This window comes from Vibrio crassostreae 9ZC13 (genome assembly GCF_000272045.2).
Taxonomy (GTDB): Bacteria; Pseudomonadota; Gammaproteobacteria; order Enterobacterales; family Vibrionaceae; genus Vibrio; species Vibrio crassostreae_C.
This window is the reverse complement of sequence record NZ_AJYZ02000002.1, coordinates 171,182-228,237: the sequence shown is the minus strand read 5'-3', so window position 1 is coordinate 228,237 and position 57,056 is coordinate 171,182. Positions and strand designations below refer to the sequence as shown.

Here is a 57,056-nt window from a genome sequence, read left to right as displayed (position 1 = left end):
CTATGATTGAGCCCTCTGTGAATACTGTTGCCTTCTATTTTCATGAAAAGGCGTGGGCTCAAGTTCCAGCTCTTAAAGCTCGCCAGTGGATGACCAAATTAAAAACAGCAAGCTTTGCTACCATCCACTTTAGTGTTGCCTTTACCGTTGTCTACTTGTTGACTGGAGATGCTTTCATAGGCGGCGTGATGGCTTTGCTAGAGCCAACTTTAAATACCGTTGCTTACTACTTCCACGAGAAAGTCTGGTTACGAAAAGCTGAAAGCCAAACAGCACAAGCTCCGTTTTGCTTACACCAACACGCTTAATCTAAAGCTCACTGAGCGATTGAAGTAACCTACATCGAATAACAAAATTCAGCTTACTATTGACAAAGTTGCGCACCGCAATTAAATTAATTGCGATACGCAACTTTATTTCTTAATTCAAAGGTAGGTAGTTATGAATTCTCAACAGTTAAGAGACTATTCTCGTCAAACGGTTCGTTTACTTGGCATGCTTGATAAACAGTGTGGTGATGTCGACCTCACTCCAGTCCAGGCTCATACTCTTGGTGAAATCCAGTTGCAGCCAATCACCATCAACCAATTGGCACAGCAACTCAACGTAGATAAATCCAATGCTAGCCGCACTGTCACGGGTCTGATCAAGCTTGGTTTAGTTGAGAGCCTAGAGAACCCAACAGACAAGCGTAGCCAATTAGTCACCCTAACCGCTCAAGGTGTTGATGCGTTATCTCAACTCGACCAACAGCAAAGCATCTTCTTTGAAAAAGTACTCTCGACACTCGATGACAACGAACAACAACTACTTAAGCAAGGGCTTGAGAGCTACTTAAAAGGGCTAACGAAAGTATGCCAAGCGGATGAGTTTGTATTACGTCCACTCACAGAGTCAGACAACCAACAATTAGCACAAATCATTCGCCAAGTTTCGGCTGAGCATGGGCTCACAGAAGATAAAGGCTATGGCGTGGCCGATCCAACACTCGACGATATGTACTCTGTCTATAGCCAAGCGAATACAATGTACTGGGTTATCGAACACAACGGAAAGATCGTCGGAGGCGGTGGCTTTGCCCCTCTAGCAGGTAAACCCAATGTGTGTGAGCTACAAAAGATGTACTTCTTACCGCAAACTCGAGGGCATGGCCTAGCCAAGCGAATTGTCGCTTTGAGCTTAAAGCAAGCCAAGCAACTTGGGTATCAACACATGTATTTAGAAACGACGAAGTGCTTGGGTGCTGCGGTCAAACTCTATGAGAAGCTTGGGTTTGAGCATCTTGAGTCAGCTTGGGGAGAAACAGGCCACGACGCTTGTGAGGTTGTCATGGCCAAGTCGTTATAAGCAGAATGCGCCGCTATAGCGAAAGAAGATAACGCTAAAATATACGGAGTTAACGTAGAAAGTTACTGACGCAAGAAGTTGGGTTCAAGGCAACAAAAGAACTCTCTTCTTGCCCATCAAGTACCACTTCTAATGGGTATAGATACTTGGGGTTAGGATTCTCAATATCAAATATGATAGGAGCTTCGACCTGGAACACGACGCCAGTATGTTCAGCGCGTACATCAATCGGCATCACGAGAGTCATACCATTAAACTTGATGGATGCCGATACTAACCCCGCCTTTAGCGTTTGATAGATAACATCCACTTTAAACTCACAGCCACCACCGTGGTGCCAGATCTGCTCTGTGACAACTTGCTCTAGCTTGACGTTTCGAACGAACTGCAGGTATGGCGCTTGCCAAATCCCGATGCGTGAATCAGATTTAGCGATAGCCTGTGAAGATACAGAGTCATCCATGTCTTCTTCAAGCAATAGGCTCTCCTCTTCTTCAAGGAAAAGGATCTCGAAACGGTTTCGGCCGGACTGCATATAAGGACGGATATCTTTACGGTATTCAGCTTGGCTACCATCACAATCAAAAACAGCCACACCATTAAGTCGAACTTCAGCAAAATAATCGACTCCAGCCATCACTAACTCAACAAATGGACACGCTAACATAGCGTCATCCACTTCGATGTCGTGCATCAGGTGCCACTCTTGCTCTGCAATTTGACTTTCACTCAAGCTATCAGGGAGCTTTGAGCTTAACGGAGCCGGAAAGGTGATGTCATCTTGTGGGATAGAGAGATCCGTCAGTGGCGAAATTTGCCAAAGACCATCGAGAAGCAACCGCATATCATTCCTTGAGCTAGATCAATTTTGACCGCATTATAATGAATGAATGCATATAAAGACATTTATTTTTCTAAGGGTAAAAAAATGCCAGCTCGAGGCTGGCATTTTTTAAAATTGGGAAAGAATTACTCTTCGCCTTCATCATCTTCGTCTGGGTAGATAGCATCTTCACCTTCGTAGTAAGTGCCCCAACCGTCGTAGATAATGTCAAACTTCTCTGCAAGGTTTACAAGCTTCTCAACTTGCTCATCAATCGCTTCTGCATTCAGAGTGCATTGCATCGTTGCATCACAACAAAGTAGCTTATTGCCATCTTCGTCTTCTGTCTCTTCAGCTTCAAGCACTTCAAAGCCCATTTTGAATGCTTCAACAACCGCTTTCTCAAGCACATCGAAATCTTCAGCAAATAGGTGATGCTCGATATCGTATAGAGCTTCAGGATCGCTACCATCTTCAATTAATGCTGTAATGATGTCGCGAGTCTCTTCCTTTTGAAATTCAATTAATTCCGCTACTGATAGATATTCATCTTCGTGAGACATGTGTCTGCTCCAGAGTGTTGACTATGAAAAGATCAAATTTGATTGCCACGAAATATGGCACGGATCGTCCAGAAAAGCCACCCAGATCAGGCCTAGAAAGGTAAGTTTATCGCGAGATCGCAGCGCCAATATCAATTCAAAAGTGAAATCAAAATCACAGAAACAAATTTTCAACATTTTATTAACTACGCCGTATTTTAGCATTTCGTTTTTGTGGCCACTTTAGGGCTTATTGAATAAAACTTGCGTGATTAGTCACGTTAGGTGCATACGCTAAACCGCTTTTGGGGTGCATAAATCCTCAGCTTGTTATCAAAAAGTGCATAATAGTGAATAAAAAATCACGATTAATAAGCAAAATTCAATTTTAACAAGCCACGAATTGAGCATAGATCCTCAAAAACGTTGTTCCGTTCGATAGCCAGTTCGTTGGAATTTAATCTGTATAAACTTAAAAATCACAGGTTTTATGACCAATTATTACCCAAATACCTTGTATTAACTCAATCTACAAAACTTGCATATTACGGACAAGCTTGTCATAAATAGACGCTGGATTAATAGTAAGGATGCAAAATGAGTAAGCTGTACGTTGGCTCCGAAGTCGGTCAATTGAGACGAGTTCTCCTAAATAGACCTGAAAGAGCACTCACCCACCTCACCCCTTCAAACTGTCATGAGCTTCTATTTGATGATGTACTTGCCGTTGAAGCCGCTGGTGAAGAACATGATGCCTTTGCAGAAACGCTGCGCAGCCAAGACGTAGAAGTACTACTGCTGCATGACCTGCTAGTAGAAACGCTTGCCGTATCTCAGGCTCGTGAGTGGTTGCTGAATACTCAAATCTCAGATTTCCGTTATGGGCCGACTTTCGCCCGTGACTTAAGAAACTACCTTGCTCAAATGGATAATGAGCATCTAGCAACGATCTTACTCGGTGGCTTGGCCTACTCTGAGCTTCCTATCAAATCATCATCGATGCTGCCTAAAATGCATCGACCACTCGATTTCGTTATCGAGCCACTGCCTAACCACCTATTTACGCGAGATACTTCTTGCTGGGTTTACGGTGGTGTATCGCTTAACCCAATGATGAAGCCTGCACGTCAACGTGAAACGAACCACCTGCGTGCTATCTACCGCTGGCACCCAGTGTTCGCAGGCCAAGATTTCATTAAGTACTTTGGTGACGAAGACCTTCACTACGACAACGCTAACATTGAAGGCGGTGACGTACTGGTTATCGGTAAAGGTGCGGTACTGGTTGGTATTTCAGAGCGTACGAAACCACAAGGTGTCGAAAACCTAGCGGCTAGCCTATTTAGATCAGGCCAAGCGAGCGAAGTGATTGCGATCGATCTACCAAAACACCGCTCTTGTATGCACCTTGATACGGTGATGACACACATGGATATCGACACGTTCTCTGTCTATCCAGAGATCGTTCGTAAAGACCTCGACACTTGGCGCTTAACGCCAAAAGAAAACGGCGAAATGCGTGTCGAGAAAGCTGAAAACTACCTGTCAGCGATTGAAGGCGCACTAGGCCTTGATCAACTGAAGATCATCACTACCGGCGGTGATAACTACGAAGCTGAGCGTGAACAGTGGAATGACGCTAACAACGTACTGACAGTGAAACCTGGTACCGTGATTGGTTATGAGCGTAATGTTTACACCAATGAGAAATACGACAAAGCGGGTATCGAAGTTCTAACGATTCCTGGCAACGAGCTAGGCCGTGGTCGTGGCGGCGCGCGCTGTATGAGTTGCCCTATCGAAAGAGACGGTATCTAAGTCAAAGAGCTCAGTCAAACAGACTCAATAGTCTTATCTAGGCCAGTATTCATTTACTGGCCTTTTTTATCAAATTAATAAAATAAATATTCACAAATATAGCATCTTTATGTTTAACTAAGTTCTTCATTGATTCTATATACGCAAGGAGCGAGAGATGGCCTTTAATCTTCGCAATCGTAACTTTCTAAAACTTCTCGACTTTACTCCTAAAGAGATTCAGTTTTTACTCGACCTGTCTGCTGACCTAAAAAAAGCTAAGTATGCAGGCACTGAGCAGAAGAAACTCAACGGCAAAAACATTGCTTTGATCTTCGAGAAAGCATCAACTCGAACACGATGTGCGTTTGAAGTGGCCGCCTTTGATCAAGGTGCTCAAGTCTCTTACCTTGGCCCTTCTGGTTCTCAGATTGGTCAAAAAGAATCAATGAAAGATACGGCGCGTGTATTGGGACGCATGTACGATGGCATTGAATATCGTGGCTTTGGCCAAAGTATCGTTGAAGACTTAGGCGCTTATGCGGGCGTGCCGGTTTGGAATGGCTTAACCGATGAGTTCCACCCTACTCAGATTTTGGCTGATTTCCTCACTATGCTTGAGCATGGCCGCGGGAAGCATCTACACCAAATCAGCTTTGCTTATCTAGGCGATGCACGCAATAACATGGGTAACTCTCTGTTAGTCGGAGCCGCGAAGATGGGCATGGATATTCGCCTTGTCGCGCCTAAAGCATTCTGGCCAGAAGAGCAGCTTGTTGAAGAGTGCCAAACCATTGCGCAAAACACTGGCGCAAAAATCACGTTAACTGAAGACGTTGCTGAAGGCGTGAAAGGTTGTGATTACCTATACACCGATGTTTGGGTTTCGATGGGCGAAGCCCCTGAAGCTTGGGACGAACGTGTGGCGGTAATGAAACCATACCAAGTGAATATGGATGTCATTAAGCTCACTGGCAATCCTCAAGTGAAATTCATGCACTGCCTACCCGCTTTCCACAACAATGAAACTGTGATTGGTCAGCAAGTCTCTGACAAGTATGGAATGAACGGCTTGGAAGTGACTGACGAAGTGTTTGAATCTGACTACTCGATTGTATTTGATGAAGCGGAAAATCGCATGCACACCATCAAGGCGGTGATGGTCGCGACGCTTGGTCAATAGACAATAATGAAAGTAAACAAAAGCTTGATGTAATCGCTTGCGCTCACAAATTGAAAGCGTATAATTCTCGGCAATTTGTCTGAGAGTAGTGAAAATGACGCCAAGCAATGTTGTGATAAAACATAATGATATTGTGAAAACACATAGTAATATTGTGAAAACACCAAATATTGCTCGTAAGCTAAGATGCTTACCAGGCCGTCTATTCTGCTTTTCAGCACTTTTTTAAAGCCTCCCATTATGGGGGGCTTTTTTATGGCCAATACATTATTGTGGGGAAGAAGATCATGGCGAACTCGCTCTATCAAAAGCACATCATCTCAATTCCAGAGCTTTCTCGTGAAGAGCTAGAATTAATTGTTCAAACGGCAGGTCAGCTAAAGGCTGAGCCAAACCCAGAACTCATCAAGAACAAAGTTGTTGCCAGCTGCTTCTTCGAACCTTCTACGCGAACTCGTCTCTCTTTTGAAACTGCGATTCAACGCATCGGTGGTGATGTGATTGGTTTCGACAGTGGTGGTAACACTTCTTTGGCAAAGAAAGGCGAAACGCTAGCGGACTCGGTACAGGTTATCTCTTCATACGTTGACGCTTACGTGATGCGTCACCCTCAAGAAGGCGCAGCGCGTCTGGCTTCTGAGTTCTCAAACGGTGTTCCTGTTATTAACGCAGGTGACGGCGCAAACCAACACCCAACACAAACGTTATTAGACCTATTCTCTATAGCTGAGACACAAGGCCGCCTCGACAACCTAAACGTTGCATTCGTTGGTGACCTTAAGTACGGCCGTACGGTTCACTCGTTGACTCAAGCACTAGCAAAATTCGACAACATCTGTTTCTACTTCGTGGCTCCAGAAGCACTAGCGATGCCAGACTACATTTGCGAAGAGCTTGATGAAGCGGGCATCAAGTACCAACTATTGACGGACATGGAAGATGTGATTCCTGAGCTCGATGTCTTGTACATGACTCGAGTTCAAAAAGAGCGCTTCGATGAGTCAGAATACGCGCACATAAAATCCGCATACATCCTGACCGCTTCGATGCTGGAAAATGCACGCGATAACCTGAAGGTTCTGCACCCTCTTCCTCGCGTTGATGAAATTACTGTCGATGTCGATAAAACACCTTACGCTTACTACTTCCAGCAAGCAGAGAATGGTGTTTACGCCCGTGAAGCATTGCTAGCCCTTGTTCTTAACGAAACGCTGTAGAGGAGAGATATAATGTCTAAAGAGACTCAATTAAAAGTTGAAGCAATCAGAAACGGTACTGTTATCGACCATATCCCAGCCAATATCGGGATCAAGGTTCTAAAACTGTTCGACATGCACAATTCTCATCAGCGCGTGACGATTGGCCTGAATCTACCGTCTTCTGCACTAGGCGGAAAAGACCTGCTCAAGATTGAGAATGTGTTTATCACAGAAGAACAGGCGAGCAAGCTGGCACTTTATGCGCCTCACGCAACAGTGAATCAAATCGAAGATTACGAAGTGGTTAAGAAACTACCACTAGAACTTCCTGAGCAAATCAACGATGTGTTCGAGTGTCCAAACACCAACTGTATTACTCACAATGAACCGGTTGAAAGTAGCTTTAAGATCTTTGAAAAGAAAGAAGATATTCGATTGAAGTGTAAGTATTGCGAAAAAGTCTTCTCTCGCGAGATCGTAACAGAAAGATAACGTCATACGGCAAAGCAGACCGAATGTAAAAACTATCAAATACCTCGCCTGTGCGGGGTATTTTGCGCTTTACCTATCCAAAGTTTGAAGGCACACTGAAAATTGATTTTTATCTAATAACTGATGGAATAAACCAATGACTAAAGTACTTCACACAGAATCTGCTCCAGCTGCAATCGGCCCATACGTACAAGGCGTTGACCTTGGCAACATGGTACTGACTTCTGGTCAAATCCCAGTAAACCCAGCAACTGGTGAAGTATCTGCTGATATCGCAGAGCAAGCTCGCCAATCTCTAGACAACGTTCAAGCGGTTGTTGAAGCTTCAGGCCTGACTGTAAAAGACATCGTAAAACTAACGGTATTCGTTAAAGACCTAAACGACTTCGGCACAGTAAACGAGGTTTACGGCAAATTCTTCGATGAGCACGGCGTTGCAAACTACCCTGCACGTTCATGTGTTGAAGTAGCTCGTCTACCAAAAGATGTAGGTATCGAGATCGAAGCTATTGCGGTTCGCAAATAGCTTTTAATCTCTAGATTAAACACCTTCGGATAAACGACTTAGCGTAATGCTGAGTGTTTATTAGATACAAAAAAGGTTGCCCCGTTGGCAACCTTTTTTATTGTTCATCGTTTCGCTTAGATAATTACTTTTTATTAAGCTCAACCACTTCTTTGTCTAACTCTTCAAGTTTCGCAGCCATCTGCTCACGAGCTAGGTTAGCCAGTTCACGAACATTAGACTTGTCGTAGCCTTCAGTGCTGATTGGTGGCAGCATTTCAACAATCACGTGACCATTGTTCCAACGGTTTAGCTTCACGCCACCGGTTGAGCTACACACGATAGGGATGATAGGCAAGCCAGCACCAATCGCAGCATGGAATGCACCTGTTTTGAATGGCAGCAGACCACGGCCACGAGAACGAGTGCCTTCAGGGAACATCCAAACTGAAACATCGCTCTCTTTTAGACTCGTCACGACCTGATCAATCGTACCTACCGCTTTGCTACGGTTAGCACGGTCAATTAGGATGTTACCCGTCAACCAGTAAAGCTGACCAAATAGAGGCATCCACACTAGGCTTTTCTTACCAACAGTTACCACTTTTGGCGTTACCGCTGATGAAATCGTGAATAGATCCCAGCTGTTTTGGTGGTTCGCCACATAAACATGTTGGCCGCGAGAGTAGGCATCTTCTGGGATGCGAAGCTCTAACTTCATGCCGAAGATCTTCGACATGCGACCGAAATAACGGCCAAAGGTAAATACGTGTTTCGGGTTGCGTGGACTTAATAGGCAGTAACCACAACCAAATACAAACATAAGAATCGCAAATATCGCCACTGCGAAAATACGTAATATTGCTATCATTTTGTTCCTCACCGACCGCCAAGTTGATTCATCTATTCGCGCAAAAATGAGCAATAGATTTACTCGCGGTAAATACAACTATAAAAAAGCCGAAACCAAGGTTCCGACTTTTATGTTTTCATCTTACTGATTCATGAATCCACTAACCTAGGTTAGTTCGACTCACTAAATCGTGTAATGTTTGCGCCTAAGGCTGACAATTTATCTTCAATCTTATCGTAGCCACGATCGATGTGATAAATACGGTCAACGATGGTTTCACCTTGAGCAATACAGCCAGCAATAACAAGGCTCGCAGATGCGCGAAGGTCCGTTGCCATTACTTGAGCGCCGCTCAGTTTTTCCGTTTCACCACAGATAGCCGTGTTACCTTCGATTTCCGCTTTTGCACCCATTCGCTGTAACTCAGGAATGTGCATAAAACGGTTTTCAAAGATAGTCTCAGTGATAACACCACTGCCCTTCGCCATCATGTTAAGCAGAGTAAACTGTGCTTGCATGTCGGTTGGGAAACCAGGGTGAGGTGCCGTTACGATTTTCACCGCTTTCAGTTCACGACCCGTCATATCAAGACTGATCCAGTCTTCGCCCGTTTCAACCTTCGCACCCGCTTCTTCAAGCTTCGCTAAGGCAGCTTCAAGAAGATGAGCGTTGGTGTTGCGACAAACCACTTTACCGCCAGAAACAGCAGCAGCAACCAGGAAAGTACCTGTTTCAATACGGTCAGCAACCACAGAGTGTTGGCCACCACCAAGACGTTCAACGCCTTCGATAGTAATCGTATCTGTACCTGCGCCAGAAATTTTAGCACCCAGTTTGTTTAGGAAGTCAGCCGTATCAACAATCTCAGGCTCACGCGCTGAGTTATCGAGTACTGTTGTTCCTTCCGCTAGCGTTGCTGCACACATGATAGTAATGGTGGCACCCACACTTACTTTATCCATCACGATGTGCGCGCCTTTCAGACGGCCATCAACACTTGCTTTCACATAACCATCTTCCAACTTAATGGTCGCACCTAGTTGCTCTAGGCCGTGGATATGCAGATCAACAGGTCGAGCACCAATTGCACAACCGCCTGGAAGTGACACTTGGCCTTCACCAAAACGAGCGACTAGAGGACCTAAAGCCCAGATAGAAGCACGCATTGTTTTCACTAAATCGTAAGGCGCACAAAATTCATTAATTTCGCTGCCATCAACATGAACACTACCATTACGCGATACTTTTGCGCCTAAACGCTTAAGCAGTTCCATCGTAGTATCGATGTCACGTAGGTGAGGAACGTTACTTACTTCCACTGGCTCTTCAGCAAGAATTGAAGCAAATAAGATAGGTAGCGCTGCATTTTTTGCGCCTGAGATCGTCACTTCACCGCTTAGCGGCTTATCCGATCCAATAACTCGAAACTTTTCCATCATAAACCTTAAAGTGACATCAGTTTCTTATCACGTTCCCACTCTTCTGGCGTAAAAGCCTTAATAGAAAGAGCATGGATGTCATTGCGTTGAATGTATTCCATTAGTGGGCCGTAGATTAGTTGCTGCTTCTTAACTCGATTCATGCCGTCAAAACATGCATCAACCGCAACAACTTCGTAATGACTGCCTTCACCCTTCACGAAAATCTCCTGAAGGTTCAGTGCCGCTGCTAATAATTCTTGTACTTTTGTGCTGTCCACAAATAGCTCCTGCCTAATTTTTTATGTGTTCTGCCATCATTGGCTGGATATTGCTCAATTGGAACAACGTTCGTAATTGTTCTGGCACGAAACTGAGCATTATATGACAGTTTTGATTTTTTGCATGCTCTAATAAGTGAATTAGCATCACCATTCCTGCTGAATCGACTCGATTTATATGGCTAAGGTCAATTTCAACGCTCGATTCCGTCGTTTGCCACTTTTCCAATATACGCCAGATTGCAGGGACACTGTCTCGGTCTAAATCACCGAACAGTTGATACTCTTTAGAGCTTAGCGCTTGCCATTGAGAATGGCTCATTATTTGTTACTCTCAAAACGAATCGGTTGTGCGGCTAATTTCTCTAGTTCGTCTGCAACTTGTAAGATGCCTTCTTGACGAATCTTAGTATTCCACTCCGATTGCTTGCTCGACAACAAGCTAATACCTTCGGCAACCATATCAAATGCTTTCCACTCGCCAGATTTCTTGTCTTTGCGAAGCTTAAATTCAAGCTTAATGTTTGGTCGCGGCGTATCGATGATGTCGACCTTGATACTGGTAATGCGGCTATCCGCTTTGATTTTTGGTTCTGGACCAAATTCAATCGTCTGATCTGTGTATTGAGTCAGCACTTGGGCATAAGAAGAAACAAGGTATTTACGGAATGAATCGATAAACACGCCCACGTCTTTTCTATCCGCGCCTTTCAAGTTTGGTCCAAGTAACTTAAGAGCTGCATATTGTGCATTCACATAAGGCATCAACTCTTCTTCCACGATGACCTTCAATAACTCTGGATCTTGGTGGATGTTGTCTTGTTCACTCTTCAAACGCTCAAATGCCACTTCGGCAACTTGAGTCATCATCTGGTAAGGCTGAGTACGGTCAATCGATTCTGCAGCAAAGGCTTGGGTAGAAATAAGCAACGCCATTGCCGCCATAAACATTGATTTCAAGTAACCAATAGCTTTTAAATAACTAATAGTTTTCAACATTATCTTATTCCTTAGCTTCGCTGTCATTAGAACCACCAACGCTATACAACACTTGGCCAATCAAATCTTCTAGTACCAATGCTGACTTAGTGTCTTCAATTGAATCACCATCGACCAACATCTCTTCATCATCAAAAATGAAGCCTGGAACCAGACTAATGTACTGCTCACCAATTAAGCCAGATGTTAAAATTTGAGCACTAGAGGTATCTGGAAATTGTGAGTACTTCCCGTCAATAGACAGTTCAACGACAGGAAGGTAGCTCTCGGTATCAAGCTCAATGCTTTTAACTCGTCCAACAACGACGCCACCCACTTTCACTGGAGAACGAACTTTTAGGCTGCCAATGTTGTCAAAGGTCGCTTTTAGATTGTAAGTATGGTTCGAACCTATGCCTTTTACGTCAGCGACTTGAAAGATCATGATTAAGATTGCGCAAATTCCGGCAATAACAAAGGTGCCGACCCATAATTCTAATTTTCGAGTTTGTTGCATGATTAATTCCCAAACATCAATGCGGTAAGAACAAAATCTAGCCCTAGTACCGCTAGAGAAGAGTGCACTACAGTGCGTGTGGTTGCCTGACTGATACCTTCTGAAGTCGGTACTGCGTCATAACCATTGAAAAGTGCGATCCAAGTTACGGTGATAGCGAAGACCATACATTTGATCATGCTGTTACCAATATCTCGGCCAAGTTCTACTGAAGACTGCATCGCAGACCAGAAACTGCCGTGATCAATGCCTTTCCAATCAACACCAACCAGTTGACCGCCCCAAATACCTACCGCCATAAAAATCATAGCAAGCAATGGCATTGAGATAAGCCCGGCCCAAAGACGTGGTGCAATAATGCGTTTAAGAGGGTCAACGGCCATCATCTCAAGGCTTGAGATCTGCTCTGTTGCCTTCATTAACCCAATCTCTGCCGTGAGTGCTGAACCGGCTCGACCTGCAAATAATAACGCAGTCACCACAGGCCCCAACTCACGCAACAGTGAAAGCGCGACCATTTGACCAAGGTTTCCCTCAGCGCCGTAGTCAATTAACACGACATAGCCCTGCAGGCTGAGCACCATGCCGATAAACAGACCCGAAACTAAAATAATAGCCAATGACTGAACGCCAACGCTATAAAGTTGTTTTACTAATAAGGGGAAGTTTTTTAGTCGCGGGATGCCAAACAAAGCCCCAAATAACATCAGGCTTGCTCGACCAAATGACTCACAGCTCGCAAGTGTACGCTTACCGACACCCGCAATAGTTTTAACAATCATATTAAAACAAATCCTTTTCTAAGCTCTTCGCAGGGAATCTAAATGGTACTGGACCATCGGCTTCGCCTTGCAAAAATTGCTGCACTCTCGGATCGCTATTGTTGTACAACTCATCAGGTGTTCCAGCGGCAATAATCTTGCTATCTGCCATGAGGTAAACCCAATCAGCAATACTCATCACCTCTGGCACATCGTGAGAAACAACAATCGAGGTTAAGCCCAAGGCTTGATTGAGATTTCGTATCAATTCAACCAATACGCCCATGGTGATGGGATCTTGGCCAACAAACGGCTCATCGTACATGATAAGTTCTGGATCCAGTGCGATTGCGCGCGCCAGTGCGGCACGCCTAGCCATTCCGCCAGACAACTCACTCGGCATCAATTGCGCAGCACCACGTAATCCTACCGCTTCAAGCTTAAGTAATACGATGGTACGAATGAATTTTTCATTAAGTTCAGTGTGCTCTCGCAGCGGAAACGCCACATTATCAAAGACATTGAGATCCGTAAAAAGCGCACCCGATTGGAATAGCATGCTCATTTTCTTACGTGCTTGATATAGCTTTCGACGTGATAATGCAGGGATATTGTCACCATCAAACCAAACTTCGCCTTCATCTGGCGGCAGTTGCCCACCGATCAAACGCAGTAAAGTCGTTTTGCCGATCCCAGACGGCCCCATGATGGCGGTTATCTTGCCTTGAGGCACCTCTAAACTGATGTCATCAAAGATAACGCGGTCACCGCGTGAGAAGCTGAGGTTCTTAACTTTCACAAGCTCAGTGTTCAACATATTTTTGTTGTTTCCTTGCTTTAAAAAACGCCAATTATGGCTGCAATAATAATGAGTCTACTTTAGAATTAAAAGCACTGTTCAATTAATTCATATTAAACAGGAATCTATGCAGGGATTTGAAAGCATTAGGAAATTATCTATTGATCTCTCTTTCTTGCCTGCTAACTGGTAATTAATTTGCCGAGTGACTTCCCTTTTATCTAGCAACAGGTCAAAATTAGCGGTTAATTCTCCGTTTTTATTAATTTTTTAGGAATCATCATGCTTGAAGCGATTGCGTTTCTTATTATCGGTCTAGGTTTTTTGGTGTGGAGTGCAGATAAGCTGGTTTACGGTGCCGCTGCTCTTGCTCGCAACTTCGGTATTTCACCACTAGTTATCGGTATGACGATCTTAGCAATGGGGTCTTCGGCTCCTGAAATGATGGTTTCTGCGACAGCAGCCCTTGATGGCAAAACAGATACAGCTGTAGGCAACGTACTGGGCTCTAACATCGCCAACATCGCGCTGATTTTAGGTATTACAGCCCTTATCAAGCCGTTATCGATTAGCTCAGGCGTGATTCGTCGTGAACTACCATTAATGATCGGTGTCACTCTGCTAGCGGGCGCCCTATTGTGGGATAACCATTTAGGCTTCTATGAAGGCGTGTTGTTGTTTGTTCTTTTTGCCGCGTTTTTGTTTGCTATGTTGCAAATCAGCCGCAGCGAGAAAAAGAACGGCGATGCTTTCCTTGATGAGCAAGAATCAGAGATCCCTGAAGGCGTAAGTAACCCTAAGGCTGCAATGTGGGTCGTGATTGGTCTAATCGTCCTACCTTTAGCTGCTGATATGCTGGTAGATAACGCTGTGATCATCGCGAAGTTCTTCGGCATGAGCGACCTTGTCATTGGTTTAACCATCATTGCTGTTGGTACTAGCCTTCCTGAACTTGCAGCATCACTAGCCGGCGTTATGAAGGGTGAAGATGATATGGCTGTAGGTAATATCATTGGTTCAAACGTATTCAACATCCTTGCTGTTATGGGTATCCCGGGCATCCTAAACCCTTCGATCTTGAGCGAGTTCGCTATGGGTCGTGACTTCTGGGTAATGCTAGGCGTATCGCTACTACTTGTTGTGATGGCACTAGGAAAATCTCGTAGTGTGAATCGTATTGAAGGCGGCGTGTTAATTGTGACGTTCGTGGCCTACCAAAGTTACCTATTAATGAACATGTCGGCTTAATTGTTGATTTAACTTCCCGTACTTGGAGTATTTGATGTCTCAGCCATTTGATTACCGCAGCGTTGCAAAACAAGTTTTGGAAACCGAAGTTGCAGGTCTCACTCAATTAGACCAATATTTTAATGATGATTTTTGTAAAGCTTGCGACCTTATCCTGAACAACAAAGGCAAAGTCGTTGTGATGGGCATGGGTAAATCAGGCCACATTGGCAACAAAATCGCAGCAACATTGGCAAGTACCGGGACATCGGCTTTCTTTGTTCACCCAGGCGAAGCGGCGCATGGCGACTTAGGCATGATCGAACCTGGTGATATTGTGATTGCAATATCCAACTCCGGCGAATCGGGAGAAATCCTCAGCCTATTTCCTGTGTTAAAGCGTCTGAACATCAAGATCATCAGCATGACAGGCAAGCCAGCATCAAACATGGCAACCCTGTCTGATATCCATTTACAAATTTCAGTACCGGAAGAAGCTTGTCCGCTGGGCTTAGCACCAACAACAAGCACCACGGCGACTTTGGTCATGGGTGATGCATTAGCCGTTGCACTTTTGCAGGCTCGAGGCTTCACCGCTCAAGACTTTGCCCTGTCTCATCCTGGTGGCGCTTTAGGTCGTCAGCTGCTGTTGAAGCTCGACGACATCATGCACACAGGCGATTCACTTCCTGTTGTAGCACCCGACGCACTAGTAAGAGACGCTCTACTAGAGATATCTCAGAAAGGCTTAGGCATGACAGCAATCGTTGGTGAAGATGGCCAAATGGCCGGTATTTTTACCGATGGTGATTTACGCCGTATCTTAGACAAACGCGTTGATATCCATAACACGCAGATCGGTGATGTGATGACGCTAAACCCGACGGTAGCCGAGCCAAACATGCTCGCGGTTGAGGGCTTAAACTTGATGCAAGCGAAGAGCATCAATGGCCTGATGTTATGCCAAGAAGGTAAATTAGTCGGAGCGTTAAACATGCATGACTTACTGAAAGCAGGAGTAATGTAATGACACAGACAGTCGAAACTCTATACGGCACTGTTAATTCAGATGTATTTGCAATTGCAAAAGAGATCAAACTGCTGATTTGCGATGTCGATGGTGTCTTCTCTGATGGTCGCATCTACATGGGCAACAACGGTGAAGAGCTGAAAACCTTCCACACTCGTGACGGTTACGGTATCAAATCACTGATGAACGCAGGCATTGAAATCGCGATCATCACGGGTCGCAAATCTCAAATTGTTGAGAATCGTATGACCGCTCTAGGCATTAAGCTGATTTATCAAGGTCAAGACGATAAAGTTAAGGCATACCAAGATATTTGCGATAAGCTTTCTGTAAACCCTGAAAATACAGGTTACATCGGAGACGATCTGATTGACTGGCCTGTAATGGAAAAAGTTGGCTTGAAGGTCTGTGTGGCAGATGGGCACCCGCTACTTGCAAAGCGTGCAAACTACGTGACAACCATTAACGGTGGTCATGGCGCGGTACGTGAAGTCTGTGACCTTATTTTACAAGCAAGAAATGAACTCGACGTGCATAAAGGTTTAAGCATATGAGTTTTACTCGTATTATCTATTTAATACTCATATTTATTGCCTCTTGGTCGACCTATTACTTGTACGACAAAGAGCAAACATCAACGATACAAGTGGCTCCAAATTTGGAGCTGCCCGCGTTTAGTGGCAAAAGCCTGAACAACATTAGCTACGACGAAAGCGGTATTCGCAGCTATCAGGTTGAATCGACGTATTTAGAACACTACTCAGTAGTTGGCGATACGCACTTTCAAAACCCAGTTCTTTCGGTATTCCGTGAAGGGCACACGATTGAATGGCAAGTCACCGCTGATCGCGCGATTATGGATGAGAATCAAGTTGTCACGTTTTATGACAACGTCGTGGCAAAGAACCTGTTGCCAGAAGCCAGCTTCGATACAATGACCACAGATAAAATGGTTGTTGAGCTGCCTAGCCGAGATTTTTATTCAGAGACTCCGGTCCATATGATCGGTACATTTTTTGAAACTGAGGGACAAGCAATGAAAGGTAACTTCGGTACCAACAATGCAACCCTCTTTAATTCTGTTCAAGGTAGATATGAAACTCTTACACCTTAGTTTATTCGCTTTGACCCTTGCGGCACCTAATGTCTATGCTCTGTCTTCGGATAGTGAGCAACCTGTCTACATTGACTCAGACAGCCAGCAATTGGATATGAAAAGTAACCAAGTGACTTTCCTTGGTGATGTGAACCTTAAACAAGGCAGCATCAATATCAATGCCGATAAGGTTATTGTTACTCGTAACGCCGTAAACGGTGAGATTGAAGAAATTCAAGGCTTCGGTAAGCCAGCAACCTTCTCTCAGCTTACTGACGACGGTAAGACACTCTACGGTGAAGCTGACGACCTGCACTACCAGCTTGTTGCCGACCGACTGATCATGACTAAGAATGCGATGTTATCTCAAGATGGCAGCATCATTCGCGGTTCTAAGATCACTTACCAGATCGGTTCTCAGAAATTAGTCGCTGACAGTGGTGAAAACAAACGAGTGTCAACGGTTTTACAACCAACGGAAGTGAATAAGTAACGATGGCTGTTCTTAAAGCAAAAAACCTAGCGAAAACCTACAGTAAACGTAAGGTTGTTACCGATGTAAGCTTACAGGTAGAGTCAGGCCAGATCGTCGGTCTGCTTGGGCCTAACGGTGCAGGTAAAACCACATCTTTCTATATGATTGTTGGTTTGGTGGCGCGTGATGAAGGTACCATCAGCATTGATGACCGAGACATCAGTATCTTACCAATGCACAGCCGCTCTCGTCTTGGTATCGGTTACCTGCCTCAAGAAGCATCGATTTTCCGTAAGTTGTCCGTAGAGAACAACATCATGGCGGTTTTACAAACCCGTGATGAAATGACCAACGAACAACGCCAAGATAAGCTGGAAGACCTGCTAGAAGAGTTCCACATCCAACATATCCGCACCAGCAATGGTATGGCTCTGTCGGGTGGTGAGCGTCGTCGTGTAGAGATTGCTCGTGCACTAGCAGCAAACCCGCAGTTCATTCTATTGGATGAACCATTCGCCGGTGTTGACCCGATCTCAGTAATCGATATCAAAAAAATCATTGTTCACCTGCGTGATCGCGGCTTGGGCGTTTTGATTACCGACCACAACGTTCGTGAAACATTAGACGTGTGTGAAAAAGCTTACATCGTAAGCCAAGGACACCTGATCGCTGAGGGTACTCCTGAAGATGTTCTCAATAACGAACAAGTTAAACAAGTTTATCTAGGCGAACAATTCCGTCTATGATTATATAGAGAGTATCGAGAGTTCTAAGAATAATAACTAGGTAAGTCACACTGAATGAAACCCTCATTACAACTTAAGCTAGGCCAACAGTTAGCAATGACTCCTCAATTGCAGCAAGCGATTCGTTTGTTGCAATTGTCTACTTTAGATTTGCAGCAAGAGATTCAAGAAGCACTTGAATCTAACCCACTACTCGATGTCGAAGAAGGCAATGAAGATACGCCAACATCGGAAGAAAAACCTAGCAGTGACGAAAAAGAAACTGTTGAAGCCACAGAGCAAGACTTACCTGATAGCTCAGACTTAATCGAAAAATCAGAGATTGGCAACGAACTAGAAATCGACACAACTTGGGAAGACGTCTACAGCGCGAACACCGGTAACACGGGTATTGCGATTGATGACGACATGCCGGTTTATCAAGGCGAAACCACTCAAAGCCTGCACGATTACCTACTTTGGCAACTCGACTTAACGCCATTCACTGACACCGACCGAAGCATCGCTTTTGCATTAATCGATGCCATCGACGACTACGGCTACCTCACTGTAACTTGTGAAGACATCCTTGAAAACTTCGACAATGAAGAGATCGAGCTTGATGAAATTGAAGCGGTACGTAAACGAATTCAGCAGTTTGATCCGCTAGGTGTCGGTTCAGTCAACCTGCAAGATTGCTTGTTACTGCAACTGGCAACCTTTCCCCAAGATACGCCTTGGCTTAACGAAGCTAAGTTAGTACTTACTAGCCATATCGACCAACTCGGCAATCGCGATTACAAACTGGTTATCAAAGAGACCAAGTTGAAAGAAGCAGAACTACGTGAAGTTTTGCAACTGATTCAACAGCTGGACCCTCGTCCTGGCAGTAAGATTACTCCGGATGAAACTGAGTATGTGGTTCCAGATGTATCTGTCTTCAAAGACCTTGGCAAATGGTTAGTGACCATTAACCCTGATAGCGTGCCTAAGTTGAAAGTGAATCAGCAGTACGCTGATCTGGGCAGTAAAGGCAACAGCGCCGACAATCAATACATCCGCTCAAATTTGCAAGAAGCAAAGTGGTTAATTAAAAGCCTAGAGAGCCGAAATGAGACGCTACTCAAAGTTGCGCGATGCATTGTTGAACATCAGCGTGATTTCTTCGAACATGGCGAAGAAGCGATGAAGCCAATGGTTCTTAATGATGTTGCGTTAGCTGTTGATATGCACGAATCCACGATCTCTCGTGTGACGACTCAAAAATTCATGCATACGCCACGTGGTATCTTCGAGCTCAAATACTTTTTCTCAAGCCATGTCAGCACTGACAATGGCGGTGAATGTTCATCTACAGCAATTCGCGCACTCATCAAGAAGCTTGTCGCAGCGGAAAATACCGCGAAGCCTCTAAGTGATAGTAAGATTGCTGCTTTACTGGCTGACCAAGGAATTCAGGTAGCTAGACGTACCATAGCGAAATACCGTGAGTCTCTGGGCATTGCCCCATCGAGTCAGCGTAAACGCCTGCTATAAGCTCATTTAGTCGCTAGTTACTTAGCAACTATGATCAGGCAACCAACTGAAAAGGAAAGTCTATGCAAATCAATATTCAAGGCCATCACGTTGATCTTACCGATTCAATGCAAGACTATGTTCACACCAAATTCGACAAACTTGAGCGCTTCTTTGATCATATCAATAGCGTTCAGGTTGTTTTAAAAGTTGAGAAAATCAATCAAATCGCAGAAGCTACCCTGCATATAAATCAGGGGGAAATCCATGCGACAGCAACAGATGAAAGCATGTATGCCGCGATTGATTCATTGGTTGATAAACTCGTCCGCCAACTCAACAAGCACAAAGAAAAGCTAAGTAGTCACTAACATGCAATTAAGCGAAGTACTTTCATTGGACTGCACCAAAAGTGCAGTCCAATGCACAAGCAAAAAAAGAGCCCTTGAGCTCATCAGCCAGATAGCAGCTGAGAGCTGCGGTCAAGATTCAACAGAGCTATTTGAGTGTATGTTGAGCCGTGAGAAGATGGGCAGTACCGGTATTGGTAATGGTATCGCGATTCCCCATGCTCGTATGAATGTCAGTGATAAAGCGATAGCTGTATTACTGCAATGCCAAGATCCTATCGAATTTGATGCGATTGATAATCGTCCTGTCGACCTACTATTTGCCCTGCTTGTTCCTAGCGAACAATGCAAAGAGCATCTAAAAACCCTTTCTTGTATGGCAGAACGACTAAACGACAAGCAGACTCTTAAACAGCTGCGTAATGCTCAGAGCGATCAAGAGCTTTACGACATCATGATTCAAGTGCCAACTTGCGAGCAATAACATGCGATTAATCGTGGTTAGTGGCCAATCAGGGGCCGGTAAAAGTGTTGCGTTACGAGTCCTAGAAGACTTGGGGTATTACTGTGTCGATAATCTACCAGTAAACCTGCTCAACAACTTTGTCGAATCGGTACGCGAAAGCAACCAAAACGTTGCGGTAAGTATTGATATACGTAACCTACCGAAAGAGCCTCAGTTAGTCACCGACACGCTCGAGCAACTCGAGTCAGCTACAAACATCGATGTTGATGTATTGTTCCTCGATGCCAGCAAGCAGACACTCCTTAAGCGCTACAGCGAAACCCGCAGAATCCACCCTTTATCAATTGGCCAAGAAAAGCTCTCTCTTGAGCAAGCGATTGATTTAGAGAAGACACTTCTGACACCTCTCGCAGAGCACGCCAGCATTGTGATCGACAGCAGTGACTGCAACCTCTACGAATTGAGTGAAAAGGTTCGATTTAAAGTTGAAGGCAAAGAGAAGCAAGAGCTGATCATCGTCTTTCAATCTTTCGGTTTTAAGTATGGCTTGCCAAGTGATGCCGACTACGTGTTTGATGTTCGCTTCTTACCAAACCCTCACTGGGAACCTGCACTACGACCACTAACCGGGCTAGATGCACCAATTCACTCCTTTCTAGAAGAACACTCAGAAGTTCTGGAACTCAAGCAACAGATCCAAGGCTTTGTTGAACAGTGGTTACCAATGTTAGAGAAGAACAATCGCAGTTACCTAACGGTCGCGATTGGCTGTACTGGCGGCAAACACCGCTCGGTTTATCTAACCCAGAAAATTGGTGAGTACTTTGAGCAACTTGGCCATCAAGTTCAAATCAGACACGCCTCCCTAGAGAAGCACCAACAGGGCTAACCATGGAATTAACTCGAACTGTACTGATCCAAAATCGCTTGGGTCTTCACGCTAGAGCAGCCGTAAAGTTGGTTGAGCTTGCACAAAGCTTTGATGCCACTATCACAATTCATAGTGAAGAAGATAAAAGTGCCACCGCAGACAGCGTAATGGGGTTACTTATGCTGGAATCAGCGCAAGGGCAACATATTACGATTCAAGCTGCAGGTACCGATTCACAGCAAGCACTGGATGCCGTCTGTCATCTCATTGAAGACAAGTTTGATGAGGGTGAGTAGCGAAAACGCTTCACTCACAACGCCTAAGACTCAAACAACGAACCAACCAATATTAAATCTTAGTTCTATCTAAGTTTATGATTTAAATAAGCCCCAGAATTAAGTTACTATTCCAACCATTGTTAGAATAATGAGATAGGAGGAAAATATGGCAGAGCAATTAGAATTCGACCAAGCTCACCAAACCCTCCAAGAAGTCAGCGAAGCCCTAGAAAACGGCCGATTTGTTCACGTACGCCGACAACTTCAGGACATGGAGCCTGAAGATATTGCACACCTTTTAGAAGCCTCCCCTCGCAAAAGTCGTGACGTACTCTGGCAACTCACCGATCCTGAAGACTACGGTGAAATTCTTGATGAACTAAACGAAGACGTCAAAGATGCTCTTGTGTCGAAAATGGCACCTGAGACCTTGGCAGAAGCAACCGAAGGTATGGAAACCGATGACGTCGCGTACGTACTTCGAAGCCTACCCGACGATGTTTCTCGCGAAGTCCTTTCTCAAATGGACTCCGTCGATCGTGCATTAGTTGAAACTGCCCTGTCGTACCCTGAAGATTCAGCGGGTGCGATCATGAACACCGACGTAATCACGATTCGTGGTGATGTCGATGTTGACGTTGTATTGCGCTACATGCGTATGCGTGGCGAACTGCCGGATGCAACTGATGCTCTGTATGTTATTGATGAAGAAGAACGTCTTATCGGTAACCTATCACTTACCACGCTAGTAACGACTCAACCTGATGTCCCTGTTTCAGAAGTGATGGATGATGCCGACGAAGCGATCGCGGTAGAAACCAGTGCGTCAGATATCGCGAGCCTGTTTGAACGTCGTAACTGGGTTTCTGCGCCTGTCATCGATAGTAACCAGCACCTTGTTGGTCGTATCACCATCGATGACGTGGTTGATGTTATCCGTGAAGATGCCGAACACTCAATGATGAGTATGGCGGGTATGGACGATGACGAAGATACCTTCGCACCGGTCGTAAAATCTGCTCGTCGTCGTAGTGTGTGGCTTGGTGCTAACGTACTCGCAGCACTTGCTGCCGCATCAGTATCGAATATGTTTGAAGCAACGCTCGACCAAATGGCAGCGATTGCAGTACTGATGACTATCGTACCTTCAATGGGTGGTGTTGCCGGTAACCAAACCGTTGCTCTGGTGATTCGTGGTTTGGCACTCGGTCATATCGGTGACAGTAACAAACGCGAACTGCTACTCAAAGAGGCAGCCATCGGCTTCCTAAACGGCGTTCTATGGGCCGTTATCATTGGTGGTATCGTGGTGGCTTGGAAAGGTAACTGGATACTGGGAGGCATCATCTCAGCGGCGATGATGACCAACTTGATTGTCGCAGGTATTGCTGGTGTAACTATCCCAGTGATGTTGAAGAAGATGAATATCGATCCAGCCCTTGCTGGCGGTATGGCACTGACCACAGTAACCGATGTTATTGGCCTATCGGTGTTCCTAGGCTTAGCGACCATACTGATCTAGTTAGCATAAGCAGTTAGCCAATTTTTGGCGAAATACAGAAAACAAAAAGGGAGCCACGGCTCCCTTTTTTAATTCATCAGATTCGCTTTAATTGAATTACTCGCCTGCGACTTTCATTGACTCAAGCAAGATTGAACCCGTTTGAATTTGCGAACGTGTTTCTACGTCGTTACCCACAGCAACAATCTGAGTAAACATGTCTTTTAGGTTACCTGCGATTGTTACTTCTGATACTGGGTATTGGATCTCTCCGTTTTCAACCCAGAAACCCGCAGCGCCACGTGAATAATCACCCGTTACGGTGTTTACGCCTTGGCCCATCACTTCAGTGACTAGGAAGCCAGTACCCAACTCTTTTAGCATCTGCTCAAAGTTTTGACCGGTCGATTTAACGAACCAGTTATGAATACCACCAGCATGACCGGTTGGCGTCATATCCATCTTACGTGCGGCATAGCTCGTTAGTAGGTAAGTTGCTAGCACACCGTCAGTGATGATTTCACGATCTTGAGTGAACACACCTTCGCTATCGAATGGGCTTGAAGCCAAACCACGCAAGATATGTGGTCGCTCAGAAATGTTAAACCAGTCAGGTAGGATTTTCTGACCGAGATGATCCAATAGGAATGACGACTTTCGGTAAAGGTTACCGCCACTGATCGCCATAACAAGGTGACCAATCAAGCCAGTTGCCACATCATTAGCGAACATAATTGGATACTGGCCTGTTGGTAGCTTTTTCGCATCCAAACGGCTAATGGTCTTTTCTGCAGCTTCTTGACCTACACGCTCAGGCGTCCACAGCTCGTCACGGTGACGTGCAACGGTGTAGCTGTAGTCACGCTCCATCTCACCGTTAGCGCCTTGTCCAATTACACAGCAGCTCGTGCTATGACGACTAGAAGCATAGCTTGCTAGTAAGCCATGGCTGTTACCATAAACCTTAACGCCATAGTGGCTGTCGTAGCTTGCGCCATCACTCTGTTTGATCTTATCGCTATAAGCTAACGCTTGCTTCTCAGCAGCAATCGCAATCTCAGCGGCATAGTCAGGGTTTGGTTCATCAGGGTGAAAAAGATCCAAATCTGGAATTTCTTTTACCATGTATTCTTTTGCCGCAGGACCGGCAAATGGGTCTTCAGAAGTGTACTGAGCGATATCAAGTGCGGCCGCGACGGTTTGAGCAATCGCCTTTTCACTCAGATCAGATGTAGATGCGCTGCCTTTTTTCTGGCCGCGATAAACAGTAATACCTAGCGCACCATCACTATTAAATTCAACGTTTTCCACTTCACACATACGTGTTGAAACACTTAAACCCGTTGACTTAGTAATAGCGACCTCAGCTGCGTCTGCACTCACTGATGCCATATCCAACGCTTTAGCTACTGCGGCTTCTAGCTCAACTCTTTGCTGGGCGACTTGCTGTTTTACATCCATATCTATTCTAATTTTTTAGGTCAATATTACGTAGGATAACAAGAATTTCGCTTTCTCCCCAAGATTCTTGCTAAAATAGGCAATATATTCGTTTGAGATAGTGACATAGGCAGAAAAGATGGCTCGCAAAAACCAAAAAGCCCCATGGGAACCAGAAGAAGAAATCATCTGGGTAAGTAAGACAGAAATGAAAACCGACATGGAAGCGCTACAAAAACTGGGGGAAGAACTTGTTTCCCTGAAGCCTTCTGTATTAGACAAGTTTCCTCTGTCTGAAGATTTGGCACAAGCGATTAAAGATGCACAACGCTTTAAAAATGAAGCGAAGCGCCGTCAACTTCAATACATTGGTAAAGTAATGCGCAATGTTGATCCTGAGCCAATTCAAGCGGCTTTGGATAAAGTACGTAACAAGCACTCACAAGCAACCGCTGAACTACATAAGCTTGAGCAACTGCGTGATCGTGTTGTTGCTGAAGGTGATGCGGCTATTTCAGAAGTAATGGAAATGTACCCTGAAGCAGACCGTCAGCGTCTTCGTCAGCTAGCTCGCCAAGCTAACAAAGAGAAATCAGCGAACAAGCCTGCAAAGTCTTCTCGTGAGATCTTCCAAATCTTAAAAGAGCTAAAGCTAGAAGACTAATCTTTGTCGCTTTATTCTGTAAGACAATAAAAGACCTAGCGCATGCTAGGTCTTTTTGTTTTTGACGCACTCGATATCAAGAAGCACTCAATATCAATAAATACTCACAGGAGTGATGAGTCGTCACTCACCCGCTTTAACAAATGAGCTTAATTCTGTCTGTGGATGATCCGCCGTCAGTGCCTCTATCGAGTCTTCAACCAACACCTTACCTAGCGCCACAAACACAAACTTATTCGCGATACTGCGTGCGTCACCTAAATGGTGAGTCACCATCAAGACCGTAATATTTCGCTCTGCCGCTAATCGCTTCACTAAGCTAAGCATCTCTTCACGCAGCAAAGGGTCAAGCGCAGAGAAAGGTTCATCAAGCAGCCAAATATCATGAGGTTGGACAAAACAACGCGCTAACGCGACACGCTGGCGTTGACCACCGGATAAGTGCTCAGGCAATCTATCCAAATACTCAGCGACGCCAACTTGCGCTGCGGCTTGCTCCACAGCTTGCTTTTGGGTTGCAGTAAGCTTTAAACCTGGATGCAGACCTAAACCAATATTTTCTCGCACCGTAAGGTGAGCAAACAGGTTGTGCTCTTGAAACAACATCGCCAACGGACGCTGATGTGCTTCTTTACCAATAAGCGACTGCCCAGCCACTGATATCTCACCCGATGTAGGCTCGATGAAACCAGCAACTAGCGCCAACAGTGTAGACTTACCCGCACCACTCGGCCCCATAAGCGCAACAATATCGTCCTGCTCAGCTTGAAAATCAAAGCTAAACAACTCTCTGTGATAGTGGTAATCCACATCTTTCATCACTAACATCATCGGTTCCTTAATTCTTTAGCATCGAGCTTAGATCTTCGAGTAAATAAGAATTCTATTAAGCTAAAACTGCCGACACTCAGTAACAGTAAGCTCACAGAAACTACCGCCGCCGCTTCCATTTGATAGCTGCCTAACAATTGGAATAGGTACAAAGGCAGAGTTCTAAAATCTTGGCTACCAAACAAAGCAATCGCGCTTAAGTCACCCATCGCCAACATAAAGCTAATCGAGAAGGCTTGCGCCATCGGCTTACGCAATGCTCGCCACTCCACTAACCTAAAACGCGTGAAACCTGTCATACCCAAGCTTGCACACACATACTGGTACTGCTGAGACAAATGCAGCATAGGTTGAGCTAGGGTTTTAATTACGTAAGGCAGCGCCATTAAGCTGTTGACGGCAATCACGATAAAGAAAGCTAAACTGAATACATCGGTGAATGAACGCAGTAATAAGAAGATACCCGTACTGATCACCAGCCCCGGAGTCACCAAGATAATAGTGCCAATCAGCTCGATTTTATCGGCTCGAAAATTCTTGTTCTGTAAACGCCATGCTCGGCTAGTCAGTAGTATGGCGATACCAATACCAACTGCGATAACACTTGCTAATGACGCGACTTTAACCGAGGTCATTAACGCCGCCCAAAACGGCTCGCTGCTGAGTACGGTTAATGCCTGCGAGTTAATTCCACTGACGATAACCATAGCTAATGGCGGCAATACCAGCATTGAGACTATGATGATCCAAAAGCTATCCCAAGCTTTTGACCACCAGCTGTCCTTAACCAAATATTTCTCTTCCGACAGCTGACTGGCCGTCACTGAAATAGGCTTCGATAGGCGTTGAATGCTCACCGCTAGCACACCACACAGCAGCATTTGCCATATCGCGAGCAAGGCACCAGCTTGAAGGTCAAAGTCGAATTTAATCGCCTGATAAATAGCGAGCTCGATAGTGGTTGATTTAGGTCCACCGCCTAGCGCCATCACGGTAGCAAAGCTGGTAAAACACAACATGAAGACTAAGCCACACACATGTGGTAATTGCTGTCTTAAGCGAGGCCATTCAACCCATCTGAATTTGTTCCAATGACTCATACCCAAGTGAGCACAAAGCTTGTGTTGCTCGGCAGGCACGGTATCTAACGCTTGCAGAAGTAAGCGACTGGCATAAGGCAAGTTGAAGAAAACGTGCGCCAGCAAAATACCATTCAATCCGTATATGGAAAATGGCAATTCAATATCGAAGTTCGCCAAAAACTTAGCTAACCAACCACTATTGCCATAGATCGCAAGTAAGCCAAATACACCCACTAACACTGGCAGGACTAAGGTCGACGCGAACAGCCTTAACAACAAAGCGCGTCCAAAAAATTGTCTACGACACAGCGCATGAGCAATAGGTATAGCAAAGCCAACACTCAGTGCCGTTGAGAGTGTCGCCTGATAAAAACTGAATTTCGTTACATGCCAATAGTAGGGATCGGACCATACTTGGCTGATATCAAGAGAAGGGGCATTGCTAAGCAATGCCCCAACTGCTGAAACCACGAAGGCGGTAATGAGTATCGCAACCCAGATACCTACCTTAGGTGTTTTCTTTATCATAGATTGATTTTTTACCGTAAATGGTTCGCTCAGTTAACATCGAACAAACCTTTAAATACAGAAAGTTAGAAAGCTAATTTTTTAAAAGAAAATTAAAAAGTAAGTGCACTCTGCCATTCACGAATCCATGGCTTACGCTTAGCTGCAATTTCTTCGGGTGTAAAGCTTAGCGCTTTCTGAGGAACCGTAAGTTGCTCGAACCCTTTTGGAAGCTCAATATCGGTCACTGGGTACATCCAGTTACCTGTTGGCATCGCCGATTGGAATTCATCACTTAGGATAAACGCCATAAACTCATCAGCAAGTTTCTCGTTCTTACTGCCTTTAACTTTAGCGGCCACTTCCACTTGAGTGTAATGCCCTTCTTCGAAGCTTGCTGCTGCATACTTAGAATCGCTCTCTGCAATAATGTGGTAAGCAGGAGACGTTGTGTAAGACAACACTAAATCCGACTCGCCTTCTAGGAACATTGAGTAAGCTTCAGACCAACCTTTGGTTACAGTCACTGTTTTCTGAGCAAGCTTCTTCCATGCTGCTGTCGCTTCATCACCGTATACTGATTTCATCCAAAGCATCATGCCTTGGCCTGGTGTTGATGTACGTGGATCTTGGTAGATAACCTTAAGATCATCACGCTGCTCAACCAACTCTTTAAGACTCTTTGGTGGGTTTACCAACTTCTCTTTGTTGTAAACAAAAGCAAAGTAGCCAAAGTCATAGGGTACAAAAGTGCTGTCGTTCCAACCATTAGGAAGCGTTACTGATGAAGTATCAACATTATGCTCAGCCAATAAGCCCGTCGCTTTCGCTTCAGCCATCAGGTTGTTGTCGAGACCTAGCAAGATATCGGCTTTGCTGTTGCCGCCCTCAAGACGTAAACGGTTCAGAATAGACACACCATCTTCTAGAGCGACAAAATTCACATCACAACCACACTTCTCTTCGAATGCTTTTTCAACGGCAGGACGAGGGCCCCAATCCGCAGCAAAAGAGTCATAGGTGTATACAGTCAAAGTGTTGTCTGCAGCAAAGGCAGAAAAAGAAATAGCTGTAGTAACAGCAAGGGTAGTTAATGTGAATTTCACTGGACGCTCTCCATGGTCTGAGCGGCACAGGTTTGAGGGAGGAGAACGGTAGAGGTTGTTCCTAACTCAATTCCTACGCCAGCATTATCTGGTTCAGGTTTACGGGTCCCAAGCACCTGCTTGATCTCAGCTCGCATTCATTATTTGAATGGTTCGCTCCCCGATGAGTGTTCAGAATTGTAATTTGATTTTTAACAATAAGCTATCAAGTTTGGATCAATTACGTTGATCGTAACCCCAACGTGGCACTAAACCTTGTTCGATACCAAGGTGATCTAGAATACGCGCCACCATAAAGTCGACCAGTTCTTCAATTGACTTAGGTTGATGATAAAAACCCGGGGCTGCAGGCATGATCGTCACGCCCATGGTCGAAAGCTTATGCATGTTCTCTAGATGAAGCGTCGAAAATGGCGTCTCACGAACCACCAACAACAGCTGTCCTCGCTCTTTCATGACTACGTCTGCTGCTCGCTCAATCAGGTTATCCGACAATCCATGTGCAATCGAAGCCAAGCTTCCCGCGGAACATGGGCAAACGACCATCTGCTTCGGTGCAGCTGAACCAGAGGCAACCGGCGAGAACCAATCATCTTTGCCACACACCACCAGCTTTTCAGGGTCGCAGCCAAGATGTTTAACCAAAGCTTGTTTCGCCGCATCTGGCCCAGCAGGTAACTTAAGTTCATGCTCGGTCGCCAATACCACTCGCGCTGCCGATGAAATCAGCAAGTAGACCTGATAGTCGGCTGCCAAAAGGCATTCAAGTAAACGCAGGCCATAAGGCGCACCGGATGCGCCAGTGAAAGCAAGGGTTATCGCTTTATCGTGTTTTGTCATGTTCTCAATTACTTCAAATTATAAGGTCGTGGATGCCGTTAGCCTTTGAGTGCCAATCCATCCAACAGTTTTTGATGAATGCCACCAAAGCCACCATTACTCATTACCAAAATTTGGTCGCCAGCTTGTGCCTCTGAGACAATTTTAGCAACGAATGCATCCATGTCATCACTCACGTGTGCCGGTTGGTGACAAGCGTCTGCAACATCTTGAACTGACCAATCAATGTTATCCGGTTGGAATAAGTAGGTAGAATCCGCCTGCTTCAACGAATCAGCCAGTATTTCTTTGTGCACACCACGTTTCATGGTGGCAGAACGAGGCTCTAAAACGGCAATGATTTTCTTAGTGTCGACCTTATTACGTAATCCCCCGAGCGTAAGTTCAATCGCCGTTGGATGATGAGCAAAATCGTCATAAACAGACACACCTGCCACCTCGCCTTTAAACTCCAAACGGCGCTTAGTATTAATAAAGGTAGCTAGTGATTCACAAGCAAGGTCAGGTGTCACGCCCACATGACGTGCAGCTGCAATCGCCATCAAAGCATTATTTACGTTGTGGTCGCCCACTAAATCCCAATTTACGGTTCCAACACATTCATTTTGGAAGTAAACCTCAAATTGAGAGCCATCTTTGACCAGTTTCTTGGCATCCCAGTCGCCTTGCTCGCCACTCGATTCAGTTTCACTCCAGCAACCGCGAGCTAGAACATCTTCAATAGCGCTGTCTTGCTTAGGTGAGAAAATGCGACCATTGCTTGGCACAGTACGCACCAAATGATGAAATTGTCGCTTAATCGCTTCAAGATCGTCAAAGATGTCCGCATGATCGAACTCTAGGTTATTCATCACTAAGGTTCTTGGGTGGTAATGAACGAACTTAGATCGTTTATCGAAAAAAGCACTGTCGTATTCGTCGGCTTCTACCACGAAGAACATGCTTTCACCAAGGCGAGCAGAGATACCAAAGTTACCCAACACTCCGCCAACTAAGAAGCCCGGTGCATAGCCACAGTCTTCCAAGATCCAAGCCAACATGCTTGATGTCGTGGTCTTACCGTGCGTTCCCGATACCGCTAACACCCAACGGTTATGCAGTAAGAACTCTTGCAACCACTGAGGACCAGAGGTGTATCTAAGGTTGTTATCCAACACATACTCAACACACGGATTACCGCGGCTCATTGCGTTACCGATAACCACGAGATCTGGCCTTGGTTCTAATTGGCTAGGGTCGAACCCTTCAATAATTTCAATCCCTTGTGATTCCAACAAGGTGCTCATTGGTGGGTAAACATTCGCGTCACTACCCGTAACCTTGTGACCTAATTGACGAGCCAATACCGCAGCACCACCCATGAAGGTGCCACAAATTCCTAAGATATGAATATGCATAAATTGCTTCCAAACGCTTGGCTAAATAAACAGTGCCTAATTAAAACGGCTTGCACTCATTATCATTAAATGGCGATTAAAAGCGAGCGGCAATGCAAAACAAATTGAGTCGACATAGTAAGTGAGATCTGTGTCGCTTAGTTCATTACCATTAAAAAGATCTAACCTTTAGAATTTAGGTAAGCGTCTAGATGAATAAAGCCCACTCAAGAGGCCGAATCTACAGTGCTCAAATCCCCCCTAATATTGAGAGAAGTTTAAGGAAATAACATGTCTGAGATGCGCACCCTTGGTGAGTTCATTGTTGAGAAACAGAGTGACTTCCCCCATGCAAGCGGTGATCTATCATCCCTTTTGTCGTCTATTCGACTTGCTGCAAAAATTGTTAACCGTGAGATCAACAAGGCTGGCCTAGTCGACATCACTGGCGCTGTTGGTACAGACAACGTGCAAGGTGAAGAGCAGCAAAAGCTAGACCTTTACGCGAACGACAAATTTAAAGCGGCTCTAGAAGCCCGTGACCAAGTTTGTGGTGTTGCAAGTGAAGAAGAAGACGAAGCTGTCGCCTTCAATAAAGAGCTCAACAAAAACGCAAAATACGTTGTACTGATGGATCCACTAGATGGCTCATCAAACATCGATGTAAATGTATCGGTTGGTACAATTTTCTCTATCTACCGTCGAGTATCACCGATCGGTACACCACCAACACAAGAAGATTTCTTACAGCCAGGACACAAGCAAGTAGCCGCGGGTTACGTGATTTACGGTTCTTCAACCATGCTTGTATACACAACAGGTGCTGGCGTAAATGGCTTCACCTACGACCCATCACTGGGTACCTTCTGCCTATCTCATGAAAACATGATGATTCCAGACGAAGGTAAGATTTACTCAATCAACGAAGGTAATTACATCCGCTTCCCTACGGGTGTTAAGAAGTACATCAAGTACTGCCAAGAAAATGAGCCAAGCGACAACCGCCCTTACACATCACGTTACATCGGTTCTCTAGTATCAGATTTCCACCGTAACCTTTTGAAAGGCGGCATCTACTTGTACCCAAGCACGCAAAGTCACCCTCAAGGTAAACTGCGTCTGCTTTACGAGTGCAACCCTATTGCTTTCCTTATGGAGCAAGCTGGCGGTATTGCATCAGACGGTGCACAGCGTATCATGGATATCAAACCAACTGAGCTACACCAACGTGTGCCTTTCTTCGTTGGTTCAACAAAAATGGTCCGCAAAGTAGAAGAGTTTCTTGAGCTGAACCCTGAGTAACCCTCTCATTTCATTCTCAAACTAACGCTATTAAAAAGCCAGCACCTCAGTGCTGGCTTTTTGTTTGGTAACTCAGAAGATATAGCGACTAAGCGTTGTTCCGCTTACACCAGTTACCCGAAAGTATTTCTTTATTAGCTGTTAGATCAAGCTGATACAAATATACCCATGCTAATCCAAATATAGTCTCTATTTGCTCGCGACGATACTCAACAGGAACATCTTCTAGCCGATCGAGCGACTCTAAAATTTCGTCGTTAATGATATAGACCTCACCAGCGACACTTTTCTTTCCCAAAATCATCGCCGGATAGGCACCTAAATCAAAAAGTGCGTATTCCTTAGGTGTATCAAACTGCCCTAATAAATCGCAGCCCTTCAAATAGTGGTGATTGGACTGACCTTGCCTCAAGGTTCCATAGACAAAAACAAGATGCTGCATATGCCCTCCCATACGGCTCTACTCGAACTCAAATTGATAGAGAAGATCCACAGCACTGTCTAAACCAGACACAGCTTCAACATAGAGATCCTGCATCAATCGATAACGAACGGTAAACTCACCTAAAGAGTTGAAGATACCCACACCATACTTCACCTGTAAGCCTGGCAGGATGTAACCACTTACCGTCACCTGAGAGTCATCGCCAGAGCCTGCGGTATCCAGTTGCAAATCTTGCACACCAAAGGCTTCACCAATTTCGCCGACAACCTTACCACTCTTCGCTAAACTCAAACCGATTAAAGTCGTTGTCATCGAACCGCTCGACTCACCATCGATATCTTGGCCACGCAAAATATAAGACAGTGCGTTCGCTTGTGGCATCGCTGGGTCAGAATAAATCTCGATGGTAGGCTCTGTCGCCGGGCCTGTAACTCGAATACCTGCGGTCACGTCATCCTGAGTATTATCAGGATTACGAATCGCGTTGATGGCTACGTATGGCTGATCCGGTGGTCCATTCATTAGGATCTTACCCTCTTCGATCAAGAGGTCTTGCCCGAATGATTGATAAGTACCATCGACGATGTTCACTTCACCTGTAATAAATGGACCTTGGTCTTTTTGAGCCACGTTGAGCTTACCGACCAAATCACCTTCAAGACCGAAGGCAGACAGTTTAAAGTCATCACCAATGGAGATATTAATATTCGTCATCACATTGAATGGAATCGTATCTTCGTTTTCTGGCTCTAGATCTTTATTCAAAATAACCTGATCAGAAGAGACGCCAACCGCTGACGGTGGTAAATCTTCAACAACAATTCGTCCCCATGGTAATGCAATATCACCGGTGATTTTCGCCAGATCTGGTGTGACATCAATAGTCATATCAGGTACGACCTTCACCTTAACCATCGGTGGGATATCAACCATCAACTCATCAGCGAAAACTCTAACGTTCGAATGCCATGCTTTAAGATCTTGCCAATCTCCGGTTCCCTCAATATCAAGGTGACCATCAGGTGTTTCGACATTCGCATCCAGTTTTGCACTATAACCATCAAAGTCGAGGTCGATGCGGCCATCTTTCACATCAACAGGCGTAACATCGCCTTTGACTTGAATACCATCAACAGAGAATTGACCAAAGACTTGAGGGTGCATCAGAGAGCCTTTAACTTGAAGATCACTCTCAAGGTCGGCTTTCAATAAGCTGTATTCACCTAGAATTGGTTGTAAGAAATCAAGATGGAACGTGGTCAGCTTAATTGCCGCATCGACCATTTTGTCTTCGGCAAGAATATCCGGTAACGACACCGTGCCAGACAGGTCACCATTGTCGGAAACATCCAACTTAAAATCGGCATCCAGTTTGTTGTCTTTCAGTTGGGCATTCAATGCAACGCTTTCCCAACCCAGTGTGATTGGCTCACCCACTTGTTGAACAACCTGACCTTTCGGCATATCAACGCTTACCGTGACTTCAGGCTCATCTTGTTCAGACCACTTTGCATGAGCAGTCGCATTGACTAAGCCCTGTAATTGCGTCTCTTTAGGCACAAAGGCTTTAATCTGCTCGAAATCGAATTGATTGATGGCTACCTTGGCCTCACCCGATTTTCCGACACGAACGTCTTCATCCAAACACACGCTCGAACCCGATTGTTTCCAACAGTGCGCTTGAACATCGGCAAACTGTTTATCAACATCCGCATTTATCGCGACAGGTTGATCTAACACCCAAGGACCTTGCTGAGTGGTGATTTTGACTCTGTCTAACGATCCATACCAAATAAGAGAAGGCTTTTGAATCAACTCTCCGGAAATAGCTAAGCTTGTAGACACGATGTCGGATATCACATCAAGTGTCACTGTGTGTTTCTTCTCACCACCACTCACCGTGAGATCAATGCTTTTTACGCTCTGATCTTGATAGGTTAGGTTGTTAGCTTTTAATTCAAGATCAGCTTGAGCTTCAAGCAATGGCAGAGGAACCACAGAACCATTAAGCGACAAGGATTCTAGTGTTGCTTCGTTATTCCAATCTACCTTATCCACATTTAGAGCGAGATCGACTTCAGGCTTTTTCGTTGGACCACTGAGCTGGATGTTACCAATCACTTTACCTTTCAAATCAGGGACGCTTTTTACAAGCTCAGGGAAGTGAATCTCAACACCCATGTCCCATTTCTTATCAAGCTCACCCTGAGCCTTAATCGAGTTAACACCGTGAGCTAAGCTCAAACCACTGGTTTTCAGTTTTGGTTCACCGCTCGCGCTGCGATCCGACGCTGACAACTGACCTTCGATATCCAGAGGGTATTCTCGCAAGATCCCTTCAATATCCAATTTAGGCAGTTCAATCGCCCAGCCGCCCGCTTCCGTCAACTCACCTGAGGTGACGATGTTTCCACTAATGTTGCTCTCAGCTTCTGGCCACTGCAGACCCGGTTGAATATCTTTGAGTGTCACGTCAGCTTGCCAGTTAACGAGACTCTTCCAGTTCGCTTTAACGACACCGTTAAGCTCACCGCCTAGCGTGTTGAGCTTTAGACGCTCGAGAACAATTTGTTCCGTCGTGCCTTTACCCTGTAGATCGATGGCTAATTCAGGGATTTCCTTACCATCGGCTTCACCTTTAAGAAGAACATTAAAACCATCTAGTGAGCCATCAGCTTTAAATTGCTCAATTGTCGCTTGGTAATCGCTTTTTCCGGTAAGGGGCCACTGTGCTTGTCCGTCCTCTAAAAGAAGGTCAAATGGCAGAGTCGGTTCTAAGGGTTGAATATCCCCAGACAACTTTGCCTCAATCAGCTCAGAAAATTGGGAGTCTAGGTTTAGCTTAGCCACGCTGCCTTGTGCTTTCAGAGACAACTTCTGCCCAACAAGGTCGGTTTCTTTCACCAACGCATCCAAAGAAAGTTCTAGCGGGTAACCGCCCTTGAGCTCAACCTTCGTGGTTAGATTGGCGCTTGCTTGTGGCATATCGAGTTCGAGAGTTGAAACATCAACCGTGTGTTTGCCCGCGCGAGCTTCTAGCCCAAGGTGGTTAACAACGATTGGTGTTTCTTGTTCTAAGGTGAAACGGTTGAGGTCAAAACGCTCCAACACAACCTGCAGAGGAATCCAGACTTCCGGCAATTCGATAGCCGTTTTAACGGCAGCTTTTGGCTCAACCTTTTCTGCTTGCGGTTCTTCTGTCGACTCCGCGAGTTTAACCTTAAGATCATTGAATAAGGTTGGCGATACAGTTAGCTTTTCGCCCTGCATACTCAAAGCCGTAGAGAACAAGCTCCATTCAATTTCATGCCCTAAGATATTCAACTTGATATCAGACAAAGCGATACGGTTGATTACGATTGGCAACGGTGTTTTTACCGATGTTACGGGCGGAGTAGGTTCTGTTTCTTCTGTAGAGGCCGGAGGCAGTTCAGTAAATGCGAAGTCCAATCCTTGAATCGCTAAACGATCGACACACAACTTAGGGTCGAGCAGACAGCGAGGATTGATCGCCAAGTTCAGCTTTTGAACTTTGGTGTCTATATGCAGGCTGTCATCTTTAAACTGAACATTATTAAGCGTAAAGCTCGGGAACAGAGCCCCTTTAGTGCTTTCCACTTTAAGCTGTGGCAACGCTTTTTCAGCGCCCCACAACACAGTGTTCAACCCTGGATTGGTGAACAAAACAAAACCTAGCAAGGCTATCAACAACAGCAAAATAGACGTCAATGAGATCGACGTCCACTTGATGTACTTGCCCATCACTTTGATCATAATTCTGGCCCTAAACTAAAGTGTAACTGGAACTCATCACCTTTTTCTGCATCTAGACCCCAAGCAAAATCTAAACTCACTGGACCAACAGGTGACGCCCAACGAACACCGACGCCGGTGCCGTGTTTCCATTCGGGTTTGTCATTAAATGCATCACCAATGTCGTAGAATGCTGCGCCCCACCAGTTTCCAACCAAGCGGTATTGGTATTCAAACGAGCTGGTTGCAATGAATTTGGCACCCGTTAGTGCGCCACTTTCATCTCGAGGAGAGATCGACTCATAACCATAACCACGAATGCTATTGTCACCACCAGCAAAGAATCTTAGGGAGGGAGATAGCTTATCAAACTCGTCGGCAAAGTTGCCGCCAAATTGAAGTCGAGTTAAGCCTCGGTGATTGTCGCCAATGCTTCGAATCCAAGCGGTTTGACCTTGAAAACGAACAACCTTAGTTTCAGATAACAAGGTATCATCACCCGCTTCAACCATAATGGTTTGTTTATCGCCCCACATCGGCATCGAACCGCCTCGCGTTCGAGTGCGTGAGAAAGAGATACCCGGCAGCACAAATTGCGCTAAATCATCCTGCAAACCTTGCTCATAGTTTTCGACCAAGTATCGAATGAAGACCGTGCGTTGCCAACCGTTATCCAGTCGCCAATATCTTTCTAGCGCTAAGTTTGACTCCAAACTCTTGGTATCACGATTATCCAAGTTTTTCATACCGTACTTAACTTGATAGTAGTCGTTCAGCACGTCATCCAGAGGGATTTTATAGGTAGCGGTAATCGTCTGTTCAGGTTTAGAAATCGACAGGCTGCTATTGAAGCTATGGCCTTGTTCATTAACCCAAGGTTTTTTCCACTTCAGAGTGCCTTTTACGCCAAGGTCGGTGGATACACCGATACCCGTTTCGATTTGGTTACGAGCTTGCGGAGCAAGGCTAACCTTCATCGGGATCTCTCGGCCTTCGCCTAACTGGCTTAAATCTGGTTCAACAAATACCGAGGAGAACCAATCCGTATTGGACAGGTTTTGGTTGTACTCACCGACTTTGGTGATTGAGTAAGGTTCGCCATCCTCAAATGGTTTAAGTGACTGCACCTTATCTTCTTCTATCTGGCTACCAGTAACCTGAGTAGTACCAAAGTGATAGCGGATACCACTGTTATAATGAAGACGAACATAAGCGCGGTTCAATTCAGGAGCGACTTCTAGCTTACTAAGATCATAAGCACCATCGAAGTAGCCTTTCGCTAAGCCAAGGTTGCGGATCGACGATTTCAAAGAGTCATAATTACCATGATTCAGAGTCGAACCTTTAGACAAGCTACTCTTCGCTATCAAGGCTAAAAAGTCTGGGTCATCCTTGGCTTCACCAGTTAGAACGATATCTGAAGTATAAATAACAACAGGCTCTCCCGGCTCAACCGTAACGGTCATTTCGGTATCATCTTCGGAGTGAGTAAATGTGATTTTAGGGTGGTAGTAGCCTAACGCATTCAGGGCTTCTTTAATCATAGATTCCAAGCGGGATTGGAATCTTAGTGAAACCGAATACTCTTCTTCAGGGATCGCACTCAGATAAGCATCAACATTATCCTCAAGCGCTCCATCTAGCCCTTTGATTTCAAGGGAAACGTCAGCGAAAGCGAGCGTCGATGACAATAGAGTGCCAATCAGAACTGGTAAAGTTTTTCTTATCATGTTTAATTGGTGAAGAAGTTATCAATACGTTAATAAGTGAAAAGAAATAATACCGCTAAATAGGCATTGAGTCTGTAATAAATCCTGGAATAACACGGTCTAATTTAAAGACTTATTCAATATTGACCAACAGTTAATATGAACCCACGTTAAATAAAAGCCAGCGCGGTAAACGTATGCGAAAAGGAATATAACATGCTAAACAAACAACAACTGGTTTCTGCAGCAACCGCACTACCGGGAAATGCTGACCCAATTCGAATCACTGAGCGCCATTTCGTCAATCAAACCGACCTGCTCGATGCACCCACGGGCTCTCAACAAGAAGTCCTGTTTGGTATGGGGTGCTTCTGGGGAGCTGAGCGTTTGTTTTGGCAATTGGATGGCGTTATTTCAACATCCGTTGGTTACGCTGGCGGATACACAGTTAATCCCACTTATGAACAAGTATGTACTGGGCAAACCGGCCATACCGAGGTCGTTCGTGTCATATTTGATAGTGAACAAACCTCTCTAGCTCGAATACTTGAAACCTTTTGGGAGCGTCATGACCCAACTCAAGGGATGCGCCAAGGCAACGATTTAGGGACTCAGTACCGTTCTGCGATTTACACCTTCAGTGAAGAACAACAATCTATCGCTGAGCACTCTAAATGTGAATATCAACGAGCAATGACTGAATCTTTAGGCAACGAGATCACGACGGAAGTTCTGCCTGCTGGAAAATATTTTTTCGCAGAAACCTACCACCAGCAATACCTAGCTAAAAATCCGAATGGGTATTGCGGGTTGGGTGGAACAGGTGTGTGCTTCCCTCCACAATAAAGTGCCGTTCGACATACCATCGTGAACGACACGCATTAAAAAAGGGCTTCCATCAGGAAGCCCTTTTCATTGTTAATCTATTCGGTGCAAGACAAATCGATAAAGCTCAGTTACACCGGCAACGCTGCAATGGTGCCGTTAACTTCTTTAAAAATAGTGAGCTTTTGTTTGTCTGAAACTTCAGGAAGTAGCACCTTGCCTTGGTCGAAGCGAAACTCTCCAACACCTTCAATAGCAAATTGGCCTTTGAACAGGACTTTAACGAAACGCGCCACCTGACGTGGACGGTAAGTAGAAAATTTTCTTAACATAATACAACCTCAATTCCATTTGAGTACTACAGTCACATACCTGAACAGCGTCGCTGTTCAAAGCACATTTAATCGCTAATTCCTTTAGCAAACAGCAAGATAATCTATTGTTCATCTTGATATTGATGCATTATACCTTTTGGTAACAAGCCTGCAACTTCTTTCTACGTCGTACGATAAAAAAGTTAAAGAGGCATTTTTCAAATTTCATATTATACTTCCTGTGCAAACCAATAAGCGGAACAAAAATATAATGAAAAACAAAACTCTACTGGCTTTTCTAGCCGCAGCCTCTCCACTCTTCGCCAATGCTCACAACCTATCAGTAGGCGCTACCCTGCCTGCCGTCGATGTGAGTAACTATGGTGAGATTGTTCTAAACGACGGAAATACTGGATATCAAGCTTGGGCAACCAATGATCTTCTAGGTAAAGTTCGCGTCGTTCAAGCTATCGCTGGCCGCAGCAGCTCTAAAGAGCTCAACGCACCACTGATGGCAGCCATTACCGCATCGAAATTCTCAGAAGACAGCTACCAAACCACCACTATCATCAACCAAGATGATGCGATTTGGGGTACTGGGTCTTTTGTTAAGTCCTCTGCCGAAAGCAGCAAAGAAGAATTTCCATGGTCTTCTATGGTCCTAGATGAAGACGGCGCCGTTGCGTCAACATGGGCTCTAAAAGAAGAAAGCTCAGCGATTATCGTTCAAGACAAGCAAGGTAAAATCTTGTTTGTAAAAGAAGGTGCATTAAACGAATCAGAAGTCACTCAAGTCATTGAGTTGATTAAAGCGAGCCTTTAATAAGATATTCGCGTCTTTTTCGAGACCTAACCAAAGGATATTGTTATATTATAACAGTATCCTTTTTTTTAATTCTGTGGTTAATCATCCTGATGTGGCAAAACACACCCAACAATGTGAAACGCAAAACAGGCTTCTTGCTTGGGCTTATGCTCATGTTAAGCGTGTTAGCCGCAACACACATTGTGGATATCGCACCAGAGCACCACACTTCACACCATTGTGAGCTGTTTTCGCTTAATCAGTTCATCACAGCGCACTCACTACCACAGATTCCAGAGTTCCATTCGGAATTTACTGTCGCTATTACAGAGTCAGTAACTTCACTACAGCGGCTATATTTCGCTTATTTGGCACGCTCACCTCCTGTAAATATCGCTTAATTACCACTACTTTTTAATTAACCTTTATTCAGGAAAAAACATGAAACCTACTTTTTTAGCCGTTGTTATCGGCATGACTGTCTCTACAAATGCTCTAGCTAACGAAGAATTCCGCTCTCATGATGCACACGTACATGGCCAAGTTGAAGTAAACATCGCGCAAGATGGGCAAGAATTGCTTGTTGAAGTAACAGCTCCAGGCGCAGATGTGGTTGGGTTTGAACATGCTCCAAAAACTGCAGAACAGAAGAAAGTGTTTGAACAGGCTATCGCACAATTAAACAAGCCAGAAGAGCTGTTTAGTTTTAACAATGCGAGTTGTACTCTGAAGTTCAAGTCAGTAGCAAACACCTTAGAAGGCGGTCATGACGACCACAAAGACCATGACCACGCTGAACACGATCATGATGACCACAAAGACCATGACCACGCTGAGCACGATCATGATGACCACGAAGGTCACGACCACCACGATCATGAAGGCCACGATCACTCAGAAGGTGGCCACGGTGAGTTCACTGTTGAGTACCACTATGAATGTTCAGATGTTGCTAAGCTAGACACAGTTAGCACTCAGTGGTTCTCTAAGTTCAGCAACACTGAAAAAATGACGGTGAACCTACTAACAGACACAGCTCAAGTACAAGAAGTGCTTAACGCAGAGCGTATTAGTTTCCGATTCTAATCACTCCTAGATCGGATTAAACGTAAAATAAACAGCCAGGTAAGTCATCGCTTACTTGGCTGTTCAAATCGGTGTGTTCCTGAGAATTTATGTTTCAAATTACTGTCCAGTAGATACACCGCTTTAATTATTGGAGCTAGCATGTCTTCTGACAGTTCATCACTTGTGGTCAAACTCGAAAATATCAGCTTTCGTTGGAAGCCTGAATTACCACCAACGCTAGAGATCCCCTCTCTTCACATCCAAGCCCAAGAGCACCTTTTTATTAAAGGGCCAAGTGGTTGTGGAAAATCAACTTTGTTAGGGCTACTGACCGGAATCAACCAAGCTGAGCAAGGAGAAGTCTCTATCCTTGATCAAGACCTCACTCAGCTTACACCTCGTCAAAGAGATAAATTCAGAGCCGATCATATTGGTTATATTTTCCAACAATTTAACCTGCTTCCTTATCTATCAGTTATCGATAACGTGACGCTTCCTTGCCAGTTTTCACAGATTCGTAAACAGCAAGTCGCTGAAAGCCAGAAAAGCTTACAAGAGACGGCTCGAGAGTTGTTACTCCGATTAAAGCTACCTCAAGCTTTAATGGACAAGCCCGTTACCGAGTTAAGCATCGGTCAACAACAACGTGTTGCTGCCGCTCGTGCTTTGATCGGCCAACCCAAAATCATTATTGCCGACGAGCCAACCTCGGCTTTGGATCATGACAACCGAGAAGCTTTTATCGAACTGTTGTTAGAACAAGCCAACCAGGCAGGTTCTACTCTTATCTTTGTTAGCCATGATCCAACACTAGAAAAGTTGTTCACTCGAACCATAGATTTAAAAACCGTTAACCAAGCTAAGGTTGTCGTATGAAAGTAATTACTCACTTAGCCTTAAAAAGCGTACTCAACCGTAAAGCCACAGCCATTCTAACTATTCTCACTGTGGCTGTATCCGTCATTCTATTACTCGGTGTGGAACGTGTAAGAACCGAAGCTAAGAGCAGCTTCGCCAATACGATTTCAGGTACTGACCTTATCGTCGGTGGCCGCTCTGGTCAGGTAAACCTGCTGCTTTATTCCGTATTTAGAATCGGTAATGCGACCAACAACATCGACTGGAAAAGCTATGAAGAATTTAGCCAGCACAACGCTGTAAAGTGGGCGATCCCAATCTCATTGGGTGATTCACATAAAGGCTTCCGCGTAATGGGCACGAACCATAGCTACTTCGAGAATTATCGCTATGGAAGTAAGCAACCACTTACTTTTCAGCAAGGCAAAGAGTTTAATCAGCTATTTGACGTAGTGATTGGTGCCGACGTCGCGAAGAAGCTAGATTACAAAATAGGTGATCAAATCATTCTTGCGCACGGTATCAGTGATGTTGCGTTTAGCCGTCACGATAATCTGCCCTTCAAGATTGTGGGAATACTCGCGCCAACAGGAACACCAGTAGACAAAACCGTACACGTATCGCTAGAGGCAATCGAAGCAATTCATGTTGGCTGGGAATCAGGTGCCAACCTCGGGCACACACCGAATGCTGAAGCGCTAAAGCAACGTGACTTCCAACCGAAGCAGATTACCGCGATGATGGTTGGCCTTAAATCGAAGATCCAAACCTTCGCACTGCAACGAGAAATCAATAACTACCGCCAAGAACCTTTAAGCGCCATTATGCCGGGCATTGCGCTTCACGAATTGTGGGGAATGATGGCTGTAGCAGAACAAGCATTACTGATTGTTTCAGGGTTTGTTGTTGTCGCCGGATTATTGGGTATGCTCAGTAGCCTACTCACTAGCTTGCAAGAAAGGCGTCGAGAGATGGCTATCCTACGTGCGATGGGCGCAAGACCTCGTCATGTGTTTGGTTTACTGATCAGTGAAGCCAGTGCACTAACCTTCCTTGGCATTACATTAGGTGTTGCAGTGCTGTTTGCGCTGATCGCAGTGGTTGCTCCTATTGTGCAACAAAGTTATGGTATCAACATATCGATATCCGCAATCACACCGCATGAGTGGAAACTGCTTATGCTGGTACAAGTTGCCGGAATCATTATCGGCTTTATTCCCGCTTTCAGGGCTTACCGCCAGTCATTGTCTGATGGCATGACGATTCGAATCTAAAATAGGAACCTACGATGCAACGCAAATTCCTACTGATACTTGGGCTACTTCTGTTCCCATTTATCAGTACAGCTCACGCTGAAACCACTCAGAATGACGAATCGGTATTAACACTTGAATGGATTGATTTGATTCCAGAATCAGAACGTGCTCAGCTAGATTCATTTGGTATGCCGATGGTTGACCACAATAGTATGGACAAACCTCAACAATCGACACTTGGTGCTGTTCGCCCAGAGCTGAATGGCAGCACAGTGAAGATTCCTGGCTTTGTGATTCCATTGGAAGGTGATGAGAATATGATCACTGAGTTTCTGCTGGTACCGTACTTTGGCGCATGTATCCACGTGCCACCGCCGCCACCGAACCAAATCATCTACGTGAAGTTCCCGAAAGGTGCACCAATACAGCAGTTATGGGATGTGATCTATTTGGTCGGAACGCTGAAAACTGAGTCAATCAGCCATGACTTAGCGCAAACCGGTTATCTTATTGAAGGTACTGCGATTGAAGAGTATGACGACATGTAGTCATTAGAAGGTTGGCTCAAGGATGAGCTGCCGTCACTGAACGAGTGTGATCATTCAATAACAGTTTAATAACGATAATTTTCTTCTGAATTACGCGATGTAATTAGATAAGTAAGCTAGAACAGCGACATAAGTCGCGAGTAATAACCCTATACTAAGCTGTTTCTTCAGCTTGTTATCATTGGCTTGATTCATAACTCCTCCTTGAGAATTACAACAAATTTAACATTTTATTATCATTAACAAAAGTAAAATTTTGTTGAAACCTTCAACTCTGCACGCAAAATCTAGCCACCAATAAGATAAAGAGTTACATTTTAGACAGTTATACCAATCACAATAAGTAAGTGTTCAGAAATAGCGTAGAAAAAAGGCTTGAGAACCAGGCGGAGCTTTTTGATAAGTGGTTATTCTACAATCAAAAGTTCTAACGCCGTTATCGAGCGTTTTAACAAGCTAGAGCGAGCAATTATTTACTACGATTGGTCTTGAGTCGTCTCCTAACGGTACTCTTATGTCAGAAACCAAACAGCCAGTGATCATTGAGCATGCTAGCGATACACAGCAAAAGCATGAGAAAAAGCCTCATATTGCCGACAGTGCCAGCAGAATGCTGCACATCGCACAAAGCTTCGGCCTCGATTTCTTAATTAGTCATAGTGCCAAGCCAAAGGATAAAGCTGAGAGTACGCTTATCGAACGGGCACTATTGCGAGAGAAAAAACGTAGAGAGCTTCGCCAAAAGAACCTAGAACAGATTCTAAAGTTGGCGCACTCTTCATGTAAGGATGAAGCGGCTGGAGACCCGGATCAGGACTGGCTATACCGTTTCTTCGACATGGCACAAGAGATCCACAATACATCGATGCAGAGGCTATGGGCTCAAGTACTGAAACGAGAAGTCACCAACCCAGGCTCGACGTCGATGAAGGCACTGCAAATCTTAAAAGACATGACGCCAAAGGAAGCACTGACCTTACAAAGAGCAGCTTCATTAGGCTGCAGTTTTGGTAGCGATAACAGCAGAAAGCTCTTACTCGGCTTTAAATCTCATGCTGGGCTATTCAACTTTGGCAAAAGGGACACCACCAACACCATCAACCTTGGTGGGCACAACCTGCCCTACTCCAGCTTGCTCCACTTGATAGAGCTCGGGATTATTCTGGGCACAGAATTAGAATCCGGAGAGATTGATTTCGATCCAGCCCTGCACCTAACCTATCAAGGTAAGAGCATGTCACTGGCACCATTATCAAAAGGCGTGAAGCTGGTTTACTACCGATTCAGCCCTACAGGCAATGAGCTTTGTACCTTGCTCGGTAACAAGCCAAACACGCAGTATTACGATCAACTGATTGCACTATTGAGCCAGAAATTCACAGTACAGACAGAAGTGAAAAGCAGCGTAAATTACACCGTCTAGACACTCGACGGAGCTAAAATAGACGGTGTAAGAAGTGAAGTATTAAGAGGAATAAAGAGAATCTAGGGGATAGGTTTCTTGTCTCGGTAAACTAAGGCTGCACTACTTATCAGTCATGAATAAGTCGATAAGTAAGTGAACAGCCTTAGTCGTACCAACGATCTCAATTGGCTAAAATATTTCGCTTCTCCAACGCATCAATACACCGTTCGACCAATTCATCGAGTGTCTTCTCACCTGCAGGTAGATCAATCTCAGGGCTCAGAGGCGCTTCGTACACTGAACTAATACCTGTGAAGTTCGGGATTTCTCCGGCACGTGCTTTCTTATACAGACCTTTAGGATCACGCTGTTCGCAAACCTCTAATGGCGTATTGACGAACACCTCAAGAAACTCACCTTCCGGCAATAAATCTCTCACGAGTTGCCTTTCAGCTTGATGCGGAGAAATAAAGGCTGACAACACGATCAAGCCTGCATCTGCCATCAATTTAGCAAGCTCACCAATACGACGGATGTTCTCTCGACGATCTTGCTCAGAGAAGCCAAGGTCACTACATAATCCATGACGCACATTGTCGCCATCCAATAAATAAGTATGGTAACCAAGCTGTGCCAAGCGATTTTCTAATGCTCCAGCGACTGTCGATTTACCAGAACCAGACAACCCCGTGAACCAGAGCACGGCTGGCTTTTGTGATTTCAGATCCGCGCGAAATGTTTTATCAATCGAGTGTTGATGCCACACAACATTCTCATCTTTGGATTTGAGTACTGCGGTCATAATTAGTCCTTTAAATAAACAGCATTAAAATGGGAAAAAATAAGGAATTAGGGTCAGCACCAAGCCCGAATATACAATCGAGATTGGAATGCCGATACGCAGATAATCCGTTAAATGGTAATTACCTACGCTATAAACAAGTAAGTTGGTTTGGTAGCCGTATGGAGAGATAAAACTGGCACTGGCACCAAACAGTACCGCCATGATGAACGGCATAGGGTCAACGCCATAACCTACTGCCATACTGTAGCCAATCGGAAATGAGAGTGCTGCAGCCGCATTATTGGTCACCAGCTCTGTCAAAACCAAAGTCATAAAGTAGGTAGCAACTAACGCACCGAATACGCCCCAGCCATTAAACGCCTCCATAAACATCAGCCCCATCCGCTCAGATAAACCCGATGAAATCATCAGTTGAGCAATAGAAAGTGCAGAGCCCACGATCACCACAATATCGACTGGGAAACGGCGGCGGAGCTCACCCAGTTGCACCACGCCAAATGCCACCAGCAACAGTAGAAAACCAGCTAAGCCTTTGATAATAGGTACTGCATCGATAAGGGCTAAACCAATCACGCTAGCAAAGCCGAGCAACACGAACGTCGATTTGTCGGCATCAAGCTTGGCACTCGAATCTAAGTCATTCATCAACACAAACTCTTTGTTGTGTTGTTGGCGCTGTTCTTCAAAGCGTTTACCTGGAACCAAAATCAAGGTATCACCAGCGGTCAATGTGATATTCCCTAGCCCACCTTCTAGGCGTTCATGGCCACGACGAATAGCAACCACAACCGCATCGAAACGATCTCTAAATTGGCTGGTTTTCAGGGTTTTGTTACAGAAGCTTGCCGACGAACTCACCACCACTTCAACAAAGCTCTGGCCATTCAAATGATGCTGACCAAACAGGGTTAAACCTTGGATTTCTTGCAGTGTTGCAACACTCTCTACATCACCACAAAACAGCAATCGGTCGCGAGCTTGAAGAATAAAATCAGGGTCAATAGATGCGGTGGTCTTACCGTCTCGAATCACTTCCGCTAAGAACAGTTTTCTCAATGCTCTGAGGTTGTTTTCACTTACGCTGCGACCAACTAACGGTGAGCCCGGCTCCACTCTGGCTTCTAAAAAGTAAGGCAGATCATCTTGAGAACCATCATCGTAGCTGGGTAAAAAATAGCTAAGAGGAATAAGGATCAACACGCCGCCGATCAAAACCGCTAAACCGATCAAGGTGGGTGTGAAAAAGTTTAAGCTCGGCAATCCGGCATCTTCAACAAAGCTATTGATGATCAAGTTGGTTGATGTGCCGATCAATGTCAGGGTGCCACCTAAGATGGCAGCGTATGACAAAGGGATAAGTAACTTAGACGGCGCGTGCTGTTGATTACGTTTGATCGCCCCGATCAAAGAAACAACCACCGCAGTGTTATTAGTAAAAGAAGAAAGTAACGCTGTAGAAATACCCAACTTCGCAACCACGGTACCTAGCCTACCTTCAGAGATATTGCGGCTAACCCAGCTAATTAAGCGAGTTTTCTCCAACGCACTTGATGCGAGGATCAGAAGAATTAAAGTCAGTAACGAGGAGTTAGTGAAGTTATTAGCCAAGCTCGACAAGTCGATCATGCCAGCCATAAAAGCAATAAACGCCGCGCCAGCAAAGATAAAGCTTGGCTTAATACGGGTAACGAGCAGGCAAGTAATGATGCCGAGCAAAATCGCTAATACAAATCCTTGTTGCCACATATACCCGTCCTTTATGGCGGAAACGATCGGTTTCCGCCTGATTCAATAAGCTGTTACTTGGTCGTTTATGACTTCAGTAGTTGGCTTAGATCTTTGGCATCCCAATGAGGGAAATGTTTGCGAACCAATGCGTTGAACTCAAGTTCAAATGCAGAGAAGTTACCGACTTGCTGTTCAACAGAGTCCAAACGGTCTCGAATCAAACCCGCGCCAACCGTCACGTTGGTTAGTCGGTCGATAACGATGAAGCCACCGGTATCGGCACTTTCACGGTATTTATCCAGCGCGACAGTCTCGTTCAGTGACCATTCACACAAGCCAATGCCATTCAATGGCAACTCATCGACAGCGTGAGTCGATAGGTTGTTGATGTCGTATTGGTGACGAACCGTTTCAACCTGACCAACGGTTTTCTTGCCTGCGATCTTGATGTCGTAAGCTTTGCCCGGTTGCAATGGTTGCTCTGTCATCCACACGATGTCAGCCAATACGTGGTTAGTGGATTCAATCTGCGCGTTTTCTAGCACAATCAAATCACCACGACTGATATCAATCTCATCTTCAAGAGTCAGTGTTACTGCCAAGCCCGCTTGCGCAGACTCCAAATCACCATCAAAAGTTACAATGCGTGCAACCTTAGAGGTTTTACCCGACGGCAGCGCCTTGATTTCATCACCGACACTGACACGGCCAGAGGCAACGGTGCCAGCAAAACCGCGGAAGTCTAAGTTAGGACGATTGACGTACTGAACTGGGAATCGGAATTCACCTGCCGAACGCTTTTGGTCAATGTCGACGTTCTCTAACACTTCTAGCAGAGATGGGCCTTCGAACCATGCAAGCTCTTTACTTGGTGCAGCAACGTTGATGCCTTCAAGCGCCGATACTGGCAAGATCTGAATATTGGTTTCACCTTCTAGGTTTTCTGCAAACTCTAGATACTGATCGCGAATCTCTTCAAAACGATCTTGTGAATACTCCACAAGATCCATCTTGTTTACAGCAACGATGAAATGCTTCAAACCAAGCAGGTTAGAGATAAACGAGTGACGACGTGTTTGATCCAGAACGCCCTTACGAGCATCAATCAAGATCACCGCCAGATCACACGTTGAAGCGCCTGTTGCCATGTTGCGCGTATACTGCTCATGCCCAGGAGTATCAGCAATAATGAACTTACGTTTTTGAGTCGAGAAGTAGCGGTAAGCCACATCGATCGTGATCCCTTGCTCACGCTCAGCCTGCAGACCATCAACAAGCAGTGCCAAATCAGGTTTCTCACCTGTCGTTCCCACTCGTTGGCTATCCGAGTGAACCGCCGCTAGCTGATCTTCATAAATCTGTTTTGTATCATGGAGTAAGCGACCGATTAGCGTACTTTTACCGTCATCTACCGAGCCACAAGTTAAAAATCTAAGCATAGATTTATGCTGATGCTGACTTAGATAACCTTCAATCCCTAGTTCAGCCAATTCGGCTTCTACTGCACTATTCATTTTTCTTTCCTTAGATTCTTAGAAATAACCTTGGCGCTTTTTCAGCTCCATAGAGCCCGACTGATCATGGTCAATCGCTCGACCTTGACGCTCACTAGACGTCGCCACCAGCATCTCTTCAATAATGCCCGTTAGCGTATTCGCCTCAGATTCAACCGCTCCGGTTAATGGGTAACAGCCTAAAGTACGAAAACGAACGCTTTTCTCTTCAATCACTTCACCTTCTTGCAGCTCCATACGGTCATCATCAACCATGATCAGCATGCCATCACGCTCAACTACAGGGCGTTTGTCTGAAAGGTAAAGTGGAACAATATCGATGCTCTCTAGATAGATGTATTGCCAGATATCGAGCTCAGTCCAATTAGATAGCGGGAAGACACGAATGCTTTCGCCCTTATTAACCTGACCGTTGTAGGTGTGCCAAAGCTCTGGACGCTGGTTTTTTGGATCCCACGTATGGTTCTTATCACGGAAAGAATAAACACGTTCTTTCGCACGAGATTTTTCTTCATCACGACGCGCACCACCAAAAGCCGCATCGAACCCATACTTGTTTAACGCCTGCTTAAGGCCCTGTGTTTTCATGATGTCAGTGTGCTTCGAAGAACCATGTACAAATGGGCTACAACCCATCTCAATACCTTCTGGGTTCTTATGTACTAAAAGGTCGAAGCCGTACTTTTTAGCCGTACGATCACGAAACTCAATCATCTCGCGGAATTTCCAATCCGTATCTACATGCAATAGCGGGAATGGAATCTTGCCTGGATAAAACGCTTTGCGAGCTAAATGAAGCATCACAGAAGAATCTTTTCCGATGGAGTACATCATCACTGGGTTATCAAACTCAGCCGCTACTTCACGGATAATATGAATACTTTCCGCTTCGAGCTGTTTTAGGTGGGTTAAACGTTCTTGGTCCATTTCAGTGCTTCCTTTAAGGCTCGCGTTACGAGCAATTCATTACTTGGTCTTGCCAAGCATGGGATTTAACTCATCCACTTGAGTGAATGGGAGTATTGGCACTAGAAGAAAACAGAAGCTTCGTGTTGAGCTATCCTTGCTATTCGTCTGCCTGATACGTCCTTGATATAGGCATTATGACGAGCCTCTCATATTACTGGAAATTCTAAAATTTCATTTTTTATTCGAAAAGCTGATAAGGGATTGAATTTATCGATAAGCAGGTGAAATGAATGGACTAATATTATCGATATCAGTTGCACATCGATTAATCAGGTTTGGGAGGCGTCTTGCAGAACACCATAAAGTAATCGATCTAAGTCACGAATTAACATTCGTTGTAATCATTGTTTCATTCCATTTTGTTACATTACGCAACGAATTTTCTACTATCCACTTTGGAGCTACAAAATGAAAGTTGCAATGAAACCTTTGTCATTGGCTGTACTTGCGGGTCTTGGTTTGACTTTAGCAGGCTGCACAACAACACCAGATACCGATGAAGTGATTAAATTACGTGTCGTAGAAACGACGGATATCCATACCAACCTAATGGATTACGACTACTACAAAGACAAGCCATCGAAAAAAATTGGCTTAGCACGTACTGCAACTCTAGTAAAAGAAGCTCAAAGCGAAGTAACCAACAGCGTATTAGTTGATAACGGTGACTTGCTGCAAGGTAGCCCAATGGGTGACTACATGGCAGACAAAGGCATCGAAGTAGGCGAAGTTCACCCTGCATACAAAGCTATGAACCAACTAAGCTACGACGCTGCAAACCTAGGTAACCACGAATTCAACTACGGTCTTGAGTTCCTAGAAGAATCGATCAACGACGCTGATTTCCCGTACATCAGTGCTAACGTTTACGACGCAGAAACCAAAGAACACTACTTCACGCCTTATATCATCAAGACGCACACGTTCGAAGATACTGCTGGTGTAGAGCACGAAGTAAAAGTGGGTTACATCGGTTTTGTTCCACCACAAATCATGACGTGGGATAAGAAGAACCTTGAAGGCAAAGTGATCGCTCGCGATATCATTGAGACGGCTAACGAGTTAGTGCCTCAAATGAAAGCGGAAGGCGCTGAAGTTATCGTTGCTATCCCTCACTCAGGCGTATCAACTGACCCATACAAAAATGGCGAAGAAAACTCAACGTTCTACCTATCTGAAGTAGACGGCATTGATGCAATCGCATTCGGCCACTCTCACGCTGTGTTCCCAGGCAAAGGTTTTGATGACATCCAAGGCATCGACAACGAAACGGGCACAATGAACGGCGTTGCGGCGGTAATGCCTGGTCGTTGGGGTAGCCACGTTGGTGTTATGGATCTAACACTTGCACAAAAAGACGGTAAGTGGGAAGTCGTTAAAGGCCAATCAGAAGCACGCCCTATCTACGACAAAATCGAGAAGAAATCGCTTGCTGCAGCTGATGAAGGCATCGTAACAGCACTAGAAAAAGACCACGCTGGTACTCGTGAGTTTGTTAACCAACCAATTGGTAAAGCAGACGACGTGATGTACAGCTTCCTGTCTCTAGTACAAGACGATCCAACAGTGCAGATTGTTAACCTTGCACAGAAAGATTACGTTGAACAGTTCATCCAAGGTGACCCAGACCTAGACGGTACACCAGTACTTTCTGCTGCTGCGCCATTCAAAGCCGGTGGCCGTAAGAATGACCCAGCGAACTTCACTGAGGTTGAATCTGGCCAACTGACATTCCGTAACGCGGCTGACTTATACCTTTACCCGAACACGCTAGTTGCAATGAAGGTAACAGGTCACGAAGTAAAAGAGTGGCTTGAGTGTTCTGCTGGCCAATTCAACCAAATCGATGTGAACTCAACAGCACCACAACAGCTGATTGAGTGGGATAACTTCCGTACTTACAACTTCGATGTTATCGACGGTGTGGATTACCAAATCGACGTAACTCAGCCTGCGAAATACGATGCAAACTGTAAAGTGGTTAACCCTGATTCTCAGCGTATTGTTGGCCTAACTTACCAAGGTAAGCCAATCGACATGAAGCAAGACTTCCTGATCGCAACCAACAACTACCGAGCTTACAGCGCTAAATTCCCAGGCACAGGTGAAGACTTCATCGCATTTGATGCACCAGATGAGAACCGTACTGTACTGGCGAACTACATCTCTCGCGTAAGCAAAGAGCAAGGCCAAGTGAGCCCAACAGCTGACAACAACTGGTCATTCGCACCAATCAAAACGGATAAAAAGCTAGATATCCGCTTTGAAACGTCGCCAAGTGAGAAAGCGGCACAGTTCATTAAAGAGAAGGGTCAATACCCAATGAAACGTGTTGCCACTGACGATGTTGGTTTCGGCGTTTACCAAATTGATCTAACTAAATAGATTACTCTAGTAATCAATAGTTAACCTTCTAAAAGGCTGAGTTTAACGACTCAGCCTTTTTCTTTTCTTATCTAAATTCTTAGTGTAAGGCCTCAGCTTTCGAAGCTTAAACTCCTGCTCATTCTTCGCCTAATATCGCACACCTCAAATCACCTATTGAATCCAATCAACGTAAAAAAGCAGCAATTCGCTGTAAGTTTTTCTGAGCTCCTCCTGTCTATTTAATTTACTACACTCAATGAATGGCCGGTAAGCCATTCATCTATAGGATAGATAAGGACATTTGATGGGCACCGTCGAGAGCATTCAAGCATGGTTACATTCAGGGGAGGAGTCGCTGCTATGGCTGATGCTTGGCATTATCGCGCTTTCTTACCTGCTTGAAGATCTGGCAATCGTGACGGCCGCTGGTTTAGCGACTCAAGCACTCATCCCACCGCAATATGCGTTACTTGCAATTTTCATTGGCATTGCCACGGGTGATCTCGGTCTTTATTACTTAGGGAAGTCAGGACGTTATTTCCGAGGTGTTCGATATAAAGCCCTCACCAATAAGTACTTTCGTTCGCTTCGTACCAAATTACGTCAGAACGCATTCAGCAGCCTTTTTGTTATCCGCTTTATTCCAGGGCTTCGCACCGTCGGGTTTACCTTAAGTGGCTTTTTCGCCATCCCACTGCCTACTTTCTTGTTTGCTGTCATCAGCGCCACCGCGATCTGGACTGGCATTGTCTTCTCTGCCATCTACTATTTAGGGACATCAGCGTGGCTGCAAGCCTCTGAATATCAATGGATCATAATCCCGTGTGCCATCGCTTTGCTGTTTATCGGTAATCGATTAATGAATAAAACCTACTCTAGAGGATTATCATGAGTTCACCGCAAGATATTCGCATCATTCCAGCACATCAAATCAATGCAGGCATGCCTTTGCTTGAAAAAGATACCGTGCGCAGCGTCTCTCCTTATGAGTTTCTTCCAACTTGGTTCTTCTACACGCCAGTTGTGATTCAAAGCCTGATGCAAGGGTTACGGCACTTTGACTGGGCGCTGCCGCTCATCGCCAACCCAAGCATCAAGTTAAGCGGTATGGTAGGCGAATCAAAACACGAGATATTAAGCCTTGCCGGATCTTCAAGTCAGCGTTGGATCTCTCCGTTTATCACCCTCACCAAAACGGATCTCAGCGGTAAGAAACAAGCTGAAGATGCACGCAGCGCACTCATACAATCCGATCTTGATTTCCCGATTGTAGCGAAACCAGATCTTGGCTGTCGAGGCGTTGGAGTCAAGCTGATCAACACACAAGATCAACTTGAGCAATATGTTGAATCTTTCCCAAATAATGCTCGCTTTCTACTGCAAGAAAAGGCGCCTTATCAGGCAGAAGCTGGCGTTTTCTATGTTCGTTACCCAAACAAAAAGCAAGGCGAGATCATCTCGATCACACTCAAATATGCGCCAATGGTGATGGGTGATGGCAAGTCGACACTCAAGCAGTTAATTGAAAATAGCCCGCGTGCTGGGCAACTCAGCCACCTGTATCTACCAAGGCATGAAGATAAATTGGATCACGTGCTCGCAGAGGGCGAAGAGTTCCAACTCGCGTTCGCAGGTAGCCATAGCCGTGGCTGCATCTTCCGCGATGGCAATCAATACATTACTCAGGCTTTAACTGAACGTTTAGACGAGATATTCGATGACTTCGATGGTTTTCATTTTGGCCGACTCGACGTCAAGTTTAAAGACATGCACAGCCTAATGAACGGCGAGGATTTCACGATCCTTGAGGTCAATGGCGCAAGCAGTGAGGCTGGGCATATCTGGGATCGCAACACACCGCTGCGAGAGATATTTTCTACGCTACTCCTGCAATACCGCATTCTTTTTGATATTGGCGCTCAGCAAAAACAACGAGGCCATAAGACTCCCTCTTTCAAGAGCTTATTCGCTGCGTGGCAAGAAGAGCGACGTCTTGTTCAACAATATCCGACCACTGACTAACTTTGTACGAGGACCATGAATGAACCCCATAGCCCAACCGAGCGCCCTCACTTCTTTCTCTCCTAGTATCAAAGGAGCGGTAGAGATATTGAATCAGGGTCTAGAGTTTTTGTTAGCGATATCTGACAGCGACTATCTGACACGAGCAAAGCCGCATGTCACAAGCTCTATTGGTGAGCATACTCGTCACACGCTCGATCTTTTTCACGCCTTAATCTTAAAAGAGAATGCGACCGTTGATTACAACACTCGTCGTCGTGGTCATCCCGTCGAATACGACCGCTCAATTGCAGTAAAAGAGATCCATTATGTGATCAACTGGCTTGAACGATTAGACCGTCGAGATCTCGAAGCGCCTATCATGATCCAAACCGAGGTTTCGATGGATGCTCAAGTGTTCGCAAGCCTGCCTTCAACGCTCGAAAGAGAGGTCACCTTTGCCGCACTGCATGCCAATCATCATTACGCGATGATCAAGGTGATCACCACCTTCCTAGACGTCGAGACCTGCAACACCTTTGGTTATGCCCCAACCACCAACAGCTATCTGAGGGAGCAATAATCATGTGTTCAGTATCTTGGCTGCTTGAAGAGAATGGTTATCAGGTCTTTTTTAATCGTGATGAACAAAAGACGCGAGCACTGGCAATGCCACCCAGACAATATCGAGTCAACGGTGTCGATATCATTATGCCACTCGACCCAACTGGCGGCGGTAGCTGGATAAGTATTAATGAGTTCGGGCTTTCGCTATGCCTACTCAATAACTATCAAGGCACAGTGCCCGTTGGTCCTTTAGTAAGCCGCGGTTTGCTACTTAAAAACCTATCATCGAGTCGTAATATCAGTCAGCTATCTGAAGCGTTTCACAAGCTAGACCTACACTCTTTTGCCCCATTTACCTTGCTAGCTTTCGCGCCCAATCTAACCCAACACAATGGTCTGGTTATCGCCTACATGTGGGATGGTATTCAACAGAAAATAGTCGACACTGATTCTCCACTCTTCTCATCCGGTGTTGATTTAGAGCGAGTGCAAGCCTACCGACAAGCAAAATATGATCAGCTCATGGCGGCAGGTAAGAATCAACAGAACTTACTGATGTTCCACTCTCACCATCACAATGAGCAACCTCATTTAGCGACCTGTATGCATCGCGAAGACGCACATACCGTGAGCTTTACACACTTACGTAACCTGCATGGTCAAGCCTCTATGTTTTATGCACCCGGCTCACCATGCGAACCCATTAAACCATGTCAGATAAATCAGCAGCGCTTTACCTTTGATTTATCACCCGCAATCAATCTATAGATGGAGTCCATCATGAGAAAACTATTCACCATGGTTCTGCTACTTGTTAGCCCGTACGTATTTGCCGCCGATGAAATCTATACCGGCTTCTTTAGCAGTAAGGCACTCGATGGCTACGATACCGTGGCTTATTTCACGTCTGGGAAGCCTGTTGAAGGGAGCAAGAAGTTCAGCACAGAGTACAAAGGCGCGGACTGGTATTTCTCTTCTGAAAAGAATCTGACTTTATTTGTTAATAATCCTGAAAAATATGCCCCTCAATATGGTGGTTATTGCGCATGGGCCGTTTCTGCCAAAAACGACTTCGCACCAGGTGACCCACAGTATTGGACCATAGTTGATGACAAACTTTATCTTAACTACGACCAAGAGATTAAGCAGCGCTGGGAACAAGACCAAGCACAGCATATTCAACAAGCCGATAAAGTTTGGCCGCAACTGATTAAGTAAGGTAATTTCATTATGATTGATAGTCCTTTTCGTTTACCACGTTACACGCCTTTTGGTTTAGGTGAGTCTGTTGTCGAGTGGGCAACTGGGCTATCTAAGCTAGACCGACTCTACCAAGATCGTAAAAACGAGTTATCTAGCTTCGAATTCATGAATTACACTCTGTCGGCGCTCAATATCGACTACTCGGTTGCATCGGGAAGCACGGAAAACATCCCGGAAGAAGGGCCTGTCGTGATTGTGGCGAACCACCCGCTTGGCGCCATCGAAGGCGTGATCCTTGCCGATCTCGTAGGATCAGTAAGAAAGGATGTGAAGGTGCTGGCCAATGAGTTACTTAAGCGCCTGCCTGAACTGGATGATCTTTTCATCGGTGTCGATGTCTTTAACAGTAAAGAATCGAAACGCACCAATGCCAAAGCGATTCGAGATGCCAATCGTCATTTGGCTGATGGTGGACTATTGATTGTATTCCCAGCAGGTGAAGTATCAAGCTACCGTAAAGGGGCAAAAACACTGACAGACATCGAGTGGAGCAAGTCGGTAGCGAAATTCGTCAAACGTCACCAAGCCACCACGGTACCTATCTTTATCAATGGCAAGAACAGTGAGCTTTTCTATCAAGCGGGTCGTGTTCATCCACTGTTGAGAACCGCTCTACTCGGGCGTGAACTTCTTAATAAACAAGCGACAACTATCTCTATCTCGATTGGCTCATCGATTC

General features: G+C 45.1%; 60 protein-coding genes and 1 riboswitch (2 of these 61 running past the window's edge). Of the genes, 36 read left to right on the top strand and 24 right to left on the bottom strand.

What is annotated here, in order from left to right:
* Positions 1-308, top strand: partial view of a DUF2061 domain-containing protein gene (locus tag A136_RS01160; protein WP_017063741.1) — the 3' portion only. Its footprint begins 97 nt before the window's first position; only the last 308 of its 405 coding nucleotides appear in the window; the start codon falls outside the window, past its left edge; the stop codon is at positions 306-308.
* A 133-nt stretch (positions 309-441) separates the two neighbouring features.
* Positions 442-1,347: a bifunctional helix-turn-helix transcriptional regulator/GNAT family N-acetyltransferase gene (locus tag A136_RS22025; RefSeq protein ID WP_017063740.1), complete on the top strand. Its 906-nt coding sequence runs from the start codon at positions 442-444 to the stop codon at positions 1,345-1,347.
* A 49-nt stretch (positions 1,348-1,396) separates the two neighbouring features.
* On the opposite strand, the gene A136_RS01150 is transcribed toward A136_RS22025, so the two are convergent.
* Positions 1,397-2,191, bottom strand: a complete 795-nt coding sequence (locus A136_RS01150) for a glycosyl hydrolase 2 galactose-binding domain-containing protein (RefSeq protein WP_017058931.1) — start codon at positions 2,189-2,191, stop codon at positions 1,397-1,399.
* Between the two features lie 125 nt (positions 2,192-2,316).
* Positions 2,317-2,733 (bottom strand): ribonuclease E inhibitor RraB, encoded by a 417-nt coding sequence (gene rraB / locus A136_RS01145; protein ID WP_017058930.1) that lies wholly within the window; start codon positions 2,731-2,733, stop codon positions 2,317-2,319.
* A gap of 576 nt (positions 2,734-3,309) precedes the next feature.
* On the opposite strand from rraB, the gene arcA reads away from it, so the two are divergent.
* From arcA to A136_RS01120, 5 genes are all read left to right on the top strand, one after another.
* The gene (gene arcA / locus A136_RS01140; RefSeq protein ID WP_017063739.1) at positions 3,310-4,530 is read left to right on the top strand and encodes an arginine deiminase; all 1,221 of its coding nucleotides are present in this window, start codon (positions 3,310-3,312) and stop codon (positions 4,528-4,530) included.
* 157 nt (positions 4,531-4,687) lie between these two features.
* Positions 4,688-5,692 (top strand): ornithine carbamoyltransferase, encoded by a 1,005-nt coding sequence (locus A136_RS01135; protein ID WP_017063738.1) that lies wholly within the window; start codon positions 4,688-4,690, stop codon positions 5,690-5,692.
* Between the two features lie 287 nt (positions 5,693-5,979).
* Positions 5,980-6,909 (top strand): aspartate carbamoyltransferase, encoded by a 930-nt coding sequence (gene pyrB / locus A136_RS01130; protein ID WP_012604860.1) that lies wholly within the window; start codon positions 5,980-5,982, stop codon positions 6,907-6,909.
* Between the two features lie 12 nt (positions 6,910-6,921).
* On the top strand, positions 6,922-7,383 hold the full coding sequence (gene pyrI / locus A136_RS01125; RefSeq protein ID WP_017058927.1) for an aspartate carbamoyltransferase regulatory subunit: 462 nt from the start codon (positions 6,922-6,924) through the stop codon (positions 7,381-7,383).
* 136 nt (positions 7,384-7,519) lie between these two features.
* Complete coding sequence (locus A136_RS01120; RefSeq protein WP_004735319.1) at positions 7,520-7,909, top strand: RidA family protein; 390 nt, start codon at positions 7,520-7,522, stop codon at positions 7,907-7,909.
* A gap of 124 nt (positions 7,910-8,033) precedes the next feature.
* Here A136_RS01120 and A136_RS01115 read toward each other — a convergent pair whose 3' ends face one another.
* The 8 genes from A136_RS01115 to mlaF all read right to left on the bottom strand — a co-directional run bounded on the left by A136_RS01115 (position 8,034) and on the right by mlaF (position 13,513).
* Complete coding sequence (locus tag A136_RS01115) at positions 8,034-8,759, bottom strand: 1-acylglycerol-3-phosphate O-acyltransferase (protein ID WP_017058926.1); 726 nt, start codon at positions 8,757-8,759, stop codon at positions 8,034-8,036.
* 152 nt (positions 8,760-8,911) lie between these two features.
* Entirely contained in the window at positions 8,912-10,177 is a 1,266-nt protein-coding gene (gene murA, locus A136_RS01110; protein WP_017058925.1) for a UDP-N-acetylglucosamine 1-carboxyvinyltransferase, read from the bottom strand.
* Between the two features lie 8 nt (positions 10,178-10,185).
* On the bottom strand, positions 10,186-10,440 hold the full coding sequence (ibaG, locus tag A136_RS01105) for a BolA family iron metabolism protein IbaG (RefSeq protein ID WP_004735316.1): 255 nt from the start codon (positions 10,438-10,440) through the stop codon (positions 10,186-10,188).
* Positions 10,441-10,453: 13 nt separating this feature from the next.
* Positions 10,454-10,762 carry an STAS domain-containing protein gene (locus A136_RS01100; RefSeq protein WP_017058923.1) on the bottom strand — a complete coding sequence of 103 codons (309 nt, stop codon included), beginning with the start codon at positions 10,760-10,762 and terminating at the stop codon, positions 10,454-10,456.
* A complete protein-coding gene (locus A136_RS01095; protein WP_120459707.1) occupies positions 10,762-11,391 on the bottom strand; it encodes an MlaC/ttg2D family ABC transporter substrate-binding protein in 630 nt (209 codons plus the stop codon). The genes A136_RS01100 and A136_RS01095 overlap by 1 nt, the downstream gene beginning before the upstream one ends.
* A 52-nt stretch (positions 11,392-11,443) precedes the next feature.
* Positions 11,444-11,935, bottom strand: coding sequence for an outer membrane lipid asymmetry maintenance protein MlaD (gene mlaD / locus A136_RS01090; protein WP_017058921.1), 492 nt, complete (start codon positions 11,933-11,935; stop codon positions 11,444-11,446).
* 2 nt (positions 11,936-11,937) lie between these two features.
* On the bottom strand, positions 11,938-12,717 hold the full coding sequence (mlaE, locus tag A136_RS01085) for a lipid asymmetry maintenance ABC transporter permease subunit MlaE (protein WP_017058920.1): 780 nt from the start codon (positions 12,715-12,717) through the stop codon (positions 11,938-11,940).
* Between the two features lies 1 nt (position 12,718).
* Positions 12,719-13,513, bottom strand: coding sequence for a phospholipid ABC transporter ATP-binding protein MlaF (gene mlaF, locus A136_RS01080; protein WP_017058919.1), 795 nt, complete (start codon positions 13,511-13,513; stop codon positions 12,719-12,721).
* Positions 13,514-13,777: 264 nt separating this feature from the next.
* Between mlaF and A136_RS01075 the strand changes: the two genes are divergently transcribed.
* The 12 genes from A136_RS01075 to mgtE all read left to right on the top strand — a co-directional run bounded on the left by A136_RS01075 (position 13,778) and on the right by mgtE (position 23,050).
* Complete coding sequence (locus A136_RS01075) at positions 13,778-14,743, top strand: calcium/sodium antiporter (RefSeq protein ID WP_017063737.1); 966 nt, start codon at positions 13,778-13,780, stop codon at positions 14,741-14,743.
* Between the two features lie 34 nt (positions 14,744-14,777).
* Positions 14,778-15,749, top strand: coding sequence for an arabinose-5-phosphate isomerase KdsD (kdsD, locus tag A136_RS01070; protein ID WP_017063736.1), 972 nt, complete (start codon positions 14,778-14,780; stop codon positions 15,747-15,749).
* Entirely contained in the window at positions 15,749-16,306 is a 558-nt protein-coding gene (gene kdsC / locus A136_RS01065; protein WP_017058916.1) for a 3-deoxy-manno-octulosonate-8-phosphatase KdsC, read from the top strand. The genes kdsD and kdsC overlap by 1 nt, the downstream gene beginning before the upstream one ends.
* Positions 16,303-16,866: an LPS export ABC transporter periplasmic protein LptC gene (gene lptC, locus A136_RS01060; RefSeq protein ID WP_004735306.1), complete on the top strand. Its 564-nt coding sequence runs from the start codon at positions 16,303-16,305 to the stop codon at positions 16,864-16,866. Before kdsC ends, lptC begins: the two co-directional genes overlap by 4 nt.
* Entirely contained in the window at positions 16,847-17,341 is a 495-nt protein-coding gene (gene lptA / locus A136_RS01055; protein ID WP_017058914.1) for a lipopolysaccharide transport periplasmic protein LptA, read from the top strand. The genes lptC and lptA overlap by 20 nt, the downstream gene beginning before the upstream one ends.
* A 2-nt stretch (positions 17,342-17,343) precedes the next feature.
* Entirely contained in the window at positions 17,344-18,069 is a 726-nt protein-coding gene (gene lptB, locus A136_RS01050; RefSeq protein ID WP_004735304.1) for an LPS export ABC transporter ATP-binding protein, read from the top strand.
* Between the two features lie 54 nt (positions 18,070-18,123).
* Positions 18,124-19,584, top strand: coding sequence for an RNA polymerase factor sigma-54 (locus tag A136_RS01045; RefSeq protein ID WP_017058913.1), 1,461 nt, complete (start codon positions 18,124-18,126; stop codon positions 19,582-19,584).
* Between the two features lie 62 nt (positions 19,585-19,646).
* Complete coding sequence (gene hpf / locus A136_RS01040; protein ID WP_009847742.1) at positions 19,647-19,934, top strand: ribosome hibernation promoting factor; 288 nt, start codon at positions 19,647-19,649, stop codon at positions 19,932-19,934.
* A gap of 1 nt (position 19,935) precedes the next feature.
* The gene (gene ptsN, locus A136_RS01035) at positions 19,936-20,397 is read left to right on the top strand and encodes a PTS IIA-like nitrogen regulatory protein PtsN (protein ID WP_004738707.1); all 462 of its coding nucleotides are present in this window, start codon (positions 19,936-19,938) and stop codon (positions 20,395-20,397) included.
* 1 nt (position 20,398) lies between these two features.
* A complete protein-coding gene (gene rapZ, locus A136_RS01030; protein WP_017063735.1) occupies positions 20,399-21,268 on the top strand; it encodes an RNase adapter RapZ in 870 nt (289 codons plus the stop codon).
* A gap of 2 nt (positions 21,269-21,270) precedes the next feature.
* Positions 21,271-21,546 carry an HPr family phosphocarrier protein gene (locus A136_RS01025; protein WP_017063734.1) on the top strand — a complete coding sequence of 92 codons (276 nt, stop codon included), beginning with the start codon at positions 21,271-21,273 and terminating at the stop codon, positions 21,544-21,546.
* Between the two features lie 148 nt (positions 21,547-21,694).
* Complete coding sequence (mgtE, locus tag A136_RS01020; protein ID WP_017058911.1) at positions 21,695-23,050, top strand: magnesium transporter; 1,356 nt, start codon at positions 21,695-21,697, stop codon at positions 23,048-23,050.
* A 96-nt stretch (positions 23,051-23,146) separates the two neighbouring features.
* On the opposite strand, the gene pmbA is transcribed toward mgtE, so the two are convergent.
* The gene (gene pmbA / locus A136_RS01015; protein ID WP_017058910.1) at positions 23,147-24,490 is read right to left on the bottom strand and encodes a metalloprotease PmbA; all 1,344 of its coding nucleotides are present in this window, start codon (positions 24,488-24,490) and stop codon (positions 23,147-23,149) included.
* 118 nt (positions 24,491-24,608) lie between these two features.
* On the opposite strand from pmbA, the gene yjgA reads away from it, so the two are divergent.
* Positions 24,609-25,133 carry a ribosome biogenesis factor YjgA gene (gene yjgA, locus A136_RS01010; protein WP_017063733.1) on the top strand — a complete coding sequence of 175 codons (525 nt, stop codon included), beginning with the start codon at positions 24,609-24,611 and terminating at the stop codon, positions 25,131-25,133.
* Between the two features lie 123 nt (positions 25,134-25,256).
* Here yjgA and thiQ read toward each other — a convergent pair whose 3' ends face one another.
* From thiQ to mpl, 5 genes are all read right to left on the bottom strand, one after another.
* Positions 25,257-25,961 (bottom strand): thiamine ABC transporter ATP-binding protein, encoded by a 705-nt coding sequence (gene thiQ / locus A136_RS01005; protein WP_017063732.1) that lies wholly within the window; start codon positions 25,959-25,961, stop codon positions 25,257-25,259.
* Positions 25,961-27,574, bottom strand: a complete 1,614-nt coding sequence (thiP, locus tag A136_RS01000; protein ID WP_017063731.1) for a thiamine/thiamine pyrophosphate ABC transporter permease ThiP — start codon at positions 27,572-27,574, stop codon at positions 25,961-25,963. The genes thiQ and thiP overlap by 1 nt, the downstream gene beginning before the upstream one ends.
* A 92-nt stretch (positions 27,575-27,666) precedes the next feature.
* Positions 27,667-28,659, bottom strand: coding sequence for a thiamine ABC transporter substrate binding subunit (thiB, locus tag A136_RS00995; RefSeq protein ID WP_017063730.1), 993 nt, complete (start codon positions 28,657-28,659; stop codon positions 27,667-27,669).
* A 53-nt stretch (positions 28,660-28,712) separates the two neighbouring features.
* Positions 28,713-28,832, bottom strand: a riboswitch (TPP riboswitch).
* Between the two features lie 43 nt (positions 28,833-28,875).
* Positions 28,876-29,499, bottom strand: coding sequence for a flavin prenyltransferase UbiX (locus A136_RS00990; protein ID WP_017058905.1), 624 nt, complete (start codon positions 29,497-29,499; stop codon positions 28,876-28,878).
* Between the two features lie 38 nt (positions 29,500-29,537).
* On the bottom strand, positions 29,538-30,896 hold the full coding sequence (mpl, locus tag A136_RS00985; RefSeq protein ID WP_017063729.1) for a UDP-N-acetylmuramate:L-alanyl-gamma-D-glutamyl-meso-diaminopimelate ligase: 1,359 nt from the start codon (positions 30,894-30,896) through the stop codon (positions 29,538-29,540).
* Between the two features lie 270 nt (positions 30,897-31,166).
* On the opposite strand from mpl, the gene fbp reads away from it, so the two are divergent.
* Positions 31,167-32,177, top strand: coding sequence for a class 1 fructose-bisphosphatase (fbp, locus tag A136_RS00980; RefSeq protein WP_017063728.1), 1,011 nt, complete (start codon positions 31,167-31,169; stop codon positions 32,175-32,177).
* Between the two features lie 88 nt (positions 32,178-32,265).
* On the opposite strand, the gene A136_RS00975 is transcribed toward fbp, so the two are convergent.
* Genes A136_RS00975 through tamA form a run of 3 tightly spaced genes read right to left on the bottom strand, consistent with a single transcriptional unit; the run spans position 32,266 to position 38,105 of the window.
* Complete coding sequence (locus tag A136_RS00975; protein ID WP_017063727.1) at positions 32,266-32,619, bottom strand: gamma-glutamylcyclotransferase family protein; 354 nt, start codon at positions 32,617-32,619, stop codon at positions 32,266-32,268.
* A gap of 18 nt (positions 32,620-32,637) precedes the next feature.
* A complete protein-coding gene (tamB, locus tag A136_RS00970) occupies positions 32,638-36,396 on the bottom strand; it encodes an autotransporter assembly complex protein TamB (protein WP_017063726.1) in 3,759 nt (1,252 codons plus the stop codon).
* Positions 36,393-38,105, bottom strand: a complete 1,713-nt coding sequence (tamA, locus tag A136_RS00965; RefSeq protein ID WP_017063725.1) for an autotransporter assembly complex protein TamA — start codon at positions 38,103-38,105, stop codon at positions 36,393-36,395. Before tamA ends, tamB begins: the two co-directional genes overlap by 4 nt.
* Before the next feature lie 195 nt (positions 38,106-38,300).
* Here tamA and msrA point away from each other — a divergent pair, with 195 nt between their 5' ends.
* Positions 38,301-38,930 carry a peptide-methionine (S)-S-oxide reductase MsrA gene (gene msrA, locus A136_RS00960; RefSeq protein ID WP_017063724.1) on the top strand — a complete coding sequence of 210 codons (630 nt, stop codon included), beginning with the start codon at positions 38,301-38,303 and terminating at the stop codon, positions 38,928-38,930.
* A gap of 110 nt (positions 38,931-39,040) precedes the next feature.
* Here msrA and A136_RS00955 read toward each other — a convergent pair whose 3' ends face one another.
* Positions 39,041-39,241: a DUF1107 family protein gene (locus A136_RS00955; RefSeq protein ID WP_017058898.1), complete on the bottom strand. Its 201-nt coding sequence runs from the start codon at positions 39,239-39,241 to the stop codon at positions 39,041-39,043.
* A gap of 253 nt (positions 39,242-39,494) precedes the next feature.
* Here A136_RS00955 and A136_RS00950 point away from each other — a divergent pair, with 253 nt between their 5' ends.
* From A136_RS00950 to A136_RS00920, 7 genes are all read left to right on the top strand, one after another.
* A complete protein-coding gene (locus A136_RS00950; RefSeq protein WP_017063723.1) occupies positions 39,495-40,046 on the top strand; it encodes a YtfJ family protein in 552 nt (183 codons plus the stop codon).
* Between the two features lie 92 nt (positions 40,047-40,138).
* On the top strand, positions 40,139-40,429 hold the full coding sequence (locus A136_RS00945) for a DUF2607 family protein (RefSeq protein ID WP_017063722.1): 291 nt from the start codon (positions 40,139-40,141) through the stop codon (positions 40,427-40,429).
* Positions 40,430-40,469: 40 nt separating this feature from the next.
* A complete protein-coding gene (gene zrgA, locus A136_RS00940; RefSeq protein ID WP_017063721.1) occupies positions 40,470-41,114 on the top strand; it encodes a zinc uptake protein ZrgA in 645 nt (214 codons plus the stop codon).
* Between the two features lie 141 nt (positions 41,115-41,255).
* On the top strand, positions 41,256-41,972 hold the full coding sequence (locus A136_RS00935; protein WP_017058894.1) for an ABC transporter ATP-binding protein: 717 nt from the start codon (positions 41,256-41,258) through the stop codon (positions 41,970-41,972).
* Positions 41,969-43,228, top strand: coding sequence for an ABC transporter permease (locus A136_RS00930; RefSeq protein ID WP_017058893.1), 1,260 nt, complete (start codon positions 41,969-41,971; stop codon positions 43,226-43,228). Before A136_RS00935 ends, A136_RS00930 begins: the two co-directional genes overlap by 4 nt.
* Before the next feature lie 14 nt (positions 43,229-43,242).
* Entirely contained in the window at positions 43,243-43,758 is a 516-nt protein-coding gene (locus tag A136_RS00925) for a DUF3299 domain-containing protein (protein WP_017058892.1), read from the top strand.
* Positions 43,759-44,272: 514 nt separating this feature from the next.
* Positions 44,273-45,181, top strand: a complete 909-nt coding sequence (locus tag A136_RS00920; protein WP_017058890.1) for a TIGR03899 family protein — start codon at positions 44,273-44,275, stop codon at positions 45,179-45,181.
* 163 nt (positions 45,182-45,344) lie between these two features.
* On the opposite strand, the gene cysC is transcribed toward A136_RS00920, so the two are convergent.
* The 4 genes from cysC to cysD form a co-directional block, all read right to left on the bottom strand.
* A complete protein-coding gene (gene cysC, locus A136_RS00915; RefSeq protein ID WP_017063720.1) occupies positions 45,345-45,965 on the bottom strand; it encodes an adenylyl-sulfate kinase in 621 nt (206 codons plus the stop codon).
* A 24-nt stretch (positions 45,966-45,989) separates the two neighbouring features.
* Entirely contained in the window at positions 45,990-47,714 is a 1,725-nt protein-coding gene (locus tag A136_RS00910) for an SLC13 family permease (RefSeq protein ID WP_017058888.1), read from the bottom strand.
* A gap of 65 nt (positions 47,715-47,779) precedes the next feature.
* Complete coding sequence (gene cysN, locus A136_RS00905) at positions 47,780-49,210, bottom strand: sulfate adenylyltransferase subunit CysN (protein WP_017063719.1); 1,431 nt, start codon at positions 49,208-49,210, stop codon at positions 47,780-47,782.
* An 18-nt stretch (positions 49,211-49,228) separates the two neighbouring features.
* Entirely contained in the window at positions 49,229-50,173 is a 945-nt protein-coding gene (gene cysD / locus A136_RS00900; RefSeq protein ID WP_226088532.1) for a sulfate adenylyltransferase subunit CysD, read from the bottom strand.
* Between the two features lie 414 nt (positions 50,174-50,587).
* On the opposite strand from cysD, the gene A136_RS00895 reads away from it, so the two are divergent.
* The 7 genes from A136_RS00895 to A136_RS00865 all read left to right on the top strand — a co-directional run.
* Positions 50,588-52,564, top strand: coding sequence for a bifunctional 2',3'-cyclic-nucleotide 2'-phosphodiesterase/3'-nucleotidase (locus A136_RS00895; RefSeq protein ID WP_017063718.1), 1,977 nt, complete (start codon positions 50,588-50,590; stop codon positions 52,562-52,564).
* Between the two features lie 286 nt (positions 52,565-52,850).
* Entirely contained in the window at positions 52,851-53,438 is a 588-nt protein-coding gene (locus tag A136_RS00890; RefSeq protein WP_017063717.1) for a DedA family protein, read from the top strand.
* Positions 53,435-54,568: an ATP-grasp domain-containing protein gene (locus tag A136_RS00885; protein ID WP_017063716.1), complete on the top strand. Its 1,134-nt coding sequence runs from the start codon at positions 53,435-53,437 to the stop codon at positions 54,566-54,568. The genes A136_RS00890 and A136_RS00885 overlap by 4 nt, the downstream gene beginning before the upstream one ends.
* A gap of 19 nt (positions 54,569-54,587) precedes the next feature.
* Positions 54,588-55,130 (top strand): hypothetical protein, encoded by a 543-nt coding sequence (locus A136_RS00880; RefSeq protein ID WP_032546798.1) that lies wholly within the window; start codon positions 54,588-54,590, stop codon positions 55,128-55,130.
* A gap of 2 nt (positions 55,131-55,132) precedes the next feature.
* Positions 55,133-55,882: an NRDE family protein gene (locus A136_RS00875; RefSeq protein ID WP_017058882.1), complete on the top strand. Its 750-nt coding sequence runs from the start codon at positions 55,133-55,135 to the stop codon at positions 55,880-55,882.
* Positions 55,883-55,894: 12 nt separating this feature from the next.
* Positions 55,895-56,332, top strand: coding sequence for a YHS domain-containing (seleno)protein (locus A136_RS00870; protein ID WP_017063714.1), 438 nt, complete (start codon positions 55,895-55,897; stop codon positions 56,330-56,332).
* 12 nt (positions 56,333-56,344) lie between these two features.
* Positions 56,345-57,056, top strand: partial view of a lysophospholipid acyltransferase family protein gene (locus A136_RS00865; protein WP_017058880.1) — the beginning only. Its footprint extends 1,043 nt past the window's final position; the window shows 712 of its 1,755 coding nt (coding positions 1-712); its start codon is at positions 56,345-56,347; its stop codon lies off the right edge, out of view.

Excerpts from the sequence above, each read along its gene's own strand:
- A136_RS01135 (WP_017063738.1), top strand. The coding sequence starts at position 4,688 with ATGGCCTTTAATCTTCGCAATCGTAACTTTCTAAAACTTCTCGACTTT.
- A136_RS01100 (WP_017058923.1), bottom strand. The coding sequence starts at position 10,762 with ATGAGCCATTCTCAATGGCAAGCGCTAAGCTCTAAAGAGTATCAACTG.
- A136_RS00885 (WP_017063716.1), top strand. The coding sequence starts at position 53,435 with ATGAGTTCACCGCAAGATATTCGCATCATTCCAGCACATCAAATCAAT.
- lptB (WP_004735304.1), top strand. The coding sequence starts at position 17,344 with ATGGCTGTTCTTAAAGCAAAAAACCTAGCGAAAACCTACAGTAAACGT.
- mlaE (WP_017058920.1), bottom strand. The coding sequence starts at position 12,717 with ATGATTGTTAAAACTATTGCGGGTGTCGGTAAGCGTACACTTGCGAGC.
- murA (WP_017058925.1), bottom strand. The coding sequence starts at position 10,177 with ATGGAAAAGTTTCGAGTTATTGGATCGGATAAGCCGCTAAGCGGTGAA.
- zrgA (WP_017063721.1), top strand. The coding sequence starts at position 40,470 with ATGAAACCTACTTTTTTAGCCGTTGTTATCGGCATGACTGTCTCTACA.
- hpf (WP_009847742.1), top strand. The coding sequence starts at position 19,647 with ATGCAAATCAATATTCAAGGCCATCACGTTGATCTTACCGATTCAATG.
- thiQ (WP_017063732.1), bottom strand. The coding sequence starts at position 25,961 with ATGTTAGTGATGAAAGATGTGGATTACCACTATCACAGAGAGTTGTTT.
- A136_RS01115 (WP_017058926.1), bottom strand. The coding sequence starts at position 8,759 with ATGATAGCAATATTACGTATTTTCGCAGTGGCGATATTTGCGATTCTT.
- lptC (WP_004735306.1), top strand. The coding sequence starts at position 16,303 with ATGAGTTTTACTCGTATTATCTATTTAATACTCATATTTATTGCCTCT.
- mpl (WP_017063729.1), bottom strand. The coding sequence starts at position 30,896 with ATGCATATTCATATCTTAGGAATTTGTGGCACCTTCATGGGTGGTGCT.
- A136_RS00945 (WP_017063722.1), top strand. The coding sequence starts at position 40,139 with ATGTGGCAAAACACACCCAACAATGTGAAACGCAAAACAGGCTTCTTG.
- A136_RS01045 (WP_017058913.1), top strand. The coding sequence starts at position 18,124 with ATGAAACCCTCATTACAACTTAAGCTAGGCCAACAGTTAGCAATGACT.
- A136_RS01120 (WP_004735319.1), top strand. The coding sequence starts at position 7,520 with ATGACTAAAGTACTTCACACAGAATCTGCTCCAGCTGCAATCGGCCCA.
- rraB (WP_017058930.1), bottom strand. The coding sequence starts at position 2,733 with ATGTCTCACGAAGATGAATATCTATCAGTAGCGGAATTAATTGAATTT.
- A136_RS00950 (WP_017063723.1), top strand. The coding sequence starts at position 39,495 with ATGAAAAACAAAACTCTACTGGCTTTTCTAGCCGCAGCCTCTCCACTC.
- kdsC (WP_017058916.1), top strand. The coding sequence starts at position 15,749 with ATGACACAGACAGTCGAAACTCTATACGGCACTGTTAATTCAGATGTA.
- pyrB (WP_012604860.1), top strand. The coding sequence starts at position 5,980 with ATGGCGAACTCGCTCTATCAAAAGCACATCATCTCAATTCCAGAGCTT.
- rapZ (WP_017063735.1), top strand. The coding sequence starts at position 20,399 with ATGCGATTAATCGTGGTTAGTGGCCAATCAGGGGCCGGTAAAAGTGTT.
- tamA (WP_017063725.1), bottom strand. The coding sequence starts at position 38,105 with ATGATAAGAAAAACTTTACCAGTTCTGATTGGCACTCTATTGTCATCG.
- ptsN (WP_004738707.1), top strand. The coding sequence starts at position 19,936 with ATGCAATTAAGCGAAGTACTTTCATTGGACTGCACCAAAAGTGCAGTC.
- lptA (WP_017058914.1), top strand. The coding sequence starts at position 16,847 with ATGAAACTCTTACACCTTAGTTTATTCGCTTTGACCCTTGCGGCACCT.
- A136_RS00895 (WP_017063718.1), top strand. The coding sequence starts at position 50,588 with ATGAAAGTTGCAATGAAACCTTTGTCATTGGCTGTACTTGCGGGTCTT.
- A136_RS01025 (WP_017063734.1), top strand. The coding sequence starts at position 21,271 with ATGGAATTAACTCGAACTGTACTGATCCAAAATCGCTTGGGTCTTCAC.
- A136_RS00955 (WP_017058898.1), bottom strand. The coding sequence starts at position 39,241 with ATGTTAAGAAAATTTTCTACTTACCGTCCACGTCAGGTGGCGCGTTTC.
- A136_RS00935 (WP_017058894.1), top strand. The coding sequence starts at position 41,256 with ATGTCTTCTGACAGTTCATCACTTGTGGTCAAACTCGAAAATATCAGC.
- pyrI (WP_017058927.1), top strand. The coding sequence starts at position 6,922 with ATGTCTAAAGAGACTCAATTAAAAGTTGAAGCAATCAGAAACGGTACT.
- mgtE (WP_017058911.1), top strand. The coding sequence starts at position 21,695 with ATGGCAGAGCAATTAGAATTCGACCAAGCTCACCAAACCCTCCAAGAA.
- A136_RS01075 (WP_017063737.1), top strand. The coding sequence starts at position 13,778 with ATGCTTGAAGCGATTGCGTTTCTTATTATCGGTCTAGGTTTTTTGGTG.
- A136_RS01150 (WP_017058931.1), bottom strand. The coding sequence starts at position 2,191 with ATGCGGTTGCTTCTCGATGGTCTTTGGCAAATTTCGCCACTGACGGAT.
- A136_RS01095 (WP_120459707.1), bottom strand. The coding sequence starts at position 11,391 with ATGTTTATGGCGGCAATGGCGTTGCTTATTTCTACCCAAGCCTTTGCT.
- A136_RS00925 (WP_017058892.1), top strand. The coding sequence starts at position 43,243 with ATGCAACGCAAATTCCTACTGATACTTGGGCTACTTCTGTTCCCATTT.
- A136_RS00990 (WP_017058905.1), bottom strand. The coding sequence starts at position 29,499 with ATGACAAAACACGATAAAGCGATAACCCTTGCTTTCACTGGCGCATCC.
- fbp (WP_017063728.1), top strand. The coding sequence starts at position 31,167 with ATGTCTGAGATGCGCACCCTTGGTGAGTTCATTGTTGAGAAACAGAGT.
- yjgA (WP_017063733.1), top strand. The coding sequence starts at position 24,609 with ATGGCTCGCAAAAACCAAAAAGCCCCATGGGAACCAGAAGAAGAAATC.
- A136_RS00930 (WP_017058893.1), top strand. The coding sequence starts at position 41,969 with ATGAAAGTAATTACTCACTTAGCCTTAAAAAGCGTACTCAACCGTAAA.
- kdsD (WP_017063736.1), top strand. The coding sequence starts at position 14,778 with ATGTCTCAGCCATTTGATTACCGCAGCGTTGCAAAACAAGTTTTGGAA.
- mlaF (WP_017058919.1), bottom strand. The coding sequence starts at position 13,513 with ATGTTGAACACTGAGCTTGTGAAAGTTAAGAACCTCAGCTTCTCACGC.
- A136_RS00890 (WP_017063717.1), top strand. The coding sequence starts at position 52,851 with ATGGGCACCGTCGAGAGCATTCAAGCATGGTTACATTCAGGGGAGGAG.
- mlaD (WP_017058921.1), bottom strand. The coding sequence starts at position 11,935 with ATGCAACAAACTCGAAAATTAGAATTATGGGTCGGCACCTTTGTTATT.
- A136_RS00880 (WP_032546798.1), top strand. The coding sequence starts at position 54,588 with ATGAACCCCATAGCCCAACCGAGCGCCCTCACTTCTTTCTCTCCTAGT.
- cysC (WP_017063720.1), bottom strand. The coding sequence starts at position 45,965 with ATGACCGCAGTACTCAAATCCAAAGATGAGAATGTTGTGTGGCATCAA.
- A136_RS00920 (WP_017058890.1), top strand. The coding sequence starts at position 44,273 with ATGTCAGAAACCAAACAGCCAGTGATCATTGAGCATGCTAGCGATACA.
- tamB (WP_017063726.1), bottom strand. The coding sequence starts at position 36,396 with ATGATCAAAGTGATGGGCAAGTACATCAAGTGGACGTCGATCTCATTG.
- A136_RS00910 (WP_017058888.1), bottom strand. The coding sequence starts at position 47,714 with ATGTGGCAACAAGGATTTGTATTAGCGATTTTGCTCGGCATCATTACT.
- A136_RS00875 (WP_017058882.1), top strand. The coding sequence starts at position 55,133 with ATGTGTTCAGTATCTTGGCTGCTTGAAGAGAATGGTTATCAGGTCTTT.
- thiP (WP_017063731.1), bottom strand. The coding sequence starts at position 27,574 with ATGATAAAGAAAACACCTAAGGTAGGTATCTGGGTTGCGATACTCATT.
- A136_RS00870 (WP_017063714.1), top strand. The coding sequence starts at position 55,895 with ATGAGAAAACTATTCACCATGGTTCTGCTACTTGTTAGCCCGTACGTA.
- cysN (WP_017063719.1), bottom strand. The coding sequence starts at position 49,210 with ATGAATAGTGCAGTAGAAGCCGAATTGGCTGAACTAGGGATTGAAGGT.
- pmbA (WP_017058910.1), bottom strand. The coding sequence starts at position 24,490 with ATGGATGTAAAACAGCAAGTCGCCCAGCAAAGAGTTGAGCTAGAAGCC.
- A136_RS00975 (WP_017063727.1), bottom strand. The coding sequence starts at position 32,619 with ATGCAGCATCTTGTTTTTGTCTATGGAACCTTGAGGCAAGGTCAGTCC.
- msrA (WP_017063724.1), top strand. The coding sequence starts at position 38,301 with ATGCTAAACAAACAACAACTGGTTTCTGCAGCAACCGCACTACCGGGA.
- A136_RS22025 (WP_017063740.1), top strand. The coding sequence starts at position 442 with ATGAATTCTCAACAGTTAAGAGACTATTCTCGTCAAACGGTTCGTTTA.
- arcA (WP_017063739.1), top strand. The coding sequence starts at position 3,310 with ATGAGTAAGCTGTACGTTGGCTCCGAAGTCGGTCAATTGAGACGAGTT.